The 42,794-nt window shown below is 47.9% G+C and carries 32 protein-coding genes and 2 pseudogenes (1 of these 34 cut by a window edge); 18 read left to right on the top strand and 16 right to left on the bottom strand.

What is annotated here, in order from left to right; translation table 11 throughout:
- Nucleotides 1–63 precede the first annotated feature (63 nt).
- The 7 genes and pseudogenes from BZJ18_RS02715 to BZJ18_RS02685 all read left to right on the top strand — a co-directional run bounded on the left by BZJ18_RS02715 (nucleotide 64) and on the right by BZJ18_RS02685 (nucleotide 10,190).
- Nucleotides 64–1,219 (top strand): annotated as a pseudogene (locus BZJ18_RS02715) (IS256 family transposase).
- A gap of 109 nt (nucleotides 1,220–1,328) precedes the next feature.
- Entirely contained in the window at nucleotides 1,329–2,936 is a 1,608-nt protein-coding gene (locus tag BZJ18_RS02710) for a hypothetical protein (protein WP_198532173.1), read from the top strand.
- A gap of 144 nt (nucleotides 2,937–3,080) precedes the next feature.
- Complete coding sequence (locus BZJ18_RS02705) at nucleotides 3,081–3,677, top strand: tyrosine-type recombinase/integrase (protein WP_077455240.1); 597 nt, start codon at nucleotides 3,081–3,083, stop codon at nucleotides 3,675–3,677.
- 4 nt (nucleotides 3,678–3,681) lie between these two features.
- Nucleotides 3,682–3,876 (top strand): annotated as a pseudogene (locus BZJ18_RS02700) (integrase); the annotation flags it as partial.
- A gap of 314 nt (nucleotides 3,877–4,190) precedes the next feature.
- The gene (locus BZJ18_RS02695) at nucleotides 4,191–5,732 is read left to right on the top strand and encodes a type I restriction-modification system subunit M (RefSeq protein WP_077455239.1); all 1,542 of its coding nucleotides are present in this window, start codon (nucleotides 4,191–4,193) and stop codon (nucleotides 5,730–5,732) included.
- Nucleotides 5,722–7,020 (top strand): restriction endonuclease subunit S, encoded by a 1,299-nt coding sequence (locus tag BZJ18_RS02690; RefSeq protein ID WP_158011245.1) that lies wholly within the window; start codon nucleotides 5,722–5,724, stop codon nucleotides 7,018–7,020. Before BZJ18_RS02695 ends, BZJ18_RS02690 begins: the two co-directional genes overlap by 11 nt.
- 83 nt (nucleotides 7,021–7,103) lie before the next feature.
- Nucleotides 7,104–10,190, top strand: coding sequence for a type I restriction endonuclease subunit R (locus BZJ18_RS02685; protein ID WP_077455237.1), 3,087 nt, complete (start codon nucleotides 7,104–7,106; stop codon nucleotides 10,188–10,190).
- 294 nt (nucleotides 10,191–10,484) lie between these two features.
- Here BZJ18_RS02685 and BZJ18_RS02680 read toward each other — a convergent pair whose 3' ends face one another.
- Genes BZJ18_RS02680 through gmtY form a run of 5 tightly spaced genes read right to left on the bottom strand, consistent with a single transcriptional unit; the run spans nucleotide 10,485 to nucleotide 18,451 of the window.
- The gene (locus BZJ18_RS02680; protein ID WP_198532171.1) at nucleotides 10,485–12,212 is read right to left on the bottom strand and encodes an AAA family ATPase; all 1,728 of its coding nucleotides are present in this window, start codon (nucleotides 12,210–12,212) and stop codon (nucleotides 10,485–10,487) included.
- Entirely contained in the window at nucleotides 12,209–12,643 is a 435-nt protein-coding gene (locus tag BZJ18_RS02675; RefSeq protein ID WP_077455236.1) for a VPA1267 family protein, read from the bottom strand. The genes BZJ18_RS02680 and BZJ18_RS02675 overlap by 4 nt, the downstream gene beginning before the upstream one ends.
- Entirely contained in the window at nucleotides 12,636–13,271 is a 636-nt protein-coding gene (gene gmtX, locus BZJ18_RS02670; protein ID WP_077455235.1) for a gamma-mobile-trio protein GmtX, read from the bottom strand. The genes BZJ18_RS02675 and gmtX overlap by 8 nt, the downstream gene beginning before the upstream one ends.
- Complete coding sequence (gene gmtZ / locus BZJ18_RS02665; RefSeq protein ID WP_077455234.1) at nucleotides 13,264–17,082, bottom strand: gamma-mobile-trio integrase GmtZ; 3,819 nt, start codon at nucleotides 17,080–17,082, stop codon at nucleotides 13,264–13,266. The genes gmtX and gmtZ overlap by 8 nt, the downstream gene beginning before the upstream one ends.
- On the bottom strand, nucleotides 17,072–18,451 hold the full coding sequence (gene gmtY / locus BZJ18_RS02660; RefSeq protein ID WP_077455233.1) for a gamma-mobile-trio recombinase GmtY: 1,380 nt from the start codon (nucleotides 18,449–18,451) through the stop codon (nucleotides 17,072–17,074). The genes gmtZ and gmtY overlap by 11 nt, the downstream gene beginning before the upstream one ends.
- A gap of 501 nt (nucleotides 18,452–18,952) precedes the next feature.
- On the opposite strand from gmtY, the gene htpG reads away from it, so the two are divergent.
- The 4 genes from htpG (at nucleotide 18,953) to BZJ18_RS02640 (ending at nucleotide 24,195) form a co-directional block, all read left to right on the top strand.
- Nucleotides 18,953–20,848 (top strand): molecular chaperone HtpG, encoded by a 1,896-nt coding sequence (gene htpG / locus BZJ18_RS02655; protein ID WP_077455232.1) that lies wholly within the window; start codon nucleotides 18,953–18,955, stop codon nucleotides 20,846–20,848.
- 155 nt (nucleotides 20,849–21,003) lie between these two features.
- On the top strand, nucleotides 21,004–21,648 hold the full coding sequence (gene adk / locus BZJ18_RS02650) for an adenylate kinase (protein ID WP_077455231.1): 645 nt from the start codon (nucleotides 21,004–21,006) through the stop codon (nucleotides 21,646–21,648).
- 181 nt (nucleotides 21,649–21,829) lie between these two features.
- Nucleotides 21,830–22,804 carry a ferrochelatase gene (gene hemH / locus BZJ18_RS02645; protein ID WP_077455230.1) on the top strand — a complete coding sequence of 325 codons (975 nt, stop codon included), beginning with the start codon at nucleotides 21,830–21,832 and terminating at the stop codon, nucleotides 22,802–22,804.
- A gap of 89 nt (nucleotides 22,805–22,893) precedes the next feature.
- Complete coding sequence (locus tag BZJ18_RS02640; RefSeq protein ID WP_077455229.1) at nucleotides 22,894–24,195, top strand: inosine/guanosine kinase; 1,302 nt, start codon at nucleotides 22,894–22,896, stop codon at nucleotides 24,193–24,195.
- 71 nt (nucleotides 24,196–24,266) lie between these two features.
- Here BZJ18_RS02640 and asnB read toward each other — a convergent pair whose 3' ends face one another.
- The 5 genes from asnB to nagB form a co-directional block, all read right to left on the bottom strand.
- Entirely contained in the window at nucleotides 24,267–25,934 is a 1,668-nt protein-coding gene (gene asnB, locus BZJ18_RS02635; RefSeq protein WP_077455228.1) for an asparagine synthase B, read from the bottom strand.
- A gap of 251 nt (nucleotides 25,935–26,185) precedes the next feature.
- Entirely contained in the window at nucleotides 26,186–27,772 is a 1,587-nt protein-coding gene (locus tag BZJ18_RS02630; RefSeq protein WP_077455227.1) for a cation:proton antiporter family protein, read from the bottom strand.
- Nucleotides 27,773–28,135: 363 nt separating this feature from the next.
- Nucleotides 28,136–29,350, bottom strand: coding sequence for a DNA-binding transcriptional regulator NagC (nagC, locus tag BZJ18_RS02625; RefSeq protein WP_077455226.1), 1,215 nt, complete (start codon nucleotides 29,348–29,350; stop codon nucleotides 28,136–28,138).
- A 7-nt stretch (nucleotides 29,351–29,357) separates the two neighbouring features.
- Complete coding sequence (gene nagA, locus BZJ18_RS02620) at nucleotides 29,358–30,494, bottom strand: N-acetylglucosamine-6-phosphate deacetylase (protein ID WP_077455225.1); 1,137 nt, start codon at nucleotides 30,492–30,494, stop codon at nucleotides 29,358–29,360.
- A gap of 11 nt (nucleotides 30,495–30,505) precedes the next feature.
- Nucleotides 30,506–31,306, bottom strand: coding sequence for a glucosamine-6-phosphate deaminase (nagB, locus tag BZJ18_RS02615; RefSeq protein ID WP_077455224.1), 801 nt, complete (start codon nucleotides 31,304–31,306; stop codon nucleotides 30,506–30,508).
- A gap of 301 nt (nucleotides 31,307–31,607) precedes the next feature.
- Here nagB and nagE point away from each other — a divergent pair, with 301 nt between their 5' ends.
- Nucleotides 31,608–33,119, top strand: coding sequence for an N-acetylglucosamine-specific PTS transporter subunit IIBC (gene nagE / locus BZJ18_RS02610; protein ID WP_069588689.1), 1,512 nt, complete (start codon nucleotides 31,608–31,610; stop codon nucleotides 33,117–33,119).
- Between the two features lie 211 nt (nucleotides 33,120–33,330).
- Entirely contained in the window at nucleotides 33,331–34,986 is a 1,656-nt protein-coding gene (gene glnS, locus BZJ18_RS02605; protein ID WP_077455223.1) for a glutamine--tRNA ligase, read from the top strand.
- A 130-nt stretch (nucleotides 34,987–35,116) separates the two neighbouring features.
- Here the strand turns inward: glnS and fcrX are convergent, their stop codons facing one another.
- Nucleotides 35,117–35,563 carry a ferric iron uptake transcriptional regulator FcrX gene (fcrX, locus tag BZJ18_RS02600; RefSeq protein WP_069588691.1) on the bottom strand — a complete coding sequence of 149 codons (447 nt, stop codon included), beginning with the start codon at nucleotides 35,561–35,563 and terminating at the stop codon, nucleotides 35,117–35,119.
- Between the two features lie 196 nt (nucleotides 35,564–35,759).
- Here fcrX and BZJ18_RS02595 point away from each other — a divergent pair, with 196 nt between their 5' ends.
- Nucleotides 35,760–36,245, top strand: coding sequence for a DUF4442 domain-containing protein (locus tag BZJ18_RS02595; RefSeq protein WP_077455222.1), 486 nt, complete (start codon nucleotides 35,760–35,762; stop codon nucleotides 36,243–36,245).
- A gap of 46 nt (nucleotides 36,246–36,291) precedes the next feature.
- On the opposite strand, the gene fldA is transcribed toward BZJ18_RS02595, so the two are convergent.
- The 3 genes from fldA to BZJ18_RS02580 all read right to left on the bottom strand — a co-directional run bounded on the left by fldA (nucleotide 36,292) and on the right by BZJ18_RS02580 (nucleotide 38,000).
- Entirely contained in the window at nucleotides 36,292–36,819 is a 528-nt protein-coding gene (gene fldA / locus BZJ18_RS02590; RefSeq protein ID WP_077455221.1) for a flavodoxin FldA, read from the bottom strand.
- Nucleotides 36,820–36,944: 125 nt separating this feature from the next.
- Entirely contained in the window at nucleotides 36,945–37,166 is a 222-nt protein-coding gene (locus BZJ18_RS02585) for a DUF2788 domain-containing protein (protein WP_069588694.1), read from the bottom strand.
- Nucleotides 37,167–37,226: 60 nt separating this feature from the next.
- Nucleotides 37,227–38,000 carry an alpha/beta fold hydrolase gene (locus BZJ18_RS02580; protein WP_077455220.1) on the bottom strand — a complete coding sequence of 258 codons (774 nt, stop codon included), beginning with the start codon at nucleotides 37,998–38,000 and terminating at the stop codon, nucleotides 37,227–37,229.
- A 99-nt stretch (nucleotides 38,001–38,099) separates the two neighbouring features.
- Between BZJ18_RS02580 and seqA the strand changes: the two genes are divergently transcribed.
- Nucleotides 38,100–38,642 (top strand): replication initiation negative regulator SeqA, encoded by a 543-nt coding sequence (gene seqA, locus BZJ18_RS02575; protein ID WP_077455219.1) that lies wholly within the window; start codon nucleotides 38,100–38,102, stop codon nucleotides 38,640–38,642.
- Between the two features lie 28 nt (nucleotides 38,643–38,670).
- A complete protein-coding gene (pgm, locus tag BZJ18_RS02570; protein ID WP_077455218.1) occupies nucleotides 38,671–40,317 on the top strand; it encodes a phosphoglucomutase (alpha-D-glucose-1,6-bisphosphate-dependent) in 1,647 nt (548 codons plus the stop codon).
- 76 nt (nucleotides 40,318–40,393) lie between these two features.
- On the opposite strand, the gene BZJ18_RS02565 is transcribed toward pgm, so the two are convergent.
- A complete protein-coding gene (locus tag BZJ18_RS02565; RefSeq protein ID WP_077455217.1) occupies nucleotides 40,394–41,191 on the bottom strand; it encodes a DUF1853 family protein in 798 nt (265 codons plus the stop codon).
- 127 nt (nucleotides 41,192–41,318) lie between these two features.
- Between BZJ18_RS02565 and BZJ18_RS02560 the strand changes: the two genes are divergently transcribed.
- Together BZJ18_RS02560 and BZJ18_RS02555 are read left to right on the top strand one after the other, a co-directional pair.
- The gene (locus tag BZJ18_RS02560; protein WP_069588700.1) at nucleotides 41,319–41,516 is read left to right on the top strand and encodes a DUF2517 family protein; all 198 of its coding nucleotides are present in this window, start codon (nucleotides 41,319–41,321) and stop codon (nucleotides 41,514–41,516) included.
- Between the two features lie 109 nt (nucleotides 41,517–41,625).
- Nucleotides 41,626–42,384: a Nif3-like dinuclear metal center hexameric protein gene (locus tag BZJ18_RS02555; RefSeq protein WP_077455216.1), complete on the top strand. Its 759-nt coding sequence runs from the start codon at nucleotides 41,626–41,628 to the stop codon at nucleotides 42,382–42,384.
- A 60-nt stretch (nucleotides 42,385–42,444) separates the two neighbouring features.
- Here BZJ18_RS02555 and BZJ18_RS02550 read toward each other — a convergent pair whose 3' ends face one another.
- A protein-coding gene (locus BZJ18_RS02550) for a citrate synthase (RefSeq protein WP_069588389.1) crosses the window boundary here: on the bottom strand, nucleotides 42,445–42,794 show its 3' portion. Its footprint extends 940 nt past the window's final position; the window shows 350 of its 1,290 coding nt (coding positions 941–1,290); its start codon lies off the right edge, out of view; the stop codon is at nucleotides 42,445–42,447.

Genomic DNA, 42,794 nt, shown 5'->3' with positions numbered 1-42,794 from the left:
TTGGTAGTGTTCAAAAGTCTGTGTCACTCCTATAGTTAACCCTCAACAGGGAGTGATACATCAATGTCCGACAAATACGAAATTGATATTCAAGCTTTTGCTAAGGCACTGCAATCTGGACAAGACCTCAACGGGAAAGATGGACTGCTAACGCCGTTGATTAAACAGATCACCGAAGCTGCTTTGGCTGCTGAGATGGATGAGCACCTGACCAAAGAGGGTCAGCCTAACCGCAAAAACGGTGTCTCTCAGAAAACCATCAAAACCGCTTCAGGCTCGTTCGAACTAGACACGCCCCGTGATCGCAACGGCTCTTTCGAGCCGCAGACCGTTAAGAAGTATCAGACTCGGTTAACCGATGAGATGGAGCGTAATATCATCTCATTATTTGCACTTGGGAATAGCTACAAAAGCATTCGTGAGTACCTTCTTGAAATGTATGGGACTGAGGTGTCCAATGGCACGATAAACGCCATTACAGACCGTTTGGTGCCTGAGCTACGCGCCTGGCAAGAACGCGAATTGGAGGCGGTTTACCCCTTCGTCTGGTTAGATGCTATCCATTACAAAATCAAAGAAAATGGCCGCTTTGTCTCTAAAGCCCTGTACACAATCTTAGGGCTGAATATCGAGGGTAAAAAGGAACTACTTGGCCTTTATCTCTCAGAAAGTGAAGGTGCCCGTTACTGGTTAAATGTACTGACAGACCTACAAAACCGTGGCGTTAAAGACATCCTTATTGCCTCGGTCGATGGATTAAAGGGCTTCCCTGAAGCCATCGAAACTGTCTACCCCAAGACGGAGGTTCAGCTCTGCATCATCCATCAGATCCGCAACAGCGTGAAGTACGTGGCCAGCAAGAATCAGAAAGCCTTTATGTCCGATCTGAAGTGCGTTTACCGCGCGACGACCCAAAACGCCGCAGAGCAAGCGTTAGATGAACTGGAAAGTAAATGGGGTGCTCAATATCCACTGGTCATAAAGTCGTGGCGCAGCAAATGGGAAAATCTATCGGTGTACTTCAAGTACCCAGAACAGGTCCGCAAAGCGATTNACCAAGGGTGGCTTTGCCAACGAGAACGCATTGCTCAAGTTGCTGTATGCAGGTATGTTGAAGGCGTCAGAGAAGTGGACGCATCCGGTGCAGAATTGGAACCTGACATTGTCCCAATTGAGCATCCACTTCGAAGGACGGCTCGACGACTACGTAGATCTTTAAACGTTGGGTGACACAGAACTATGAACACCCTCGATTTTTGGTTCATTTCGCGCGGACCGCGCTTATTAAACCAGAAGATGTTGTTCTGAAATTTGGCGACGAGGAAATTGTGAAAAAAGCTCTCAGGAATTGTCATGAGTTCATAGAACCAGAAGTTCCTAGCTTGAACAAACTAGCTGAGTTGCGATGCTCCTCCAAAGGGTTATATGTTGAAACGATCCTTTTCGCATCTTGCATTGAAATAATGCGTGAATTCGGAAACCTAGGCAGTGTTAAGCCAGAATTACTCCTTGCTCTAAAGACCAACTTAAATGTTCATTACGATGCGGTTAGTAAAATCGAACACGACGCTCTAAAAGCGGAAGTTGATCGCTTACTTTTTCCTAATAATGAATCTATTGAACAGTTCCTTCGTTCCTATGTCGAACCTCAGTTGGCAAGTTATCAGTGTTCTCATCCTAGAGTAGATATGTTGAAGTATGATGAGATATTCAGTCCCTTGCGGGCAAAACTACCAATTGAATGGCTTGAACGTTTCGACGAGTTAAGTTTTTACGCGCTTGATACGCTGTTCGATCTCGCAACTCAGTTTGGAGACAGGAAAATACTTAATGACATCATTCTAACTCGCTGTGCTTATTATTTATCAAAATTTCCTGAACAGACGGATGATGAAAATATCGAACAAAAACGTAAGTTTTGGTTCGTTAGAGCTTTTTATTTTCTAAACGTAGAAGTTGCGAAACCATATTTTGATTGGCTTAAAAGTGATAGAGACTCACTACTATTATTTGAAGGACGCTCAAGCAGAATGAGTCGAGATAGTTCTTCTTACTGGCCAAATCTAACATCTACTAAGATCGAATCTATTTTATTTGCTTTCTTTAATCAGTGGCCGAAGGTTCACCTCCCTAGCTTTTGGGGGACAGAGAGCCCTGTGGGAGAGACTGCATATCGTTTCCTCACTGAAATTATTTGGTCAATAGGTAGTGATACTCCTGATGAGGCGATTCCGGTCCTTAATCGCCTTATTCAAGATGATAGATTTAGTGATATTCAGAGAGAGTTGAAAAGCATAAAAGCTGAGCAACTGCGGAAAAAATCGCTGAGAGACTTTGAGCCTCCTACTCCAGAAAAGATTGTGGACTTATTGGACAATAACGCAGTTGTTACAGTGGAAGGGCTACGCCAACTTGTTATTCAAAAACTGGAAGACTATCAGAAGGATATAGATGGAGGGGAATTCAATGCAGCTACTCGATTTTACACGAAAGATGATAACGGAAATATTGTACACCGAAATGAAGTCAGCTGTGTTGAGATAATAGCTGAACGTTTGAACTTAGTACTTCACCCCCAAAGTATAACTATTTCTTCTGAACATCAGACTAAAAATCAAAATAGAATTGATATAACAGCGGCGAAAACTATTGGAGGGAAAAGGAGATTACTCGTAGTGGAAGCGAAAGGGCAATGGCACAAGGATTTGTATACAGCAGCCACAGCTCAGTTGTATCAACGCTATTCCATTCATCCTGATGCGGAGCTGCAGGGTATATATCTCGTCATATGGTTTGGTGTTCATGTTGATATTGCAGGGCGCAAGAAGACTGAGATTACTTGTGCGCAGGATCTCAAACTAAGTATTGAACAAAGGTTGCCATTAGAACTCAAAGGACTAATAGATGTATTTGTCTTAGATGTATCACTTTCTTAGCCCAATTTAAACTTATTCGAAACCTTCGGCTTAGAGCATCGAATCTAAGCCGTTTTTGTCCACCAACATTTCAGATCTTTCTGAGGCCTACTAAATGTGACTGCCAAACTTCATATTGACCAAAAACACTGAGAGGAGGTCATCATGAGAAAGTCATCTTCTGGAAAAAGCAGTGGCATAAAAAGGCCATTTAAGCTTGAAGAGATCTGGCGGATCAGAACTAGGCTGGAGATTGAAAACGATTTGATGCAGCTCGCGTTACTGAACCTAGCTATAGATAGCAAGTTAAGAGCGAGTGATTTGCTAAAGTTACACGTTTACGATGTTTCTTCGCAAGGAGTTATCTATGACAGGGTTCAGTGCATCCAGCAAAAAACGGGAACCGATGTCCACTATGAGATTACACCAAGAACACAGCAAAGTATTAACCGATGGATTTTTGCAGCATCCCTAGAGGCAAGCAGTTTTCTATTTCCGAGTAGCCGCCGCTCTGGGCAACCTATCAGCTACTCATTCTATCGAGCAATTATCAGGAGCTGGGCTGTAAAGCTTGGATTGAATGCTGACTATTACGGTACTCACTCCATGCGTCGCACCAAAGCAACTTTAATCTATGCCAGAACGAAAAACATCAGGGCTGTACAGATCTTACTTGGACACTCGAAGCTTGATAACACAATTCGATACCTTGGCGTTGAGCTAGAGGACGCTCTGAGGTTGTCTGAGAAAACAGACTGCTGACANAAAGCTTGGATTGAATGCTGACTATTACGGTACTCACTCCATGCGTCGCACCAAAGCAACTTTAATCTATGCCAGAACGAAAAACATCAGGGCTGTACAGATCTTACTTGGACACTCGAAGCTTGATAACACAATTCGATACCTTGGCGTTGAGCTAGAGGACGCTCTGAGGTTGTCTGAGAAAACAGACTGCTGACATATAGAAGCTGTTACAGGCTTTTCTCCTGAAAAGCCTGTGCCCCATTATCATTTTCGAATGAAACTATCTAATTCTGGATAGGATAAACTTTAGATTAGTTTTACTAATGATAAATGATGTACTTAGAGCCCCAGCTAAGTTAGTTCTTTTTAATCATGCCTATCAAGAGGATGGATACAGTATCCCAGCGCCATAGTTTGAAACTCTTTGAGTGGTTACTTTTTCATTCTGGTTTGCCTTGTAAATGGCGTATAAAAGTAGGGTTTGGTATGATAATTGATTAATACCAAATTATGATGAGAACAAGAAAAATGGTTAGAAATGTTGGCGATAAAGCTTTTTTTGAAACGCTATGGGAATCAGCCGTGGCGTTGCGTGGTGCGTTACAACCATCAGAATACAAACACCCTGTACTGGCACTTCTTTTCTTTAAGTACGTAAGTGACTCTTTTGGCGAGTTCCGCAACGATGCTCAAGAATGGATTAAAGACGAAGACCATGAGTTCTTCGAAATGGATATCGACGATCCAGATCTGTATGAAGCAGCAAACATCTTCTGGGTTCCAGAAGTGGCTCGTTGGGAATATCTTGTAGCCAATGCAAAACAGCCAAACTTTGCGAAGATTTTGGATGATGCCTCTAAGGCAATCGAAGATAACAACCCTGATCTAAAAGGCATGCTTTACCGTGGGTTTGGCCTACTCAAAATCCCATCAAGCAAACTGGGTGAGCTGGTTGATCTGCTTGGCACTCTTAGCTTCAACAACAAAGAGCATCGTTCTGCTGATGTTCTAGGTCTAGCGTATGAATTCTTCCTGGGTAAATTTGCTCTTGCAGAAGGTTCAGATGCAGGTGCCTTCTTCACATGTGAGTCCATCGTAAAAACACTTGTTGAAATCATCGCTCCGACGCGAGGTATTCTATACGAGCCAGCGATTGGCTCTGGCGGCATGGTGGCATGGTCTGAGAAGTTCATGGAAAGTCATGGTGGTGAGCGCGGCGATATCAGTGTTTACGGTCAAGAGTACACATACACCACATGGAAGATGGCAGCGATGAACCTGCTTATCCGTGGTATCGATTTTGACTTGGGCGCTGAGAATGCCGATACGCTTCTGAACGACTTGCATAAAGATGTTCGTGCAGACTACATCCTGGCGAACCCGCCGTTCAACCAAGAGAAATGGGGCGCAAGCAAAGTAGCAAATGATGTTCGCTGGAAGTGGGGAACACCAACAGATAGCAACGCTAACTATGCTTGGATCCAACACATGCTTTACCATCTAAATGATACTGGTCGTGCAGGTGTGGTCATGGCGAATGGTGCTATGACATCGACAGCGAATACTGAAGGCGACATTCGTAAGGCCATCATTGAAGATGATCTGGTTGAGTGTATGGTTGCCCTACCGCCTAAGCTATTCATTAACACCCAGATCCCTTCATGTCTGTTTATCTTCAACAAGAACAAGAAGCGTAAAGGTGAAACTCTCTTCATCGATGCTCGTCATCTAGGCCGTCTAGAGTCTCGTGCTCAGTTGGTGTTTGACCCACATCATGTCGATGAAATTGCCCAGACTTACCACGCTTGGGCTAAAACGGACTTCTCTGTGAAAACATACGAAGATATCCCTGGCTTCTGTAAATCGGCCAAGCTTGAAGACATCCAAAAAGCAGACTTTGTTCTTTCTCCTGGACGCTACGTTGGTGCGGCGGAAGTCGAAGAAGATGAAGCTTCATACCAGGAAGATATGGCTATCCTAACTGAACAGTTATCAGAACAGATTACTAAGTCGGTTACTCTTGATGAGCAAATCAAGGCTTCGCTTGCGGAGGTTGGGTATGTGCTCTAAAACAGTTCAAGTATCGGAGCTAGTATCATTACTTAAAAAGGGAATCACTCCTAAATATTCAGATGATAGTAATGAATCAACGATCCCAGTGATCAACCAAAAATGTATTCGTGATTTTTCAGTTAATTTCGAGCTATGTCGTTTACATGACCGCAGTAAGCGCAAAGTTGCTGATGATAAATTGCTGAAAAAATTTGATGTTTTAATTAACTCTACAGGCACTGGCACTCTAGGTCGAGTAGCTCAATATTTTGGTGCTAATGATGAAGTTACTGTAGATAGCCATGTTGCGATACTTCGACCAAACGATGACATTGACCCTATATATTTTGGCTATTTGATTAAAAGTAAACAGAAGATTATTGAAACTCTATTTACAGGTAGCACAGGGCAGACAGAGCTGGATAAAAATGCGGTCAATGAACTTGAGTGTGAAATTATTGCCGACAAGTCTCAACAAGAACACATCGGGAAAATATTGAAAGCGCTCGATGATAAGATCGAAAATAATAAACCAATGAACCAGACCTTAGAAAAGCTCGCCCAGCGCATCTTTAAGTCTTGGTTTATCGATTTTGATCCAGTGAAGGCGAACAAGGAAGGTCTGCCTTTCGATGGTTTGTCGCCTGAAATCCAAGCGTTGTTCCCAAGCGAGTTTGAAGATTCTGAGCTGGGGATGATTCCGAAGGGGTGGGAAGTCAGCAACATTGAAAAATACGCTACAAATGTTAGGAAAAACATAAAGAAAGGCGACATTGACAGTGACATGCCTTATCTGGGATTAGAGCATATAAATCGAAAATGCCTTTCAGTCTATGAACACGGCCTCGGAGAAAGTGTTACAAGCAATAAATCACAGTTTCAAGTCAATGACATATTGTTAGGTAAATTGCGTCCATATTTCCATAAGGTAGGGATTCCAAACTTTGACGGAGTTTGCTCAACTGACATTCTGGTAGTTAGACCGAAAGAGTCATTTTATTTTGAATACGCATTAAATGTTGTCTATCAGGATAGATTAATTGATCACTTAACTAGATGTTCATCAGGAACTCGTATGCCTAGAGCAAAGTGGGCAGATGTCACTGACTATCAACTAGCAACCCCACTAGACGACAGCATCTTTAAGGCGTTTTCAAAGATAACCTCTCCTCTTTATCAGAGATTGCTTAATAACTGCAATGAGGTGGATATTCTTTCAAAACTACGAGATCGTTTATTGCCAAAGCTAATCTCAGGTCAAATTTCTGTAGGTGAAGCTGCACAGGAGCTTGCAGAAGCGGTATAACTGGAAGTCCGAACCCTGCATTTGGGGCTAGGACTGGCTTAATCATATTCATAACAAAAACAATAAATAAGAATGGATATAAAATGAAAATAACGGAAGAAATGCTAGAAGACCATTGTATGGTCTGGTTTGGAAGCCTCGGCTACCAAACGTTAAACGGCAGTGAGTTAGAGCCGAAAGGTAGTACACCAGAGCGAGAATCGCTCTCTGACGTCGTTCTCAAACCTCGGCTCCGCCAAGCTCTGCTGAATATCAACTCACACTTACCAGAAGAATGTATCGATACCGCCATTGGTATTTTGCTCAATACAGCCCTGTCTGTTGAACGTGCTAACCACACATTCCATCGTCAAATCATCGAAGGCATTCAAGTTGAGTATGAAGACGAACGTGGGCATCCTGTAGGGGATAAGATCAGGCTGGTTGATTTCAATAATGAGCACAATAACTGGTTGGCCGTGAGGCAATTTTCAGTCAACGGTGTCACCAATGGTGAGATCGATAACCGCAGACCAGACATCGTCGTATTTCTAAACGGTTTACCCATTTCACTTCTTGAGCTAAAAAATCCTGCCGATACCAAAGCCGATGTATGGCGAGCGTACAATCAAGTTCAGACCTACAAGCAAGCCATCAAAGATCTATTTGTCTTTAACGAGTCCCTAATCATCTCAGATGGGGCTGAAGCCTACATTGGCTCACTGACGGCCAATAGAGACCGATTCACTCCTTGGAGAACGATTGATGGCTCTCGTGATGACACTGTCGATACATTGGCCCTTGAGGTGATGGTTCGTGGATTCTTCAATCAAGAGCTTCTTCTCGATTATCTTCAATACTATGTCTCATTCGAAGTCGATAATGAGACGGTCATTAAGAAGATCGCTGGTTATCACCAATTCCATGGTGTTCGCGCTGCGGTTGAAAGTACGATTCGAGCGACTCGTCATGATGGCGACCAACGGTGCGGTGTCTACTGGCACACTCAAGGCTCTGGTAAGTCACTCTCGATGACATTTTACAGCGCTAAGCTGATGGCATCGCCATCAATGAACAACCCAACGATTGTTGTCGTGACTGACCGTAACGACCTCGATGAGCAGCTATTCGAAACCTTTGCTGAGAATGCAGAGCTACTTGGCGATACGCCTGTTCAAGCCAAAGATCGAGATGAACTGAGAGAGCTATTAAATAATCGTCCATCTGGCGGAATCATCTTTACAACCATGCAGAAGTTTGCTCCACCTAAGGGAGAAACTCGCTGTAAGCCACTCACAGAACGCTTTAACATCGTCGTTGCAGCAGATGAGGCCCATCGCTCACAGTATGGCTTAAAGGCTCGCGTAGACTCAAAAACTAGTGAAATGAAGTATGGCTACGCTCAGCACCTTCGGGACTCCTTACCCAATGCAGGTTTCATTGGCTTCACTGGTACGCCAATTGAAATGGAGGACAAGGATACTCGTGTTGTCTTTGGTGATGACGTTTCTGTTTACGACATCGAGCAGGCCCAAAAAGATGGCGCAACCAAACCGCTTTATTATGAGAGTCGTCTAATCAAGCTTGATATGAGTAAGAGCACAACTGAAGAAGACGTAGACTCCAAAGTTGATGAGTTGGTTGCTGAATATGATGAAGATGATCAAGCTAAGGCCAAAACTCGAAATGCGGCATTAGAGGCTCTAGTTTGTGCTGAAGACCGTGTAGATCGCTTGGTTCGAGACTTGCTGAAGCATTTTGCCTCTCGCGAAGAGACGTCTCTTTCAAAAGCGATGATGGTCTGTATTAGTCGTGAGGCGTGTGTTCAGGTCTACGATAAGATTGCTGAACTCAAGCCTGATTGGGCAAACGACGATCCAGAGAAAGGCTGCATGAAGGTCATCATGACAGGCACATCTGATGACCCAGCGAAGTACCAAAAGCATATACATAAAAAGCCAATTCAGAAGAAGATCGCCAAGCGAGTTAAAGACCCAGAAGATGAGCTGAAACTGGTCATTGTTTGCGACATGTGGCTGACAGGTTTTGATGCGCCTTGTTTGAATACCATGTATATCGACAAGCCGCTTAAAGGCCATAACTTGATGCAGGCTATCGCTCGTGTGAACCGTGTATTCCGCGATAAAGAAGGTGGTTTGATTGTCGATTACTTAGGTATCGCGCCTGAGCTTCGCAATGCAATTGCAAACTACACAGCAAGCGGTAACGGGTCTCCGACAATTGACCTGGCTGAAGCTTTGGCTGTAACCATGACCAAGCTAGATGTTTGCCGTGGGATCATGCATGGCTTCGACTACAGAGACTATCGAACCAATACACTTGGCTTGCTTGCAGGTGCCATGAACCACATTCTTAACTTAGAAGATGGTAAGAGACGGTTCGATAAAGCGGCTCTGTCACTATCTAAGGCATTCAGTTTATGTAGCAGCATGGATGAGGCCAAAGATATCAAAGAAGAGATCGCCTTTTTTGAAACGCTACGCGCAGCCATTAAGAAATCTACTACTTCAAAGCAACGCATGTCTGATGAGAATGTTCAAACGGCATTAAGACAGGTTGTGTCTGAAACTATCGTTTCTGGCGAGATTGTAGATGTCTTCCAGTCCGCAGGGTTGAACAAGCCAAACATTAGTATTCTTGACGATGAGTTCCTTGCTGAAGTCGAAAAAAGTGAGCACAAGAACCTAGCAGTAGAGATGCTCAAAAAGCTCATTCAAGATGAGATAAAGACTCGCACTGTTAAGAACGCTGTCGCTTACAAGACGTTCTCTGAGATGCTACGTAACTCCCTTGATAAATACCGTAATCGTTCGGTTGAGACCAGCGTAGTTATTGAAGAACTGATTAAGCTGGCTAAGGAGTTACGGGAGTCAGCAGATCGCGGTGAAGAGCTGAACTTAACCAAAGAAGAATTGGCCTTCTTTGATGCACTAATTGCTAATGATTCTGCTCGTGAGGCAATGCAGCAGAAAGACATTCTGACTATTGCTAGAAAGCTTGCTGAGGAGATTCGCAAGAGTGCACAACCAGACTGGGCCAAGCGAAAAAACCTTCGAGCGAAGATGAGGCTCAAGATTAAGCAGATACTTAAACGTACTGGATACCCGCCTGATGAGCAGGCGGAAGCTGTCGAGCTTGTTTTAGAGCAGGCAGAGCTGGTAAACCCATAAAAACTTATTATTGATTGCCACCTTTGTCCTGCAAGGGTGGTGCAATAGTTTTTCTCATGTGTGATCAGCCAGATTATCTAAAAAGGCAAATGATAAATGTCCAGAAACGTGTTTGAATGGGGCCGATCAATCTGTGGATGCCCAAGACAACCAGTATGATACTTTATTACTCAGTTGTAGCGTGACTCAGACTTTGTAGTAGGAATTAGTATGAATCTTTATTTCTGGGTGAGTATCATTTAGAACGGTACAAACAGGGTTACTTGACTGCTTAGTATGAACTTTATTCCTCTCCTACACCTCGCCATAGAGGTTAAATTGCAGACGCTCACCATCCGGATTAATCAGCCGCTGACACTCTTGATTCAGCTCTCTGACCAATGCCTTGGTTGCCCCCACGATTTGAGTGGTTTGAGGAGACTCTGCATAGAGCGCCTTACACCGATCAACAATCTGTTCTGGACTCTCCTCATGGAACGTAATCGCTCCACACGACAACGAACGAGGGACCTCGCCACGATTGATCGTGGCTGAGTATTCCGGTATCCCCGTCGCGCTTTCCTGACGCTTCACAATGCTAAGTGCCTGAGTCGCCACGGCACCTGATTCCACAATGTCCGACAAAACTTTGCCGCAACCGATTGGCGGGAGCTGGTTGGGATCACCAGTCAGGATGATCCGAACTGATGGATCAAGATGCGTGATGATTCGGTACATGGTTGGAAGGTCAATCATGCTCGCCTCATCGATCACAAGGACATGCTTTGAGCGATCCAGCATGGGCTCGATCGGCTCTTCTCGAAGCAACCGAGCAATGGTCATGGTGAAGAAGCCAATGCTCTCGTGCAGCCGCATTGCCGCTCTGCCAGACAAGGCAACCGCATGAATTTCATATCCCAGTGAGTTGTACTCCCTGAGAACTGTCCTCAACACCGTTGTTTTGCCCGTTCCTGCACCACCGATAATGCAGGACACAGAGTTGGTCAGACTGGATTCAACAGCCTGCACCTGTTGCTCCGTGAGGTCATAAGGCAAATCCAGAACGGCATCGGTTAAGGCTTTGAATACCTCTTGATTTGAGTCAATCAAGCAGGCCAGGGATTTCAGGCGTTTGGCAACGACCGACTCCATCATGATTTGAGCGGTGGGATGGTAGGTTCCGGTATCGGGTCGGAGGATAAATTGGCCGCTCTGATGCCCGTTTTCGAAAGCGGCCGTTGTCAGTTCGGCGTTCTGTAAACGTTCGGCAACCAACGGCTTGAGGGCTTTGTGGGTGGCGTAAGTATGCCCCTTTTCAACCTGTTTGCGGATTGCCGTCTCAAGTGCCCCGGCAAGGCGCTGGGGCGAAGATTTGGCAAACCCCAGTCGCTCTGCGATGGGATCAATGTCCCTGAATGCCATTCCAAATCCAAGAAGCGCATAGGGGTTGCTTTTGAGGACATCGACAGTGCGTTCATCGTGGTATTTCAGAATGCGTTGCTGGATACGCAAAGGGATTCCGAGAGAGGCCAGCCAATTAGCGTGTGCGAGGTTTCGATATTTGGCGTAGCCGCTGTATAGAGCGTCTACCGATACCTCACTCAGAATGCCTCTCAGAAGCTCCCTGTGATCCGCTGAGTCGTATCGCAGCATCTGGTGTAGTCTGCTACCAAAGGCGTCCCAGAGCGCCCGTGCTTTCGCCTCACCAATGCCGGTGAAATCTTTGTCTGACGCAATAAAGCGGATCAGTGCCTCACCGGATTCTGGTAACGTGCATTCCATTTCAACCGGCGCGTTATAGACATGCTGCTGTAGTTCATAGTCGCCTGCCTGAACCGCCTCCAATACCCGCTCACCACGCACGCGCCATTGCTGGCCTACAGATGGTTTGATGGGCAGAGACTGGTTTTCGCACCGGATGGATATGATGTATTTACCGCTGTTGATGCGGTAGCTATTGGCTTTCAGCGGGACACCAGAAAAGATCGTGTATTTCGCGCCTTCATGCTGGCAACTTGTTACGCGCAAATAGTCTTCATTCACGGGGCGACACCAAATTCCGTCAGCACCTCAGATAACTCGCCGTAGCGCTTGAGCTTGGCTTCCAGCGTTGCTACGCGGGCTTTCAGCTCAATGTTTTCCTGCTCCAGAACCGAGAGTCGTTTTGATTCCAGGGACCGCTGCTTGGCGCTGGCATCATACGGCTTTGGCTCAGACCGTTGTTGCTTTGCGGATTCTGTCAGTGGCGGTAACACGCCTTTTTCACGGAGGTCCGTTTCGAGATGCTCCAAGGCCGATTTTATCGCCGGATTCTGGCGTAAGGCGCTCTTTCCGATTCCGATTGCCTTGGCGACTTCGCCACGGTTTAACTGGCCGCGAAAGACGATCTGCTTAAAATCGTCATCGGTTTGCGTAGCGGCCCAACGCTGAAAGGCAACCAGGTTTTCGCGAGCTCTTTCTTGTCCGTTAGCCATTCTCGATACTCAACACTTTTTCGAGCGCATCCACAAAACCGTTTCTGAGGATAACCTTGCCGTTTTGGTCCTTGATGCTGCCTCGCTCTGTTTTAGTCCAACCCTTCACTTTCAGAGATTCCTCCGAGATGGCGTCTTTCAATGCATCAATCTCGTGACTCAACAGGCTTGGTAACTTCGATTCAGGCTTGTCGAACGCATCTGTCCGATAATCGATTTCCAGTTTCTTGATCGATGCAAACCTTTTATTTTCGGCCCGCAATTTACGGACCTTCGAAATCAGGTCGAGTATGAGAAAGCGGTGGGTTTTATTGCTTACCTGATCAACCCAGTCGTACTCGCCCGAGGGCGTGGTCTGTGCCTTGATCGCCTTCTTTTTTTGGCTACCAAGCGCCTGCCAAGCCTCAATGACTGCTCTATAGGGCTCCCCGGTTTTGTTTCTTATGGTTTGCGCGCTTGGAACGCCACGGCTGGCTCCCAATTTCGCAATCGTTGCGATTCTGAAATCAACCGCGCCAGCCTCGTAATGTTCCTTGCACACACTGTAAAGCGCCTCCAGGGACTTCTTGGAACGGGAGCTTTTCAACTGGCCCAGTATCGCCTCGTAGACTTCGTTCGGTTCACTCATTGCAGCTCTCGATTTCTAGCGGGAATTTCAAAGACCCGTTCATGGCTGACTCGATCTCTTGGCGCACATCACCTAGCTGTAGTGGTTCGGCGAGATCTTCCAAGGTGATTTGCCCATTGATCAACTGGTCAGCGACGTGCCAGTTATTCTGTGTCACTTGCATAATCAGCCGGACGACCTGATTGGCAGCTTTGAGCTGCTGATCCTCGGTCAACCGAAATATCGCGGGTGCAATCCCGTTGGTGTCCGCCAATTTGTCGAGCATCTGACTGAGCAGGGGGCGTGCTCTGGAGGCACTGGCGCTCTCGTAAATTTCAGCGTTGGCACAGACCTCAGCGAGCAACCGAAATTCGCTGCTTTGCTCCTCCAAATGCATCTCCATTTCCACGTAATTGCCGCTGACGATCAGCTGGTGCTGGCCTGTCCCGGAGGTCTTCAGCAGTTCGGTAGATTGAGAAATCAGGCGGTATAAGTGCTGGAGATCCGTGAGAAGCATGTCGAGCTTTTTGGCTTTTTCCTCATACGCCGAGGTGATCTTTTTCAGCGTTCGCTCTTTACCAAAAAACTGTCCCGAAGACTCGGCATCGTACCGCTCGTCATCGAGCGTCTGCCTTTTTTCTTCGAGTTCGTGGTATTCATTGCGGGTGACATTGATTTCCAGAATGATTTCGTTGGCAATGGCCGACAAACCTCCCAGAAACGCCGGGCCGGTAATGAAGAAGCGGCACTGGGGACAATTTCGAGCCCCAAGGTAGCCATTGGGCACCGGCGCGTACTGTGCTTCAACCTTCCGCTCAACCAGTGCCATGCCACCTTCGTCACACTTGTTGCCGCTCATGGGGCAAATTCCGAAACTCATAAGTTGGAAGGCTCCAGAGGGCCAATCAGGTGTCAGACACTGATCCATGATGCTTCGGTCTGTGGCGATTAATTCCGGACGCGCCTCTTCGATTTTCTTCTGGAGGATGAGGTCTTCGTAACGATAGTGACTCTGCTCAAGTGCCCGTTTTTCAGCCGCCGCCATTTCCAGCCGCATTTTGCTGGCTCCTACCTTTGTATAGTAAATCGTCATCACCAGAGAGGAATGACCAACCAGCTTTGAAATCACGGCTATGGGCGCTCTGCCGTCGACAATGTAGGCAGTGATAAGGCTGACGCGGAGAGCATGAGGTGTAAATTGGCTCTTGTAATCCACGCTGCTCTTTTTTTCGATTTTCTCAGCGAGGTCCGCGCCTGGCCTCTGACTATGGAACAACAGGGCAGGCAGGGTTCGTGTAAACGCGGTTGTCGTACGCATGGGCGACGCCTTCTCATCACAGGCGTGTGAGGCCGGGTCGCGGAACAGGAACGATTGTTTACCGCGCCTTTTGAGGATGTCTCTGTGTATCCTTTGCTGCGGGTTGATTTGCGTCCACAGTGTCAGTTCTTCGATTGGGTTGTATTTGGATTGCCACTCCCGAAGCTGGATAATCCAATACGCCAGATCTTCCGGCATGAATGGAATATCGTAGCCGCCCAATTTCTTTCCGGTTTTGTTCGTCGTGATGTAGGCGCTCAACTCACCGTCATTGTTCCCTTTCTGAATAAAGCCCTTATTCCGCTTTCGGGTCGCAAGCGGACTTGGATTTTCGATCCAGTGAACCTTCCCATCACGCCATAACGGAACGAATTCATCTCCCTCTCCGCTGTCGAGCCAACAGATTTGCTGTCCTCGCAACGGAATGGATAGCAATGTGTAGTTTGCGACAATTTTTACGGGCGACCATAACTCGTGCACCTCTTCAAAATAGCGCTTGCGACCTCGCTTACGCTCTTTTTTGACCACTCGATAAATGCAGTTTGGGTCATTGTCATCAATTAACTGTGGATCAACCCCGAACCAGCAGTCCTCGAGGAAGGGATGCAATTGATAGAGATCGCGAAACGACGTCGCCTCTAGCGGAATCAGATGCTGCTTGGCTCGTACAATGGCATCCATGGGCAATGGAGGCTTGTCTGATTCACTGCGCTTGTAACTGGGTAACTGATCTAACAAACCCTTGAGAACGGTTCTAAGAGGATTGCGGTAGCCGGGCAGAACTATCAGCTCACCGTTATCGTCCTCGTCAGAGCAATAAGTCTCCAAAATCCACTCGAAAAAAGCGGAACAGGCGTTATGCCGTGGTTTTTTTACAGTATCTGCGGTGACATTTATGAAGTTTTCGTACGCTCGCTCATCAAACGGGATATCCCTTGACAGCATGGCTCCCGGGTCGTCAACCAAGCCCAACTTGTCCACGTAAAATCTAAGGAGAGCTCTCAAATGTGAGTATTTGTTGGATTGGCCTGTACCAGCCTCTACATAACACTGAATGGATTTCCAAAACTCGGGGTATTTGCTGGTCAGTTCTCGATTAATGGCGTTTTCGTTGCCCAGGAAGTGAGGCCAAGATATCCAATGTTCGGAATAAGTTTTATTCGGCTGCGATGGCAACTTCGGGTCTTTTTCGTAGCCCCTGAAGTATTCCGCACCTGTTTTTAACCCCAAGCATTGAGCGGCTTCGGACGCCTCGGCGAGCGTCGCGTACCTCTTAACGGGGCGCTCAATGCCAAGGTAGCTGTACCAATCATCCCAATCTTCGGCATAGAAGTCGAAGGGACTTACTGTCAGCTTCGGGTCTTGTTTGTAGCCCTCGATGAATTCCTTCTTTGTTTTGAATCCCAAGCGCTGGGCTGCTTCGGACGCCTCGGCGAGCGTCGCGTACTTTTCTTTGGGACGCTCATTGCCAAGAAAACTGTACCAATCAGCCCAATTTCTGCGATACGTTTCGTTGGGATGGCGTGGCAGCTTCGGGTCCTGCTTGTAGCCGTCAAAGTATTCTGTGGACGTTTTGAATCCCAGGCGTTGAGCCGCTTCGGACGCCTCGGTTAGCGTCGCGTACTTCCCATCGGAGCGTTCGGTGCCAAGGAAGCTGTACAAACTAATCCAATCTTCGGCATAGAATTTATCGGGAGTTGCTGGCAGCTTCGGGTCTTTTTGGTATCCCTCATAGTATTCCGCCTGTGTTTTAAACCCCAAGCGTTGAGCCGCTTCGGACGCCTCGGCTAGCGTCGCGTACTTCTCGGGGCGCTCGTTGCCAAGGAAGCTGAACCAGTCAACCCAGTCTTCGGCATAGTAAACAGAGGGGTTCGAAGGCAACTTCGGGTCTTTTTGGTAGTCCTCATAGTATTCCTGCTGCGTTTTGAACCCCAGGCGCTGAGCGGCTTCGGACGCCTCGGCAAGCGCCGCGTACCTCTCGGGGCGCTCAACGCCAAGAAAGCTATACCAATCATCCCACTCTCCGGCATAACTTCGTTGGGGATTCGATGGCAACTTCGGGTCTTTTTGGTAGCCCTCATGGTATTCGGTGCGTGTTTTGAAGCCCAATCGCTGAGCGGCTTCGGACGCCTCGGCGAGTGTCACATATTTCTCTCTAGGGCGCTCATTGCGAAGGAAGTTGGGCCAATCAGACCAATCTTCGGCATAGTGTTTGTCGGGAGCTGCTGGCAGCTTCGGGTCTTTTTTGTAGCCCTTGTTGTATTCATCTCTTATTTCGAATCCCAAGCGTTGAGCGGCCTCGGACGCCTCGGCGACAGTGGCGTACTTCTCACCGGGGGGTTCAGTGCCAAGGAAGCTATACCAATCATCCCAATCTCCGGCATAGAGTTGGTTGGGATTTGCTGGCAGCTTCGGATCTTGTTTGTAGCCCTTCTTGTATTCCGGCTGCGTTTTGAATTCCAAGCGCTGAGCGGCTTCTGAGGCTTCGGCGAGCGTGGCGTACTTAGTTGCCATGAGTGAGTCCTTTCTTGATTGGAGAAATTAAGCCGTGCTCGGGCGACAATCTGCTCAAATGCGCACGCATCTGCTTATCAGTGAGTTCGGTGTAGACCTGCTGACTTTCTATCGATTTATGGTGTAGGGCGTTTTTAATGATCAGAGAATCAGCGTTTGCATCAGCCAGAGCTTGCCCATACGAGTGTCGGTGGGCGTGTGCTGTCGTTCCCGCTTCTTTTGAAAACGGTAAACCAATTCTTTCAACGGCTCTTTTAAGCGATTGGTTATAGCCTTTGATTGAGTGCGGAGCGCCTGATTGCGTCGTGAATGCAAACGGATGTTTACCGCCATCGGGGTATCGCTGGTAGGTCAGGTAAAGCCGCCAAAGGTCGTTAAAGGTTTCACCAGCTCTTCTTGGAAACCACCAAACCTGAAGAAAGTGGCAACTTTCATTGTCCTCTTTGGGCGCTTTCCAACCTGCATGCAGCGTATGGGATTTCGAATATTCAAATCGCGGTTGCATCCCATACTTTTTGAGCAACTCTTCGCGCCTGCTGGGGCCGTTTGGACGGGACCGCCCTTTATCGGGATGAAAGACTTTGACCAGTGCGGTTCCGTCATCCCACGGCATGACATCTTCGACCCAAAGGTGAAAGCACTCGCTGAGCCTCAGTCCCCCGTAATGCATCAGCATGGTAATGAGCACATTTTTCAGATCCAGGCGCTCATGAACGACGTCGCTGGCTTCAAAGCCGTATCGCGTGAAGCCATTCCATAAGAGATCGTCAATGCGTCCAGAAGGAAAGCTTTTCTTGCCTCCATTACCGCCTGAGCCTGACAGCTTCCTGGGCATGACTCTCCGGTAATAATCCGGGGCTGGTTTGTTGGCCCAAAGATGGGACAGAAAAGACCGTCGCTTCTTCTGGTACCAAGCGGCGAGGCTCATCCACTCCTCGTAACGAATAGGTTTCACCATTGGGTTTATCTGAAGCTTTTTCTCTTCATACTGCTCAGAGAGCCAGTCTGTGTATTGTGTTATCAGGCTGATTAGAAAGTTCGCGTCCTTATCCTCGCGTGGTTTCCACCGCAGCCAACTCGGATCGCTACCGTCCTCGCCAATCGTTCCGGTGTAGAGGCTGTTTGAAAACTCCTGAAACAGTTGGTGAGGGTTCTCAAAGCAGCCTTTATTCTGATTCGTGTAATCGATGAGGAGTCGAATCGCGAAAGCGCTCCTGTCTTTCCAGCTTCGAGACTTGAATCGATGAACGATCAAATAATCCAAATAACTTTTCAGTAAGCCATCTTGGGTAACGATCACCGGAAGACTGATCATCGTCCCCGTGTTGTCTACTTTGATATTGGCCTCTATGCAGACGCTGTTCAGCACAAAATTTCCAACCGGTATTTTTAGTATGGTCTTTATTAGACTATATCTGCACTTAGGTTGAAAAAAAACCAGATTTTGATTTCTGGTTTAGATTTTTGATGCTTTTAGGGATATTTTTTCTTTTCCACTAACACAAAAAGGCGCGAAAGGGCCTGATGAATGGCTGCCGCCGGTCGAGACACTGCGTTGTGACTATGTCTATCGTTTTGATCGTATCGTCGCCCGTTACCAACTCCACTACGTGCCCAGTGAGCGCGAGGCCGTGAACCATTGGCTTGCCGCCTGTGGTTACGGGCCGCGGGGATAGCAAGGCTGGGTGAACTTGTGGCTGCTTTGCTTGATGACGCGAATAGATGACTAAGTGATTTATTTTTGGTCAGTTAAGCCTTGAAAGCGTCGCGAGCGGCCCCTATATCCAAAGAGACTTTATCCAATTCGTCATCAGGTGGTCCGCTTCGGGCTCACTTGGCGTTTAATTATCATAGCTTTAGGTAGATTGACATGAGCGTGAAAACCCCAGAAAAACACCAGTTTGGCTCTGATACATCCAAGCTGTTGCAATTGATGATCCATTCACTCTACTCAAACAAAGAGATTTTCCTGCGTGAGCTGGTCTCGAATGCGTCAGACGCGGCTGACAAGCTTCGTTTTAAAGCACTTTCTGCCCCTGAATTGTACGAAAATGATGGGGATTTACGCGTACGCCTCTCAGTAGACAAGGATGCAGGTACGCTGACTATCTCTGATAACGGCATTGGTATGAGCCGAGATGATGTGATCGCCAACCTTGGGACCATCGCTAAGTCAGGGACAGAAGAGTTTCTAAACCAACTCAATGAAGATCAAAGCAAAGATTCCAACTTGATTGGTCAGTTTGGCGTGGGCTTTTATTCTGCCTTTATCGTTGCCGACAAGGTGACCGTGCACACCCGTGCTGCCGGTCTGGCGGCAGACCAAGCTGTATGCTGGGAATCTACGGGTGAGGGCGAATACACCCTAGAGCCTATCGAGAAAGCTGAACGCGGCACCGATATTATCTTGCATCTGAATGACGATGAGAAAGAATTCCTCAACGACTGGCGCCTGCGCGAGGTGATTGGCAAATACTCTGATCACATCGGTATTCCGGTTGAAATGTGGACTATCGAAAAAGACGACGAAGGTAAGGAAACTGGCGAAGGCAAATGGGAGAAGGTCAATAAAGCTCAAGCTTTGTGGACCCGATCTAAATCAGACATTAGCGCGGACGAGTATAAAGAGTTTTATAAGCACGTCTCACACGATTTCGCGGAGCCACTGACATGGAGCCACAACCGTGTCGAAGGTAAAAATGACTACACAAGCTTGCTATATGTCCCGTCGAAAGCACCGTGGGATCTGTTCAACCGTGAACACAAACACGGTTTGAAACTGTACGTGCAACGCGTGTTCATTATGGATGATGCGTCGCAATTTATGCCAAGTTACTTGCGCTTTATCCGTGGTTTGATTGACTCGAACGATCTACCGCTCAACGTCTCTCGTGAGATCTTGCAAGATAATAAGATCACCCAATCACTGCGTAGTGCTTGCACTAAGCGCGTGCTATCTATGCTCGAGAAGCTGGCTAAAAACGACGCGGAGAAGTATCACACCTTCTGGCGTGAGTTTGGTCTGGTACTTAAAGAAGGTCCGGCTGAAGACTTTGGCAACAAAGAAAAAATTGCGGGCTTGTTGCGTTTTGCATCGACGCACGAAGACAGTGCGGAGCAAACCGTTTCATTGGCGGACTACGTGTCGCGCATGAAAGACGAGCAGGAGAAGATTTACTACATCACCGCAGATAGCTACAACGCTGCGAAGCACAGCCCTCACCTTGAGCAATTCAAGGCTAAAGGCATTGAAGTTATCTTGATGTACGATCGCATCGATGAGTGGCTGATGAGCTATCTCACTGAGTTTGATGGTAAGCAATTCCAAGCGATTACCAAAGCAGACCTCGATCTTAGCCAGTTTGACGACGAAGAAGCCAAAGCCAAGCGTGAAGAAACAGAAAAAGCGTTTGAGTCTGTGGTTGAGCGCGTGAAGTCTCATTTAGGTGAGCGCGTGAAAGATGTTCGTCCAACGTTCAAACTATCCGATACGCCTGCAGTTGTGGTAACTGACCAGTTTGAAATGGGTACTCAGATGGCGAAACTGCTTGAAGCAGCGGGGCAACAAGCACCGGAAGTGAAGTACATCTTCGAGCTCAACCCAGAGCATGATCTTGTCAAGCGTATGGCGGATGAGAGCGATGAAGAGAAGTTTGGTACCTGGGTGGAAATGCTGCTAGGTCAAGCGATGCTGGCAGAAAAAGGAAGCATGGATGATCCGTCTGAGTTCTTGGCGTCGGTGAACAAGCTTCTGACTAAGGTATAATCGACAACGCGCTGTGAAAGCGACATACTGAACAGCGACCAACAAGCCCGGCCGGATTGCCGGGCTTGATAGCGTTTCGTGAAGCGTGTATGTTTCGGGTCTTTGCGAATAGACGCAGTTTTACGAAACTCCAAAAACGATAAAAGGGGATCACTATGCGCATCATTCTGTTGGGTGCACCGGGCGCGGGTAAAGGGACGCAAGCGCAGTTCATCATGGAAAAATACGGGATTCCGCAGATTTCTACCGGTGACATGCTGCGCGCCGCGATTAAAGCGGGCACTGAGCTAGGCAAACAAGCCAAAGCGGTTATTGATGCTGGCGAGCTGGTGTCAGATGACATCATTCTGGGTCTGGTTAAAGAGCGTATCTCGCAAGATGATTGTGCCAAAGGGTTCTTGCTAGATGGGTTCCCACGTACAATTCCACAAGCGGATGGCCTAAAAGAAATCGGTGTTGCGATTGATTACGTGCTCGAGTTTGACGTGCCAGACGATGTGATTGTGGAGCGTATGAGTGGTCGTCGTGCTCACTTGGCTTCGGGCCGTACCTACCACGTGGTGTATAACCCACCAAAAGTGGAAGGCAAAGACGATGTGACTGGCGAAGAGCTCGTTGTTCGTGATGACGACAAAGAAGAAACAGTGCGTGCGCGCCTGAAGGTTTATCATGATCAAACTGCGCCTTTGATTGCTTACTACAAAAAAGAAGCAGATGCAGGCAATACGCAGTACTTCACCTTTGACGGCACCCAAGCGGTAGCAGACGTCAGTGTTGAGATTGAAAAAGCCCTAGGCTAACACTAGATGTTCTCTCAAGGAGAAGATTGAGTATATCGATTGCAGAAACCGGAGCAGACGATTAGTCGCTCCGGTTTTTTTATGGCAAGCTAGCCCAAAATCAAATTGTTACCGTACTGGTTCGGGTAAATCGTTTATACGCCAGTCTGTTCTAAGATTGCCGCCAAGGAATACAATCAAAATGACGGAAAAACATAATCAAGTCGGTGTGCTATTGGTCAACCTCGGAACCCCAGAAGCGCCGACATCACAGTCAGTGAAAGCCTTTCTTTCTGAATTCCTGCATGATCATCGTGTGGTTGATTTAACCCGGTGGTTATGGTGCCCATTGTTACACGGTGTGATATTGCCGATTCGTTCACCGAAAGTGGCTAAGCTGTATCAAAGTATTTGGATGGAGGAGGGATCGCCACTGATGGTGTATGCCAAGCGTCAGCAAAAAGCGCTGGCTGAACAGGTGTCGGCTCCGGTTGCGCTTGGAATGACCTACGGTAATCCGTCCATTGCCCAAGGGCTTGATGAGCTGCAAGCAAAGGGCTGCGACAAGGTGTTGGTCTTGCCGCTCTATCCTCAATATTCTGCCACCACCACGGCTGCGGTTTTCGATAAAGTGGCTAAATCATTGAAAGGGCGCCCAGTGATCCCTGCGTTGCGGTACGTGAACCACTATCATGATCATCCGCTTTATCAAGCCGCGTTAGCCCACTCGGTGAAGCAGCATTGGCAAGCGCATGGGAAAGGTGACTTGCTACTTTGTTCTTATCACGGCATACCGCAGCGTTTTGCCGATAATGGCGACCCTTACCCTCGGCACTGTGAGCAAACCACGTCGCTGCTGCAAGCGGAACTCGGGCTTGCGGATAACGAGATCATGATGACCTATCAGTCGCGTTTCGGACGAGAAGAGTGGCTCAAGCCTTACACCGATAAGACCTTAGAGACGTTACCTAGCAAAGGGGTGAAAACCCTCGATATTATGACCCCAGCTTTTTCGGCTGATTGTCTTGAAACCCTAGAAGAAATTGCCGAGCAATGTCGTGACACCTTCCTCGAGGCAGGTGGCGAACGCTTCCGATTTATTCCATGCTTAAACGACGATGAGGCTCATATTCACCTGATGGCGTCGCTGGTGGCCCAACATACACAAGGTTGGTAGGGCAATAAATTTCATCGTGTAGACGCTACGCATGCGCGAATTCTGTGATAGAATTCGCGCCTCCCTTCCAATAGCTAGTTACACGAACCATGAAATTTCCAGGACAACGTAAGTCTAAGCACTATTTTCCGGTTCACGCCCGTGATCCTTTGCTCAACCCAGCCAGCGAACGTGGCTTTAAGCGCCCGCACGTGATTGGTATCGACCAAACCTTGGTCGACATTGAAGCAAAAGTGCCTGATGAATTTCTGGAGCGGTATCAGTTAAGTAAAGGGCACTCGCTCGTCATCGACGATGAGCGCGCAGAAGCACTGTATCAAGAATTGAAAGACAACAACCTTGTCACTCATGAGTTTGCGGGTGGCACCATCGGTAATACCTTGCACAACTATTCAGCGCTGGCGGATGACCAATCTATCTTGCTGGGGGTGATGAGCCAAGATATTCGAATTGGTAGCTATTCTTACCGCTACCTGTGCAACACCTCAAGCCGGATGGATCTTAACTACCTGCAGCCAGTGCAGGGCCCAATTGGTCGTTGTTACGCTTTGATTGGCGATTGTGGTGAGCGTACGTTCGCCATCAACGAAGGCTTGATGAACCAACTCCACCCTGATTCAATTCCTGAGCATATCTTTGAAAACGCTTCTGCGTTGGTACTCACTGCGTATTTGGTTCGCTGTAAAGAAGGGGATCCAATGCCGCAAGCGACCATGCGCGCCATTGAATATGCGAAAAAGCACAACGTGCCCGTGGTTATGACGCTTGGCACCAAGTTTGTGATTGAGCAAAACCCACAATGGTGGCGTGACTTTCTTTCCGAGCACGTTAGCGTCGTGGCGATGAATGAAGATGAAGGTGAAGCCTTAACTGGTGAGAGCGATCCGCTCTTGGCCGCCGATGCTGCACTGCAGTGGGTGGATATGGTGTTGTGTACCGCAGGGCCAATTGGTTTGTATATGGCCGGTTACACCGAGGATAAGTCTAAACGTCAAACCACCTTGCCGTTGCTGCCAGGTGCGATCCCTGAATTCAACATATATGAATTCAGTCGTCCGATGATGAAAGCGGACTGCGAAACGCCGATTAAAATTTATTCTCACATTGCTCCCTATATGGGGGGGCCTGAGCGGATTAAGAACACCAATGGTGCTGGAGATGGTGCTCTATCAGCGTTGCTGCATGATATGTCTGCGAATCGCTATCATCGTGACAATGTGCCCAATTCGAGTAAGCACCAATACCCATTTATGACCTACTCCTCTTTCTCGCAAGTGTGCAAGTATGCCAACCGTGTTAGCTATGAAGTGTTGGCGCAGCACTCACCGCGTTTATCACGAGGGCTGCCTGAGCGAGAGGATAGCCTTGAAGAGGCGTATTGGGAGCGATAAGCCGCTAGAAAAAAAACCGCCAATCGGCGGTTTTTTTGTTTCTAATCGATGGTGTGCCCATCATTTTGCGCTTATTGATACGCTTTTTCATGTACAGTGCGTACAGCACGACCAGACGGATCAGCTTGGTTTTTGAAAGATTCATCCCACTCAATCGCTTTAGCACTTGAGCAAGCGATCGACGGGCCGCCCGGTACGCATTTCGCCGCATCGTCGAGCGGGAAGAGCTCTGCAAAAATCTCGCGGTACATATACGCCTCTTTAGTGGTTGGCGTGTTATAAGGGAACCGGAAAGCCGCGGTCTCGAGCTGCTGATCCGTCACCTTCTCTTCGGCAATCGCTTTTAAGGTATCAATCCAGCCATACCCAACGCCATCACTGAATTGCTCTTTTTGGCGCCATGCTACCGAATCAGGAAGTAGGTCTCCAAAGCATTCGCGGATAATGTGCTTTTCCATTTTTCCGTTGCCACACATCTTATCGTCTGGCTTGATCTGCATCGCCACTTCCAAGAAGGCTTTGTCGAGGAAAGGTACGCGTGCTTCCACGCCCCATGCTGCCATGGATTTGTTGGCACGTGCGCAGTCAAACATGTTGAGAGCAAGTAACTTACGCACCGTTTCTTCGTGAAACTCTTTAGCGCTTGGGGCTTTATGGAAGTATAAATACCCTCCAAACACTTCATCGGCACCTTCACCGGAGAGCACCATTTTGATCCCCATCGCGCGGATCTTACGAGACATCAGGTACATCGGCGTGGAGGCACGGATCGTGGTGACGTCATAGGTTTCAATGTGATAAATCACGTCACGAATCGCATCCAGCCCTTCTTGAATGGTGTAGGTAAACTCATGATGAACCGTGCCAAGGTGATCCGCCACTTCCTTGGCGGCTTTCAAATCGGGGGCGCCTTCAAGGCCGATAGCAAACGAGTGAAGACGAGGCCACCATGCTTGGCTTTGATCGTCATCTTCGATGCGGTTAGCAGCAAACTGTTTGGTGATGGCAGAAATCACGGACGAGTCGAGTCCACCAGAAAGCAACACGCCGTAAGGTACGTCGGTCATTAGTTGGCGGTGAACTGCGGCTTCGAGTGCTTCTTTCAACGCCGCTTTATCGGTTGTGTTTTCTTTCACACCGTCATAGTCCATCCAATCACGCTTGTAATAGCGCACCGGCTCGCCTTGTTTACTCCATAGGAAATGGCCCGGAGGAAATTCACTGATGCTCTTGCACACAGGCGTTAAGGCTTTCATTTCCGAAGCCACGTAGTAGTTGCCGTGTTCATCATGACCGTGGTAAAGCGGAATAATACCAATGTGGTCACGGCCAATCAGGTAGGCATCTTGCTCCTCATCATAAAGGATAAATGCGAAGATACCGTTGAGGTAGTCAAGCAGCTCAGGTCCTTTTTGCTGATACAAAGCGAGAATGATTTCGCAATCTGACTCGGTTTGAAATGGATAGTCAGGAGCAAACTCAGCACGCAATTCTTTGTGGTTGTAAATTTCGCCATTGACCGCTAATGCTTGGGTTTTATCTTGGTTATATAAAGGCTGCGCCCCACTGTTTAGATCGACAATCGCTAAACGCTCATGGACCAAGATAGCTTTCTCGGATGAGTAAATACCCGACCAGTCAGGACCACGGTGACGCATGGTTTTGGACATCTTTAAAGCCACTTCACGGAGCTGCTGTGGGTCGGTTTTTATATCAAGCACCCCAAACACTGAACACATACTTTCCTCTCAAATTCATCAAGCCAACAAGGCGATAACAGGTTGACAACCACTCTGCCTTGCACGGTCAGGATAGACAAGCCTAAAAAAGCATTTCTTTATCAAAAAGCCTCTTTGGGTGAATATTATTTATAATAAATCCCTATTTTACGAATGATATTTAACTGTAGTGCAGTGTGTGTACAAAATGACTATACATCGATGAAAAAAGCCGCTCGAAAGAGCGGCCTGGGTATTGGAATAACGGTGGGTTAGGCGTTGTTGGCTGGCGTGGTAAACTGCTCTCGCACATGTCGAGCAAATCCACTACCGGCCTCTTGATAGATATTGAACGCTTCGTCAACGCCGAGCGCTTTGAGCTGCTCAATTTCATCCTCATATTTTGCAATGGCGGCGACCTTGCCCTTAAAGTTGGTTTGCCGGATTTGCTCTAGCGCAAGCATATTGGCCTGACTGTGTGGCATTGCCAGTAAGATTAACTTGATCTGTCCATCAGAAATGGCGCGTGACCAGAAGTCAGGATCGGTGGCATCGCCAAGAATCGCGCGTCGTCCTTCCTCTTGATGGCGTGCCACTGAATCTTCTCGGTTATCAATGCCAATAATGGGTTGGTGATGAGTGGCAGAGAGCTCGTCATACGCCCCTGAACCAATTCGACCCATTCCAAGTACCAGAATCGAGGCATCACCGAGATTGATCAGCTGATCACTGGGATGTAGCTGCTCGGGGTTTCTATCTTTCAACCACTGCGATGCCCAAGTATAGAGCTGGTTACTGAAGGTATTGAGCGGGGCGGAGAATGCAAAACTCAACGACACTGCAATAGCGATGGACACTAATATAGGTCCAGGCATAAGGCCGGCTTTATACGCAAAGCCTCCAACGATTAAGCCAAACTCACTGAAGTTAAATAAAGTGAGCGTGGTGAACATGGCAGTCCGAACGCGATAGCGGAAACCACTGACAATCCAGTAATAGAGGAGCCCTTTGATAGGCAAAAGCAGCATGATGACTAACGCAAAGCTAAAGCTTTGCCACGTAGGTTGTTCGGATAAGCCAATGTTGAGGAAAAAGCACACGAGGAAAAGCTCTTTCATATTGAAGAGCGATTTGGCCATTTCCGAGGCGCGAGGATGGCTTGCCAGCAGCATCCCTAAAATTAACGCCCCTAAGTCTGGTTTAACGCCAACAAGCTCAAACAAGCCTGCCCCCGCTACTAACGCCAAGAAAATGCCATAGAGCACCAACATCTCACCGTGCCCCGCGTTGTCCAGTATTTTGTTGAACACTGGTTTAAGCAGAGGCAATGCAAAAAGTAGTAATGCACTGAGCTCAGGCGTTTTTCCGGACGTGGCGGTGATAAAGACTACCGCAAAGATATCTTGCATGATCAGAATGCCAATCGCCAGAGTCCCATAGGTGGCGTTAAGCTCCCCTTTCTCTTGGAGTGCCTTAATGGCAAAGACGGTGCTGGAGAAGGAGAGGGCAAAACCCAACAGGGCTAACTCTGATAAGCTCAATCCAGCAAGCATAGGCACGCTTAGGGCTTTCAAGCCGAGCAAGGACAGCGTGAACAACCCCGTAGTCAGCAGGTTATGGGCGGTCGCGCCAAACCAAATCTCCTTGGCAAGTAGGGTTTTGACATCCAACTTCAATCCAATTGAGAAAAGCAGCAAGGTGACACCCAAATCGGCCAGATCAGAGATCACAGGGGTTGATTCGTAGCCAAACGCATGTAGCGCAAAGCCGGCAATCAAAAAGCCAACGAGAGGTGGCAAGTGACAACGCATCAGAATATAGCCGCTGATGAAGGCTGCTGAGATGTAAACCAATTCCATATCGTATGCTTATTATGTGAGTTAGCGAGCAAACAGAATCCGTGTTTTTGTGCAAAAGCCAATAAACACAGCATCGACAATTATCTTAAAGTTTTGAATCAACTAAAGATATGAATTTGAGACATTGAAGGGTCTCCTTAGTAATAGCTTGTTTGAGCTTGGCTCCTCTGAGGTTTAGCGATAAGGAGCAAGACGCGTTGATGCCTATGCGACTTTGAAAAAAGAGATAGGCTCGTGGCGCATTGCTAACTTATCGCGCACCGTAGCTTGGGTATATAATGTACACGCTAGATAGGGAAAGTGTGAGATTTTATTTGCGGAGAAAACGGGTTTGCGTAGCAAGACGTCAAACCCGCTAAACGATCACTCTTCGAGCAGTTTTTGTAACAGTTCGCCGTTGAGCATGGCCCGTTTAACTAACGAGAAAGCGGCCATGGTAGGCTTTTCTGCTAGCTTCGCGCTTACAATCTCTAGCTTTTGATGAAAGCTCGGCAGTGACTGGTTTTCAACACAGCGCTGAATGGCAGGGAAAACGACACTTTGTGCTGCGGTAATTTTACCTGCAATGACCACAAGTTGAGGATTGAACAGGTTAACGGTCATAGCAATGGCTTTGCCAAGATGATTGCCAACTTTTACCAATACCTGTCTTGCCAGTTCATCACCTTGCTCGGCGGCCTCACAAATGGCTTCGATCGTTAAACTGTCATCGTGTTTGAGTGTGCTCGGGTGTCCTTGGGCCAGTAGCTGTTGTGCATGTTCGATAATGGCTTCATTAGAGGCTACTGTTTCTAAACAACCAAAATTGCCGCATTGGCACTTCTTGCCCAAAGGATCAATTTGCACATGGCCCAATTCGCCTACATTGCGGTTATGGCCCAAGAATATTTGCCCGTTTACGATAATCCCAGCGCCAGTGCCGTGGTGTACACTGACTAACATCGAATCGTAATAGGCTTGGCTGGCGCCAAAGTAGTGCTCTGCCAATGCTTGTCCGCGAATATCGTTACCAATAAACGCTTGCACACCAAACTCCTCACGGAGTGTGTCGGCAAGGGCCAGCTGTTGAATCGTGATGTTAGGCATGTATTCGACGACCCCAGATTCAGGATCAATCAGGCCGGGCATCACGACCGATATGGCAATCAGCTCTTTGATGGATTGTTGGTGGGTGTCAATAAACTGACTCAGAATCTGAATCAGGCCGTTCACTAACTCGGTTTGATCGTGATAGTGAAAAGCTTCTCCGTGTTCAGCAAGCGATGTCCCACTCAAGTCATAGAGTGAAAGCTCGATAAAATGACGCCCCAGTCTTACCGCAAGGGTATGGAATGGGGCGCACTCTGTGGTCAAAGAAATAGCTCGGCGACCGCCGGTTGACGCTTGCTGAGCCACTTCCTTGATCAAGCCACGTTCGAGCAATTGGCGGGTTATTTTTGTCACACTTGCGGGTGCTAGACGGCTCACATCTGCAATTTGTATGCGAGAGATGGGCCCTTGTTGATCGATCAACCGATAAACGGCAGCTCCGTTGAGCTGCTTTACCAAGTCGACATTCCCGATTTGTCCGCCAGTCATAAATGTCCTAGCTATGTGTATATTGTCCGTTAACCACCGTCGCTTGGATGTTGAGTGTACGATCAAAAATAGCAAGATTCGCAATTTTCCCCGGGCGAATACTGCCATAAAGCTGATCGACACCAATAGCGCGCGCAGGATACAGCGTTGCCATGCGCAGAGCCTCATCCAAGGCGATACCTATATGCTCAACACTATTACGAACCGCTTCGTTCATCGTCAGTGCAGAGCCGCCAAGTGTACCATTCTCATCAACACACTTGCCGTCACGGTAATATACTTTCTTGCCTACAAAAATAAAGTGATCCATGTCGGCTCCTGCTGGTGCCACGGCATCAGTAACTAGCACTAATTTCTCACCTTTTACTTTATGTGCAAGACGAATGTTGGCGTAAGACACATGGAAGCCGTCAGCAATAACGCCGGTGTAAACCTCGGGCGTATCATAAATCGCGCCAACCATGCCGGGCTCGCGACCGGTTATCGCCGTCATTGCATTGAACAGGTGGGTCGCAAACCCAATCCCATTAGCAAAGCCTTCGCGTGCTTGCTCATAGGTTGCGTTAGTGTGACCGGCGGAAACGACAATGCCTGCTTTGGTGAGGGCCTGAATGTGCGCTTTGGGTGCGAGTTCGGGCGCTAGCGTCAATTTGGTAATCACGTCGGCGTTGTCGCACAAATACGCAATCATCTTGTCGTTGCTGGGGCGAATATAGTCGAGACTGTGGATCCCTTTTTTTGCGCTGTTTAAGTAAGGCCCTTCTAGGTGTAAGCCTAAGGCTTGATGCGGATGGTGGGCTTTGTACTCGCGCATCGCGTTGATTGCCGCACGCATGTCATCATCTGAACTCGTGATCAGAGTCGGTAAGAAGTTGGTACACCCAGACTTCAAGTTTGCTTGGTGCATGGTTTCGATAGTGTCTGTTGTGATCGCATCGTTAAACATGACACCACCGCAACCATTAAGCTGCAGATCAATGAAGCCCGGGCTAACGTAAGCTCCGTCGAGTGAGCGTTTTTCTATCTCTGTCGGCAGCGCATGTTGCGGGCAAACGTCCTCAATCACGCCGTCACGGATGACAATAGCGTGGTCATCAAGCACTTCATGACCAGTAAAAATCCGGCAGTGGGTTAACGCATACATGCTGTTATTCCTTATAAATTATGAATGTTCTGGGCTTCAAGCTCCTGAAAATACTTCACTGTTTTTACTTTTAGTTCGGCAGTTGAAGGCGCATCGCACACAATCATGGCTTTAGGGTGCAGCTGCAGCGCGGAAACAGTCCATAAGTGATTGACCGACCCCTCCACAGCTGCTTGAAGTGCCTGAGCCTTATTGTGGCCAGTGACCAAAATCATGATCTCTTCAGCATCGAGTAGCGTCCCGACGCCAATGGTAAGCGCGTGCTTAGGTACTTGATTGATATCATTATCAAAGAAGCGAGAGTTTGCCATACGGGTATCTTCGGTCAAGGTTTTGATCCGTGTCCGAGAGGCCAGCGAAGAGGCAGGCTCGTTAAACGCAATGTGACCGTCGTTACCTACACCGCCCATAAAGAGGTGGATCTTGCCGTAGGATTTGATCTTGTCTTCATAACGTTTGCATTCCGCATCAACATCGCTCGCATTTCCGTTCAGTAAGTTGATGTTTTCTTCTTTAATATCAATATGCTTAAAGAAGTTTTCATACATGAAGGTGCGATATGATTGGTCGTGATCGGCTGGGATATTGCAGTACTCGTCCATGTTGAACGTTACCACATGCTCAAAGCTCACTTCGCCCTGATTGAACAGGGTAATCAGTTGCTTATAAGTATTCAGTGGCGTACCGCCTGTTGGCAATCCGAGCACAAATGGGCGTTCGGCACTTGGGGCGAATTTATTAATAGTATCAACGATATATCTAGCCGACCATAGGCCGACCTCATGGCTGGTTTGTAATGGAATGAGTCGCACAGGACACCTCTATAAATCAGTGGGCTTACGGGTACAGCATAACGAATATGCTCATTTATTTTCATCATAAAATAAGTTTTATGATCTGGCTAACATATTTCTCTGTGTTTGGTGTGGATCGGTGATAAATCTCACAAATAAGGGGGTTTTAATTTGCGAGGCGAATTTATTGGCATAAACTGCAATTGACTAACATTGTTTGACAAAAAAAGTGCTTTGGTCATTATCTCACGGGACACGCCAGACGCAGAAAACAACAAATACTGCGGCATGGCTCTGAGAACACATAGGGGGAACGAAGGTGAATATTCTTGGATACGCGCAACGTATAGGTCGTGCGCTGATGGTGCCGGTAGCGGTACTACCAGCTGCAGCGATCTTGATGGGGGTCGGCTACTGGCTTGACCCAACAGGTTGGGGTGGTAACAGCGCATTGGCTGCTTTCTTGATTAAATCAGGGGCAGCGATCATTGACAATATGTCCGTACTTTTCGCGATTGGTGTGGCTTACGGCATGTCAAAAGATAAAGATGGTGCCGCCGCTCTGGCAGGGTTTGTTGGCTTCATGGTGATCACCACGCTTTGTGCGCCTGGTGCTGTAAGCCAAATTGGTCTCGTGGATGTTGCATTAGACAACAATGAGCTGGCGTTTAGCAAAATCAACAACCAATTTATTGGTATTTTAATTGGTGTGGTATCGGCGGAGCTTTACAACCGTTATAGCGGCGTAGAGCTGCCAAAAGCACTGGCGTTCTTCAGCGGCAAACGTCTGGTTCCCATTCTTGTCTCTGTCGTCGCTATTGCGATTTCGTTTGTGTTGATGTTTGTATGGCCGGTCGTATTTGGTGGTCTGGTTCACTTCGGTGAAAGTATCACTAACTTAGGCGCCGCGGGTGCAGGTATCTACGGATTCTTCAACCGTCTATTGATTCCAGTTGGTCTTCACCATGCGCTTAACGCGGTATTCTGGTTTGACACTGTGGGTATCAATGACTTGGGCCGCTTCTGGATGGGTGCACAAGGTCTTGCTTCTGGAGAAGCAATTAAGGGAACCACAGGCATGTACATGGCCGGCTTCTTCCCTGTGATGATGTTTGGTTTACCGGGGGCGGCACTAGCGATTTACCACACTGCGCGTCCAGAGAACAAAGCACGTGTGGCATCTATCATGATTGCAGCCGGTTTTGCTTCATTCTTTACCGGTGTTACTGAACCACTCGAGTTTGCCTTCCTGTTCGTGGCACCTGTGTTGTTTGTGTTGCATGCGTTCTTGACAGGCATCTCTTTGTTCATCGCGGCCACCTTTAACTGGACTGCCGGTTTTGGCTTCTCTGCAGGCCTTGTCGACTTGGTGTTGTCGTCAAAAAACCCCGTTGCTAACGAGTGGTACATGCTACCTGTGATGGGCTTGGTATTCTTTGTGCTTTATTACGCGACATTCCGTGCGGCTATCATGGCCATGAACCTGAAAACCCCGGGTCGTGAAGATGACAGCATTGAAGGCGCATCTGCCGGAAACGCGAATACAAATGAAACCAGCGATAACCGTGAGCTTGCACGTAAGTACCTCAAAGCGTTAGGCGGACACCAAAACCTGACATCTATCGACGCTTGTATCACACGCTTGCGCCTATCGGTAGCAAACCGTGAAATCGTCGATGAAGCGAAACTCAAAGCCATTGGCGCGATGGGTGTCGTGAAGTTAGGGGATAATAACTTGCAAGTCATTCTTGGCCCGTTAGCCGAAATCATTGCCGGTGAGATGAAGCAAATCCCGGATAATGAAGATTTGTCTGCAGTGAAATTGCCATAAGCGACCACACACAAAGACAATCTTAACCCGATAACGCCCGGCTAACGCTGGGCGTTTTTTTATGCACGGCAGTGGAATGAGCAAAAAAAACGCATTTAGGGGCATGCGAGGGCGAGTTTAACAACAACTGGTTGAGTAAAGTGCCGGAATAAGAGATCATAGTATCCATGTAGCTATAAAATTCGCACTGTTTTGATACGAGGTAACCTTGATGAGTGATGCTGAAGCTCGTCCAACCAATTTTATTCGTCAAATCATTGATAAAGATTTGGCGGAGGGAAAACACACATCAGTCGTGACCCGTTTCCCGCCGGAGCCTAATGGCTATCTGCATATCGGTCACGCTAAGTCTATTTGCCTGAACTTCGGTATTGCACAGGATTATCAAGGTGAGTGCAATTTGCGCTTTGATGATACCAACCCAGAAAAAGAAAACGTTGAGTACGTTGACTCGATCAAACGCGACGTGCAATGGCTTGGCTTTGAGTGGGCAGGTAAAGAGCGCTATTCATCAGACTATTTTGATAAGTTGTACGGCTTTGCGGTTGAACTGATTGAAAAAGGGTTGGCGTATGTCGATGAATTGAGCCCAGATCAAATCCGCGAGTACCGGGGTACGTTGACAGAGCCGGGCAAGCCGAGCCCTTATCGTGATCGAGCGGTGGAAGAAAACCTCGCGTTATTTGAAAAAATGCGCGCGGGCGAATTTGCCGAGGGCACTGCGTGTCTTCGCGCCAAAATCGATATGGCGTCACCTTTCATGGTGATGCGCGACCCGGTTATCTATCGCGTACGTTTTGCTCATCACCACCAGACGGGTGATAAGTGGTGTATTTATCCGATGTATGATTTTACCCACTGTATCTCGGATGCATTGGAAGGGATCACTCACTCGTTATGTACGCTGGAGTTCCAAGACAACCGCCGCTTATATGACTGGGTGTTGCAAAATATCACCATCGATTGCACCCCGCATCAGTACGAGTTTAGTCGCCTAAACTTGGAATACACCGTGATGTCCAAGCGTAAGCTCAACCAACTGGTGTCAGAGCAGCTCGTCAATGGCTGGGATGNGACGATTTCTGGTCTACGTCGTCGTGGTTATACGCCAGCGTCTATTCGTGAGTTCTGCAAACGAATTGGTGTCACCAAGCAAGATAACATCATCGAAATGAGTGCACTGGAGTCGTGTATTCGCGATGATCTGAATGAACGCGCACCGCGTGCGATGGCCGTTCTGGATCCTATCAAGCTGGTGATTGAAAACAAAACGGATGACGTTGAATGGCTAAGTGCCCCTAACCATCCAAACAAACCAGAGATGGGACAGCGTCAGGTGCCTTTCTCTCGCGAGATCTGGATTGAACGCGAAGACTTCCGTGAATCGGCTAACAAAAAATATAAGCGTTTGGTGTTGGATAAAGAAGTACGCCTACGTAATGCTTATGTAGTCAAAGCCGAGCGTTGCGAGAAAGATGAGCACGGAAACATCACTACGGTGTACTGTAGCTACGATCCAGAGACGCTAGGAAAAGACCCTGCGGATGGACGTAAAGTAAAAGGGGTAATCCATTGGGTATCGGCGACAGACGCTATTCCGGCTGAGTTTCGCTTGTACGATCGCCTCTTTACTGTGCCAAATCCTGCAAGTGCAGAAAACTTCGTAGAGACGATTAACCCAGACTCTTTGCAAGTGATGCACGGGTACGTTGAGCCTAGCTTGAAAGACGCGCAGCCTGAAGCTGGCTATCAATTTGAGCGCACGGGCTACTTCTGTGCGGATAACAAAGACAGTCGTGCGGAGGCATTAGTCTTTAACCGTACCGTAGGCTTACGTGACACATGGGCGAAGATTGAAGGTAAGTAACCTTTGTCTTTACGCAACGAAAAAGCCGGCATGCATTGCCGGCTTTTTTATGGGTTTGTCCCGTCCTGAAATGCGTTGACATAAAGAGAGCTTCTTTATGACAACATCAAGTCACTCAAACCTTGATCATTCAGTCATCATTGTGAATCGATGGATCGGCTTTACAGTCGCCTTCTTGGCAGTGACCATAGAGATACAAGCTATGGTTGGTAAGACGAACATTAAAACGACCGGCAATTTCCTTTTGACGCTCTTCAATCAAATCATCCGAAAACTCAATGACTTTACCGCAGTCAAGACAGACGAGGTGATCATGGTGGTGCTGAGTCGCTAACTCAAACACCGATTTTCCACCTTCAAAGTGGTGACGGGTGACAATGCCGGCATCATCAAACTGGTTGAGGACACGGTATACCGTCGCTAGGCCAATTTCTTCGCCTAGATCAATCAACTTCTTATACAGGTCTTCGGCACTGATATGCTGGCAATCGGGCTGTTGCAGCACTTCTAGGATCTTGAGCCGTGGCAGCGTGACTTTTAGCCCAGCTTGCTTCAACGCCTGGTTATTGTCTGACATGTGTATCTACCTGTTTTCTGCCTGCGAGAGACAGTTTGATTAGCAAGGAAAATATTTATTAAGACTATCAAAATTGCTCGGCGCTCGCCACAGCAAGGAACGCTTAGACGAACGAATTTTGATCATTCCTGGTTGCAACAATGTTTTCGAGATGTAAATATTGTCTGGTAAGACCAGATAAGGACGTCAATCAGTTATGTATCGGTTCTATAAACCAAGAATTGTGAAGTGGGCATTAAATAGTTGGCCTCCCTTCTGGGGAGCGGGGATCCATATTGAGTCTATTAGTGACGACTTTAAGTGCGTCAATATGCGGTTAAAACTGCGCTGGTGGAACAAAAACGCGAATCGAACACAATATGGTGGCAGTATCTTTTCACTGACCGATCCTGTTTATGCCTTGATGTTAATGGGCATACTCGGTCCACAGTACCATGTGTGGGATAAACAAGCGGATATTAATTTTATCAAACCGGGCACTACCGACTTATTTGCTGACTTTGTGATTAGCGATGCAGTATTGCAAGACATTCAGCAACAGGCTGGAAGAGGGGAGAAAGTGTTACCCGAGTTTGTTGTGCATGTCAAAGACGCGAAGGGGGAGGTGGTAGCTGAAGTGAAGCGCACCTTATATGTGAGGAAAAAACGTCAATACCGTGACCTAACCCAAGATGCCGCATAGAAAAAACGCCAAGAGAGTCTTGGCGTTTTTGTGGTTCATTGACGAGTTAGTCTTCTAATTCCGCCAAACACATTTCTTCGTAGACCTGTTTCACCCATTTGCTGACACGCTCATCGGTCAGTTCAGGTTGGCGGTCTTCATCCACGCACAAGCCGACAAAGTGATTGTCGTCCACCAAGGCTTTAGAGGCTTCAAACTCATAGCCTTCGGTTGGCCAATGGCCAATGATGGTCGCGCCTTTTGCTTCAACAATGTCACGTACCGTGCCCATTGCGTCACAGAAATATTCTGCATAATCTTCCTGATCACCACAGCCGAAGATGGCGACCAATTTGGTTGAGAAGTCAATTTGCTCAAGTTCTGGGAAAAAGTCATCCCAATCACACTGGGCTTCGCCATAGTACCAAGTTGGGATACCCAGCAGGAGAAGATCGAAGTTATCGATATCTTCTTTACTGCTTTTCGCAATATCCTGCACATGGACCATCTGTTTGCCCAGTTGCTTTTGAATGCTCTTTGCAATTGCTTCAGTGTTACCTGTGTCACTACCAAAGAAGAGACCTACACTCGCCATATAAAAAATACCCGTTTTTTTCAGTGGGTTGCTGTTTGCAACTAACTCGAATTAAAGAAAAAGCGGTGCTTTTTCACACTCCTATACGCTAGAGCGTACGTGGGATCATTCTCCGTTTAGGAAAGTCAGCCGATGCCAACACCTTCCCATACCAGTTGAATAACCCCTTTTGTAATAAAACCAACACAGCCTAGTGTGAGAACAAACCAGACAATACGTCGACCAAAAACTGGCACATTGCCTTCTTTTAGTACGTCTTTGATTGCCATTCCTATAAAAAAGAAAATGGCGGCAAAAACGAGGTCTAGGCCAATTTTTTCGAGCAATTGAAAGTGCTCGTAAAGCATGCGTGCCTCCATTGAGCACCGACATATGCGGCGCAATATACCACAAGGGTCACAGACCTGTTAACGCTCTCCCGGCATTAAAAAGCGCTCAATAACGTTGGCAACCACGGCAGGTTTTTCAGCATGTAGCCAATGGCCTGTGCCTGCCACCATGTGCGCTTTCGAATGCGGGAACTGTTCTATAATCGCATCACGGTGCTCGGGCAAAATGTATTCAGATTGTTGCCCTTTTACAAACAGAGTCGGGCCTGAATACTGTCCGAATGCCTGCCAGCCCATAATATCGCGATAACCGTGATAAAGATTATCAATATTGAAGCGCCAGGCGTAGTGACCTTGATCGGTTTTATAGAGTGATTTCAATAAAAATTGTGTCACGCCTGGGTTTTCAATCGTCTCATCCATGATCGATTGTGCTTGTTGGCGACTAGTCAGGGGAGTGTCTTGGGTGCGTTTTAGCGCCGTAAACACCGCATCATGCCGGTTAACTTGATAGTCGATGGGGGCAATATCCATGACCACCAACTGTGTCACGCGTTCAGGAAAGCGCTGTGCGATAGCCATAGCAACTTTCCCGCCCATTGAGTGACCGACCAGCGTCACCTTGTCGAGTTGATGGTGATCCATCCATGCGACAACCGCATCCGACTGTGCCTGATAATCGACCTGCTTAGTATGATAGGACTGGCCGTGATTAGGTAGATCAATTTGATAAACACAAAAGTGATCAGCCAAGGTTTTTGCTAATCCGCCTAGATTGTCGAGATTGCCAAATAAACCGTGGATCAATACGAGCGGTGAGCCTTCACCGCGAGACTTTTCGTTTAATAACACGTTGCTTTTCTCTCAGATTACTGGCTTTGGCGTAGAGTATACCTATCTATCTCTGTATAATCGCCCCGTTAAACGACAAACAGGACTCGATGAAAAACAATGAAGACGATTGAGGTTGACGAGGAGCTATACCGGTACATTGCCAGCCAAACGCAGCATATTGGTGAGAGCGCATCAGATATTTTGCGCCGCTTATTGCTGTCGGATTCGGCGCAGCAGTCAACACAGCCTGCACCGACACCCTCTCGTTCCAGCGGCATCGTAGTGAGTAAAGATGCAGGACGCAGTGCGTCTGTTGATCGCGTTAAAGCGATGCGATCACTATTGATCTCGGATGAGTTTGCAGCGCAAGAGCGTGCAATTGGCCGCTTCATGCTCGTTTTGACCACCCTATATCGTGTGGACCAGCAAGGGTTTGCCGATGGGATGGCACTAAAAGGACGTACCCGTCTGTATTTTGCTGATAATCAGCAAACGTTGTTAGAAAGCGGCAAAACCACCAAGCCGAAGCAAATTCCAGAGACACCTTTTTGGGTGATCACCAACACCAACACCGGCCGTAAGCGCCAAATGGTGGAGCAGCTGATGGAAAAAATGCAGTTCCCCAGCGATTTGATCGAAAAGGTTGTCAACGCGATTTAATCTATGCCACTCATGGGAGACGAGATTTATGGCAGTGCATCCCCAAGCAGGGCAGCGCGCAGACGCCGCTGATTTATGCAATATTCCAGCGCTAGTCACGCGCTTTTTTCAGGCCCAGCCAACCCCCGGCAATCCGGCGCAGCGCGTTGCGTTTGGAACATCAGGCCACCGTGGCAGTGCACTAAATACAACATTCAACCGTGATCACATTCACGCGATTGCTCAGGCCATCTGTGATGAGCGCCGTGCGCTTGGTATCACGGGACCTGTCTTTGTGGGTAAAGATACGCATGCGCTGTCCGAGCCCGCTTTTGGTGCCGTGGTTGAAGTATTGACGGCCAATCAGGTAGAGGTTATTGCGCAAGCAGATCAGGGCTATACGCCAACGCCGGGCATTTCCCAACAAATTCTGGCTTATAACCGTGATCATGCTGAGCAAGCGGACGGGATTGTGATCACCCCCTCACATAATCCACCGCAAGATGGGGGGATTAAGTACAATCCTCCGCATGGCGGCCCAGCAGAAGGGGCCATCACAAAATCGATTGAAGCACGAGCCAATGATTATATTGATGCTGGCTTAGAAGGCGTGAAACGGTTGGCTATCGACGAAGCACGGGCAAGCGCTTACTACCAAGAGCAAGACTTAGTGACGCCGTATGTCGCTGGGCTCGAACGTGTTGTGGATATTAAAGCCATTCAAGCGGCAGGATTAAAACTGGCTGTTGATCCTCTGGGTGGGGCTGGGATTCGCTATTGGCAAAAAATCGCTGAACATTATCAGCTCGATATTACCCTCGTGAATGAGAAAGTCGATCCGACTTTTGGCTTCATGCCTCTCGACAGCGACGGTGTGATCCGCATGGATTGTTCCTCACCCTATGCGATGGCGGGATTGTTAGCACACAAAGACCACTATGATCTTGCTTTTGGGAATGACCCTGATTTTGACCGCCACGGCATTGTGTCATCAGATGGCTTGATGAACCCTAATCATTATTTAGCGGTTTGTATTGATTATCTTTTCCGCCATCGTCAGCAATGGCCGAGTAGCTTAGGTGTGGGTAAAACACTCGTGTCGAGTGCCATTATTGACAAAGTGGTTGCGGATCTTGATAGAAAGCTGGTGGAAGTCCCGGTTGGCTTTAAATGGTTTGTCGATGGTCTGCATCACTGCCAGCTTGGCTTTGGTGGCGAAGAAAGTGCGGGCGCCTCTTTCTTAACCTTGGATGGACAGCCTTGGTCGACCGATAAAGATGGCATTATTCTGTGTTTACTGGCCGCTGAGATCCTCGCGGTGACCGGCATGACACCTCACGCTTACTATCAAACACTGGTGAATAAGCATGGTGATCCCGCCTATAACCGTTTACAAGCGGTGGCGAACAAGCAGCAAAAGCAAGTACTCAGTCAGTTAAGCCCTGAAATGGTGACCGCGGAGACGTTAGCGGGCGATATCATTACTGCAAAGCTGACTCACGCGCCAGGCAATGGTGAAGCGATTGGTGGCTTAAAAGTCGTCACTGACTCTGGATGGTTCGCTGCTCGCCCCTCTGGTACGGAAGAGATCTACAAGATCTATTGTGAGAGCTTTAAAGGTGAGGCGCACCTGCGCATGATCGAAAAAGAAGCGCAACAGATCGTGGATAACGTTTTTGCTGAGCAAGGGGTATAAAACGCCAAATATCCCCTCGCGCGTTGTAAAGGCCGTACCGTTAAGGTGCGGCTTTTTTATGTGCGTCTGGCGGCCACTATACTTTAGGCGGTTGAGTTTGAGGCCAGTCTGGGGTGACGACAAACCAGGGCGTGAGATACTCATCAACCAAATGACAAGTGCGTGTCAGCGAAGCCAGCGCCGCTGTATCAAAGCGGGGTAAAGTATGAAAATCAGGGATGCTCAACCACTGATCGCGTGATAAAGACGCATAACGACGGTCTTGGGGTAAGGCATCAGGCCAGCACCACCAACCAGTAATACAATCGAGATTGACGCTGGGTGCATCTGGGAGTGGTGCGTTTTGGTGAAACGGCTGGTACAAACGGCCGTGGATACACAGTCGCTTCTTTTGCGGTCGCCATTGTGGGTGGTTGGCTAAAAAGCGGGGATGATCGGACATAGCAAGCTGATGGTTCATCATACGCGCAGCTTTGATGTCTAATGCATCTTTAGCATTTGGACCCAGCCAACGACCTTGATGGGCAAGATAAAACTTTACTGCGACTTCCCAGTGTTCGAGTTGCTCACCATTTTCAATCAAGAAATCCACGGCGCCAACCGTTTTACCTGCATCATTAATCTGTATCTCTTCAGCAACCACATTAAGGTGGGGTTGCTGTGCAATCAGGTTTGCTAATAGCCATTGGTAGTAAAAGCCAATGCGGTGTGGTCCGCGATAAGACATCTCTGCCAAGGTGTTATCAGCGACTTGCCACGTCGAGGTATTGACCATGGGGAAATCCGCTGAGGATAACAAAGGCGGTTGGGAGCGAATCCAAGCCATATCCTTTGCGATTTGCTGCCGACGGGCAAACAGTGGTGATGTCGTCATTGTAATTTTATTACCTTGTTAATCGATTGTATCGCCGTGGATGAACGATTTTTGCGCTAATATGTAGTAAACATACTAAACGGATGATATACTTTCCTCACAACTGGTCAGATGAGTGAGGTTAGTCATGTATAAACCGTTCGATAAAACCCAAGTCGTTTTGCGTCGCAGCGCTGTTGTGGTTGCAGGTATTGTATGTGCGCCTACATTAGTGGTGCCACCTTTGGCATCGCGTATTTATAGTCATCTTCATCAAGTCTGGTTAAAAGATAGTACTAAGCCGGTCTGGCTGGCTGAGTCTGAGAAAGCGGGCGGTTTTTTATAAACATCACGCCTTACTGGTTGAGCGGCTAACGGAAACGTTAGCCGCTTTTTTATGTCGATTCCGCACGTTACACTAACATACAACATCTCAAAGCGACGAAAGAGACATCATGAATAACCTCGAACTCGAAGCAATCCTAAACGCAGAGCTAAAGCCCGACCAAATCAAAGACTATAGCCCGAATGGGCTACAAGTTGAGGGACGTGAGCAAGTACAAAAAGTGATCACCGGTGTCACGGCTTGCCAAGATCTGATCGATGCGGCGATTGAGCAGAATGCGGATGCCATCTTGGTACACCATGGTTACTTCTGGCGCGGTGAACCACAGCAAATTCGTGGCATGAAGTATCAACGGATCAAAGCGTTGATTGAAAATGGCATTAATTTATATGGCTACCATTTGCCGTTGGATATTCACCCTACCATGGGAAATAACGCACAGTTGGCTAAGCGATTGGGGATTGAGTTGGTTGGCGGGTTAGAGCCCGGTAACTCGGTGTCGATTCCTGTTTACGGAAAGCTATCGACGCCGATGACCTTAGCCCAGTTTGAACATCAAGTGGCGGCGGTTCTAGGCCGAGCCCCTTTGGTTATTGATGGCGGCCACACCCGTCGTATTGAAACGGTCGGCTTATGCACGGGCGGTGCGCAAGACTTTATCGACTTAGCGGCTAGCCAGAATATGGATGCCTATCTTTCAGGTGAGGTATCAGAACGGACGACGTTCTCAGCGCGCGAGCAAGGTGTGCACTATATTGCCGCAGGCCATCATGCGACAGAGCGTTATGGTGTTAAAGCGCTGGGTGAGTGGTTGGCTGAACAGTATGGTCTAACGGTTGATTTTATTGATATCGACAACCCGGTATAAGTGATTGACGAAAACAAAAACGCCGCCTCGTTTAGGCGGCGTTTTTCTGCAAGCAAGGTGTTAGTCTCGCTGTTTCATTGGTGTGAATTCACGTTGCGTGTAGCCAGTATAGAGCTGACGCGGACGACCAATGCGATTGTTGGGATCGGAGTGCATTTCATTCCAATGCGCAATCCAACCAATCGTTCGTGACATCGCGAAAATCACAGTAAACATCGACGTTGGAATACCAATCGCTTTGAGGATGATGCCCGAGTAGAAGTCCACATTCGGATACAGTTTCTTGTCGATAAAGTAATCATCAGACAGTGCAATACGCTCGAGCTCCATCGCCACATCGAGCAGTGGGTCTTGGATACTCAGTTCTTCCAATACTTCATGACAAGCTTCACGCATCACAGTAGCGCGAG

Origin of the sequence: Salinivibrio sp. IB872 (assembly GCF_001995345.1) — a bacterium.
Taxonomy (GTDB): Bacteria; Pseudomonadota; Gammaproteobacteria; order Enterobacterales; family Vibrionaceae; genus Salinivibrio; species Salinivibrio proteolyticus.
This window is presented reverse-complemented; position numbering and strand designations above follow the sequence as displayed.

Excerpts from the sequence above, each read along its gene's own strand:
- adk (WP_077455231.1), top strand. The coding sequence starts at position 21,004 with ATGCGCATCATTCTGTTGGGTGCACCGGGCGCGGGTAAAGGGACGCAA.
- BZJ18_RS02675 (WP_077455236.1), bottom strand. The coding sequence starts at position 12,643 with ATGGCTAACGGACAAGAAAGAGCTCGCGAAAACCTGGTTGCCTTTCAG.
- BZJ18_RS02555 (WP_077455216.1), top strand. The coding sequence starts at position 41,626 with ATGAATAACCTCGAACTCGAAGCAATCCTAAACGCAGAGCTAAAGCCC.
- BZJ18_RS02585 (WP_069588694.1), bottom strand. The coding sequence starts at position 37,166 with ATGCTTTACGAGCACTTTCAATTGCTCGAAAAAATTGGCCTAGACCTC.
- htpG (WP_077455232.1), top strand. The coding sequence starts at position 18,953 with ATGAGCGTGAAAACCCCAGAAAAACACCAGTTTGGCTCTGATACATCC.
- BZJ18_RS02595 (WP_077455222.1), top strand. The coding sequence starts at position 35,760 with ATGTATCGGTTCTATAAACCAAGAATTGTGAAGTGGGCATTAAATAGT.
- nagA (WP_077455225.1), bottom strand. The coding sequence starts at position 30,494 with ATGTATGCGTTAACCCACTGCCGGATTTTTACTGGTCATGAAGTGCTT.
- BZJ18_RS02695 (WP_077455239.1), top strand. The coding sequence starts at position 4,191 with ATGGTTAGAAATGTTGGCGATAAAGCTTTTTTTGAAACGCTATGGGAA.
- gmtX (WP_077455235.1), bottom strand. The coding sequence starts at position 13,271 with ATGAGTGAACCGAACGAAGTCTACGAGGCGATACTGGGCCAGTTGAAA.
- fldA (WP_077455221.1), bottom strand. The coding sequence starts at position 36,819 with ATGGCGAGTGTAGGTCTCTTCTTTGGTAGTGACACAGGTAACACTGAA.
- nagC (WP_077455226.1), bottom strand. The coding sequence starts at position 29,350 with ATGACTGGCGGACAAATCGGGAATGTCGACTTGGTAAAGCAGCTCAAC.
- BZJ18_RS02685 (WP_077455237.1), top strand. The coding sequence starts at position 7,104 with ATGAAAATAACGGAAGAAATGCTAGAAGACCATTGTATGGTCTGGTTT.
- asnB (WP_077455228.1), bottom strand. The coding sequence starts at position 25,934 with ATGTGTTCAGTGTTTGGGGTGCTTGATATAAAAACCGACCCACAGCAG.
- BZJ18_RS02690 (WP_158011245.1), top strand. The coding sequence starts at position 5,722 with ATGTGCTCTAAAACAGTTCAAGTATCGGAGCTAGTATCATTACTTAAA.
- hemH (WP_077455230.1), top strand. The coding sequence starts at position 21,830 with ATGACGGAAAAACATAATCAAGTCGGTGTGCTATTGGTCAACCTCGGA.
- BZJ18_RS02565 (WP_077455217.1), bottom strand. The coding sequence starts at position 41,191 with ATGACGACATCACCACTGTTTGCCCGTCGGCAGCAAATCGCAAAGGAT.
- pgm (WP_077455218.1), top strand. The coding sequence starts at position 38,671 with ATGGCAGTGCATCCCCAAGCAGGGCAGCGCGCAGACGCCGCTGATTTA.
- fcrX (WP_069588691.1), bottom strand. The coding sequence starts at position 35,563 with ATGTCAGACAATAACCAGGCGTTGAAGCAAGCTGGGCTAAAAGTCACG.
- BZJ18_RS02560 (WP_069588700.1), top strand. The coding sequence starts at position 41,319 with ATGTATAAACCGTTCGATAAAACCCAAGTCGTTTTGCGTCGCAGCGCT.
- gmtZ (WP_077455234.1), bottom strand. The coding sequence starts at position 17,082 with ATGGCAACTAAGTACGCCACGCTCGCCGAAGCCTCAGAAGCCGCTCAG.
- seqA (WP_077455219.1), top strand. The coding sequence starts at position 38,100 with ATGAAGACGATTGAGGTTGACGAGGAGCTATACCGGTACATTGCCAGC.
- BZJ18_RS02630 (WP_077455227.1), bottom strand. The coding sequence starts at position 27,772 with ATGGAATTGGTTTACATCTCAGCAGCCTTCATCAGCGGCTATATTCTG.
- BZJ18_RS02705 (WP_077455240.1), top strand. The coding sequence starts at position 3,081 with ATGAGAAAGTCATCTTCTGGAAAAAGCAGTGGCATAAAAAGGCCATTT.
- BZJ18_RS02640 (WP_077455229.1), top strand. The coding sequence starts at position 22,894 with ATGAAATTTCCAGGACAACGTAAGTCTAAGCACTATTTTCCGGTTCAC.